Origin of the sequence: Methanomassiliicoccus sp. (assembly GCA_012719175.1) — an archaeon.
Lineage (GTDB): Archaea > Thermoplasmatota > Thermoplasmata > Methanomassiliicoccales > Methanomassiliicoccaceae > UBA6.
The window spans coordinates 1-57,082 of sequence record JAAYAX010000007.1 but is presented as its reverse complement, the minus strand read 5'-3'; the positions used below and the strand labels follow the sequence as shown (position 1 = coordinate 57,082).

The 57,082-nt window shown below is 58.2% G+C and carries 57 protein-coding genes, 1 other RNA gene and 1 pseudogene; 34 read left to right on the top strand and 25 right to left on the bottom strand.

Annotation, left to right across the window (positions count from 1 at the left end):
* Positions 1-353: 353 nt before the first annotated feature.
* Complete coding sequence (locus GXX95_06235) at positions 354-1,082, top strand: 4Fe-4S binding protein (protein NLT37738.1); 729 nt, start codon at positions 354-356, stop codon at positions 1,080-1,082.
* A gap of 52 nt (positions 1,083-1,134) precedes the next feature.
* Positions 1,135-1,962, top strand: coding sequence for an endonuclease VIII (locus tag GXX95_06230; protein NLT37737.1), 828 nt, complete (start codon positions 1,135-1,137; stop codon positions 1,960-1,962).
* A 197-nt stretch (positions 1,963-2,159) separates the two neighbouring features.
* Here GXX95_06230 and GXX95_06225 read toward each other — a convergent pair whose 3' ends face one another.
* The 3 genes from GXX95_06225 to GXX95_06215 form a co-directional block, all read right to left on the bottom strand.
* Positions 2,160-2,717 (bottom strand): TATA-box-binding protein, encoded by a 558-nt coding sequence (locus GXX95_06225; protein ID NLT37736.1) that lies wholly within the window; start codon positions 2,715-2,717, stop codon positions 2,160-2,162.
* Between the two features lie 382 nt (positions 2,718-3,099).
* Positions 3,100-3,888, bottom strand: coding sequence for a hypothetical protein (locus GXX95_06220; GenBank protein ID NLT37735.1), 789 nt, complete (start codon positions 3,886-3,888; stop codon positions 3,100-3,102).
* A gap of 126 nt (positions 3,889-4,014) precedes the next feature.
* Positions 4,015-4,578, bottom strand: a complete 564-nt coding sequence (locus GXX95_06215; protein NLT37734.1) for a hypothetical protein — start codon at positions 4,576-4,578, stop codon at positions 4,015-4,017.
* Between the two features lie 239 nt (positions 4,579-4,817).
* Between GXX95_06215 and GXX95_06210 the strand changes: the two genes are divergently transcribed.
* From GXX95_06210 to iorB, 6 genes are read left to right on the top strand one after another with little or no spacing between them, the layout of a single operon-like run.
* Positions 4,818-5,369, top strand: coding sequence for a pyruvate ferredoxin oxidoreductase (locus GXX95_06210; GenBank protein ID NLT37733.1), 552 nt, complete (start codon positions 4,818-4,820; stop codon positions 5,367-5,369).
* Entirely contained in the window at positions 5,369-5,644 is a 276-nt protein-coding gene (locus tag GXX95_06205; protein NLT37732.1) for a 4Fe-4S binding protein, read from the top strand. Before GXX95_06210 ends, GXX95_06205 begins: the two co-directional genes overlap by 1 nt.
* A complete protein-coding gene (gene porA, locus GXX95_06200) occupies positions 5,641-6,822 on the top strand; it encodes a pyruvate ferredoxin oxidoreductase (protein ID NLT37731.1) in 1,182 nt (393 codons plus the stop codon). The genes GXX95_06205 and porA overlap by 4 nt, the downstream gene beginning before the upstream one ends.
* A 2-nt stretch (positions 6,823-6,824) precedes the next feature.
* The gene (locus tag GXX95_06195) at positions 6,825-7,742 is read left to right on the top strand and encodes a 3-methyl-2-oxobutanoate dehydrogenase subunit beta (GenBank protein NLT37730.1); all 918 of its coding nucleotides are present in this window, start codon (positions 6,825-6,827) and stop codon (positions 7,740-7,742) included.
* A 4-nt stretch (positions 7,743-7,746) separates the two neighbouring features.
* Positions 7,747-9,561: an indolepyruvate ferredoxin oxidoreductase subunit alpha gene (gene iorA / locus GXX95_06190; GenBank protein NLT37729.1), complete on the top strand. Its 1,815-nt coding sequence runs from the start codon at positions 7,747-7,749 to the stop codon at positions 9,559-9,561.
* Positions 9,558-10,157 (top strand): indolepyruvate ferredoxin oxidoreductase subunit beta, encoded by a 600-nt coding sequence (gene iorB, locus GXX95_06185; protein NLT37728.1) that lies wholly within the window; start codon positions 9,558-9,560, stop codon positions 10,155-10,157. Before iorA ends, iorB begins: the two co-directional genes overlap by 4 nt.
* Before the next feature lie 217 nt (positions 10,158-10,374).
* Here the strand turns inward: iorB and GXX95_06180 are convergent, their stop codons facing one another.
* The 3 genes from GXX95_06180 to GXX95_06170 all read right to left on the bottom strand — a co-directional run bounded on the left by GXX95_06180 (position 10,375) and on the right by GXX95_06170 (position 12,868).
* Positions 10,375-11,475: an ATP-NAD kinase family protein gene (locus GXX95_06180; protein NLT37727.1), complete on the bottom strand. Its 1,101-nt coding sequence runs from the start codon at positions 11,473-11,475 to the stop codon at positions 10,375-10,377.
* A 91-nt stretch (positions 11,476-11,566) separates the two neighbouring features.
* Positions 11,567-12,370 carry a hypothetical protein gene (locus tag GXX95_06175; GenBank protein NLT37726.1) on the bottom strand — a complete coding sequence of 268 codons (804 nt, stop codon included), beginning with the start codon at positions 12,368-12,370 and terminating at the stop codon, positions 11,567-11,569.
* Positions 12,371-12,484: 114 nt separating this feature from the next.
* The gene (locus GXX95_06170) at positions 12,485-12,868 is read right to left on the bottom strand and encodes a hypothetical protein (GenBank protein NLT37725.1); all 384 of its coding nucleotides are present in this window, start codon (positions 12,866-12,868) and stop codon (positions 12,485-12,487) included.
* 612 nt (positions 12,869-13,480) lie between these two features.
* Here GXX95_06170 and GXX95_06165 point away from each other — a divergent pair.
* Positions 13,481-16,840 carry a hypothetical protein gene (locus GXX95_06165; protein NLT37724.1) on the top strand — a complete coding sequence of 1,120 codons (3,360 nt, stop codon included), beginning with the start codon at positions 13,481-13,483 and terminating at the stop codon, positions 16,838-16,840.
* A gap of 28 nt (positions 16,841-16,868) precedes the next feature.
* Here the strand turns inward: GXX95_06165 and GXX95_06160 are convergent, their stop codons facing one another.
* On the bottom strand, positions 16,869-19,328 hold the full coding sequence (locus GXX95_06160) for a hypothetical protein (protein NLT37723.1): 2,460 nt from the start codon (positions 19,326-19,328) through the stop codon (positions 16,869-16,871).
* Positions 19,329-19,624: 296 nt separating this feature from the next.
* On the opposite strand from GXX95_06160, the gene leuS reads away from it, so the two are divergent.
* On the top strand, positions 19,625-22,504 hold the full coding sequence (leuS, locus tag GXX95_06155) for a leucine--tRNA ligase (GenBank protein NLT37722.1): 2,880 nt from the start codon (positions 19,625-19,627) through the stop codon (positions 22,502-22,504).
* A 134-nt stretch (positions 22,505-22,638) separates the two neighbouring features.
* Here the strand turns inward: leuS and GXX95_06150 are convergent, their stop codons facing one another.
* Positions 22,639-23,181 carry a UbiX family flavin prenyltransferase gene (locus GXX95_06150; GenBank protein ID NLT37721.1) on the bottom strand — a complete coding sequence of 181 codons (543 nt, stop codon included), beginning with the start codon at positions 23,179-23,181 and terminating at the stop codon, positions 22,639-22,641.
* Positions 23,182-23,546: 365 nt separating this feature from the next.
* On the opposite strand from GXX95_06150, the gene GXX95_06145 reads away from it, so the two are divergent.
* From GXX95_06145 to GXX95_06125, 5 genes are read left to right on the top strand one after another with little or no spacing between them, the layout of a single operon-like run.
* Complete coding sequence (locus tag GXX95_06145; GenBank protein NLT37720.1) at positions 23,547-23,972, top strand: 30S ribosomal protein S19e; 426 nt, start codon at positions 23,547-23,549, stop codon at positions 23,970-23,972.
* A 22-nt stretch (positions 23,973-23,994) separates the two neighbouring features.
* On the top strand, positions 23,995-24,336 hold the full coding sequence (locus tag GXX95_06140) for a DNA-binding protein (GenBank protein NLT37719.1): 342 nt from the start codon (positions 23,995-23,997) through the stop codon (positions 24,334-24,336).
* A gap of 4 nt (positions 24,337-24,340) precedes the next feature.
* On the top strand, positions 24,341-24,496 hold the full coding sequence (locus GXX95_06135) for a 50S ribosomal protein L39e (GenBank protein ID NLT37718.1): 156 nt from the start codon (positions 24,341-24,343) through the stop codon (positions 24,494-24,496).
* Between the two features lie 5 nt (positions 24,497-24,501).
* On the top strand, positions 24,502-24,774 hold the full coding sequence (locus GXX95_06130) for a 50S ribosomal protein L31e (GenBank protein ID NLT37717.1): 273 nt from the start codon (positions 24,502-24,504) through the stop codon (positions 24,772-24,774).
* 14 nt (positions 24,775-24,788) lie between these two features.
* The gene (locus GXX95_06125) at positions 24,789-25,445 is read left to right on the top strand and encodes a translation initiation factor IF-6 (GenBank protein NLT37716.1); all 657 of its coding nucleotides are present in this window, start codon (positions 24,789-24,791) and stop codon (positions 25,443-25,445) included.
* A 24-nt stretch (positions 25,446-25,469) separates the two neighbouring features.
* On the opposite strand, the gene GXX95_06120 is transcribed toward GXX95_06125, so the two are convergent.
* Together GXX95_06120 and GXX95_06115 are read right to left on the bottom strand one after the other, a co-directional pair.
* Positions 25,470-26,105 carry an MBL fold metallo-hydrolase gene (locus tag GXX95_06120; protein NLT37715.1) on the bottom strand — a complete coding sequence of 212 codons (636 nt, stop codon included), beginning with the start codon at positions 26,103-26,105 and terminating at the stop codon, positions 25,470-25,472.
* A gap of 4 nt (positions 26,106-26,109) precedes the next feature.
* Positions 26,110-26,889: a hypothetical protein gene (locus GXX95_06115; protein NLT37714.1), complete on the bottom strand. Its 780-nt coding sequence runs from the start codon at positions 26,887-26,889 to the stop codon at positions 26,110-26,112.
* 301 nt (positions 26,890-27,190) lie between these two features.
* On the opposite strand from GXX95_06115, the gene GXX95_06110 reads away from it, so the two are divergent.
* From GXX95_06110 to GXX95_06070, 9 genes and pseudogenes are all read left to right on the top strand, one after another.
* Complete coding sequence (locus GXX95_06110) at positions 27,191-28,333, top strand: DUF373 family protein (protein ID NLT37713.1); 1,143 nt, start codon at positions 27,191-27,193, stop codon at positions 28,331-28,333.
* Between the two features lie 8 nt (positions 28,334-28,341).
* Entirely contained in the window at positions 28,342-29,013 is a 672-nt protein-coding gene (locus tag GXX95_06105) for a DUF115 domain-containing protein (protein NLT37712.1), read from the top strand.
* Between the two features lie 315 nt (positions 29,014-29,328).
* Complete coding sequence (locus tag GXX95_06100) at positions 29,329-31,794, top strand: PKD domain-containing protein (GenBank protein ID NLT37711.1); 2,466 nt, start codon at positions 29,329-29,331, stop codon at positions 31,792-31,794.
* Positions 31,795-31,926: 132 nt separating this feature from the next.
* Entirely contained in the window at positions 31,927-32,955 is a 1,029-nt protein-coding gene (locus tag GXX95_06095; protein ID NLT37710.1) for an ABC transporter permease, read from the top strand.
* A gap of 73 nt (positions 32,956-33,028) precedes the next feature.
* Positions 33,029-33,964 (top strand): ABC transporter permease, encoded by a 936-nt coding sequence (locus GXX95_06090; GenBank protein ID NLT37709.1) that lies wholly within the window; start codon positions 33,029-33,031, stop codon positions 33,962-33,964.
* Positions 33,965-33,968: 4 nt separating this feature from the next.
* On the top strand, positions 33,969-35,303 hold the full coding sequence (locus GXX95_06085; GenBank protein NLT37708.1) for an ABC transporter ATP-binding protein: 1,335 nt from the start codon (positions 33,969-33,971) through the stop codon (positions 35,301-35,303).
* The gene (locus GXX95_06080) at positions 35,293-36,408 is read left to right on the top strand and encodes an ABC transporter ATP-binding protein (GenBank protein ID NLT37707.1); all 1,116 of its coding nucleotides are present in this window, start codon (positions 35,293-35,295) and stop codon (positions 36,406-36,408) included. The genes GXX95_06085 and GXX95_06080 overlap by 11 nt, the downstream gene beginning before the upstream one ends.
* 276 nt (positions 36,409-36,684) lie before the next feature.
* A pseudogene (locus tag GXX95_06075) lies at positions 36,685-37,002 on the top strand (hypothetical protein).
* A gap of 156 nt (positions 37,003-37,158) precedes the next feature.
* On the top strand, positions 37,159-38,751 hold the full coding sequence (locus GXX95_06070) for a PDZ domain-containing protein (GenBank protein ID NLT37706.1): 1,593 nt from the start codon (positions 37,159-37,161) through the stop codon (positions 38,749-38,751).
* A 1-nt stretch (position 38,752) separates the two neighbouring features.
* On the opposite strand, the gene GXX95_06065 is transcribed toward GXX95_06070, so the two are convergent.
* Positions 38,753-39,010, bottom strand: a complete 258-nt coding sequence (locus GXX95_06065) for a hypothetical protein (GenBank protein NLT37705.1) — start codon at positions 39,008-39,010, stop codon at positions 38,753-38,755.
* A 151-nt stretch (positions 39,011-39,161) separates the two neighbouring features.
* A complete protein-coding gene (gene nrdD, locus GXX95_06060) occupies positions 39,162-41,264 on the bottom strand; it encodes an anaerobic ribonucleoside-triphosphate reductase (GenBank protein NLT37704.1) in 2,103 nt (700 codons plus the stop codon).
* A gap of 546 nt (positions 41,265-41,810) precedes the next feature.
* On the opposite strand from nrdD, the gene GXX95_06055 reads away from it, so the two are divergent.
* Together GXX95_06055 and GXX95_06050 are read left to right on the top strand one after the other, a co-directional pair.
* Positions 41,811-42,410, top strand: a complete 600-nt coding sequence (locus GXX95_06055) for a hypothetical protein (protein ID NLT37703.1) — start codon at positions 41,811-41,813, stop codon at positions 42,408-42,410.
* A 54-nt stretch (positions 42,411-42,464) separates the two neighbouring features.
* Positions 42,465-43,460, top strand: a complete 996-nt coding sequence (locus GXX95_06050; GenBank protein NLT37702.1) for a methanogenesis marker 2 protein — start codon at positions 42,465-42,467, stop codon at positions 43,458-43,460.
* 6 nt (positions 43,461-43,466) lie between these two features.
* On the opposite strand, the gene ffs is transcribed toward GXX95_06050, so the two are convergent.
* Positions 43,467-43,777: signal recognition particle sRNA (gene ffs, locus GXX95_06045), an RNA gene on the bottom strand.
* A 163-nt stretch (positions 43,778-43,940) separates the two neighbouring features.
* Between ffs and GXX95_06040 the strand changes: the two genes are divergently transcribed.
* Positions 43,941-44,168 (top strand): hypothetical protein, encoded by a 228-nt coding sequence (locus GXX95_06040; GenBank protein NLT37701.1) that lies wholly within the window; start codon positions 43,941-43,943, stop codon positions 44,166-44,168.
* Positions 44,169-44,228: 60 nt separating this feature from the next.
* Here GXX95_06040 and GXX95_06035 read toward each other — a convergent pair whose 3' ends face one another.
* The 4 genes from GXX95_06035 to GXX95_06020 form a co-directional block, all read right to left on the bottom strand.
* A complete protein-coding gene (locus GXX95_06035) occupies positions 44,229-45,143 on the bottom strand; it encodes a cation transporter (protein NLT37700.1) in 915 nt (304 codons plus the stop codon).
* 144 nt (positions 45,144-45,287) lie between these two features.
* Positions 45,288-45,569 (bottom strand): DUF2769 domain-containing protein, encoded by a 282-nt coding sequence (locus GXX95_06030; GenBank protein NLT37699.1) that lies wholly within the window; start codon positions 45,567-45,569, stop codon positions 45,288-45,290.
* Between the two features lie 71 nt (positions 45,570-45,640).
* Entirely contained in the window at positions 45,641-46,579 is a 939-nt protein-coding gene (locus GXX95_06025; GenBank protein ID NLT37698.1) for an SDR family NAD(P)-dependent oxidoreductase, read from the bottom strand.
* A 44-nt stretch (positions 46,580-46,623) separates the two neighbouring features.
* Positions 46,624-46,929, bottom strand: a complete 306-nt coding sequence (locus GXX95_06020; protein ID NLT37697.1) for a DUF2769 domain-containing protein — start codon at positions 46,927-46,929, stop codon at positions 46,624-46,626.
* A gap of 98 nt (positions 46,930-47,027) precedes the next feature.
* Between GXX95_06020 and GXX95_06015 the strand changes: the two genes are divergently transcribed.
* Genes GXX95_06015 through GXX95_06000 form a run of 4 tightly spaced genes read left to right on the top strand, consistent with a single transcriptional unit; the run spans position 47,028 to position 51,182 of the window.
* A complete protein-coding gene (locus GXX95_06015) occupies positions 47,028-47,867 on the top strand; it encodes a lipoyl synthase (GenBank protein NLT37696.1) in 840 nt (279 codons plus the stop codon).
* A 23-nt stretch (positions 47,868-47,890) separates the two neighbouring features.
* On the top strand, positions 47,891-48,973 hold the full coding sequence (gene pdhA, locus GXX95_06010) for a pyruvate dehydrogenase (acetyl-transferring) E1 component subunit alpha (protein NLT37695.1): 1,083 nt from the start codon (positions 47,891-47,893) through the stop codon (positions 48,971-48,973).
* Complete coding sequence (locus tag GXX95_06005; protein ID NLT37694.1) at positions 48,973-49,950, top strand: alpha-ketoacid dehydrogenase subunit beta; 978 nt, start codon at positions 48,973-48,975, stop codon at positions 49,948-49,950. Before pdhA ends, GXX95_06005 begins: the two co-directional genes overlap by 1 nt.
* 11 nt (positions 49,951-49,961) lie before the next feature.
* A complete protein-coding gene (locus GXX95_06000) occupies positions 49,962-51,182 on the top strand; it encodes a 2-oxo acid dehydrogenase subunit E2 (protein NLT37693.1) in 1,221 nt (406 codons plus the stop codon).
* Here the strand turns inward: GXX95_06000 and GXX95_05995 are convergent.
* From GXX95_05995 to GXX95_05980, 4 genes are read right to left on the bottom strand one after another with little or no spacing between them, the layout of a single operon-like run.
* Positions 51,179-51,925: a lipoate--protein ligase family protein gene (locus GXX95_05995; GenBank protein NLT37692.1), complete on the bottom strand. Its 747-nt coding sequence runs from the start codon at positions 51,923-51,925 to the stop codon at positions 51,179-51,181. The genes GXX95_06000 and GXX95_05995 overlap by 4 nt on opposite strands.
* On the bottom strand, positions 51,922-52,206 hold the full coding sequence (locus GXX95_05990; GenBank protein ID NLT37691.1) for a hypothetical protein: 285 nt from the start codon (positions 52,204-52,206) through the stop codon (positions 51,922-51,924). The genes GXX95_05995 and GXX95_05990 overlap by 4 nt, the downstream gene beginning before the upstream one ends.
* 4 nt (positions 52,207-52,210) lie before the next feature.
* A complete protein-coding gene (locus GXX95_05985; protein ID NLT37690.1) occupies positions 52,211-52,516 on the bottom strand; it encodes a thioredoxin family protein in 306 nt (101 codons plus the stop codon).
* A gap of 1 nt (position 52,517) precedes the next feature.
* Positions 52,518-52,940: a hypothetical protein gene (locus GXX95_05980; GenBank protein ID NLT37689.1), complete on the bottom strand. Its 423-nt coding sequence runs from the start codon at positions 52,938-52,940 to the stop codon at positions 52,518-52,520.
* A 281-nt stretch (positions 52,941-53,221) separates the two neighbouring features.
* Between GXX95_05980 and GXX95_05975 the strand changes: the two genes are divergently transcribed.
* Positions 53,222-53,575 (top strand): hypothetical protein, encoded by a 354-nt coding sequence (locus GXX95_05975; GenBank protein NLT37688.1) that lies wholly within the window; start codon positions 53,222-53,224, stop codon positions 53,573-53,575.
* Here GXX95_05975 and GXX95_05970 read toward each other — a convergent pair whose 3' ends face one another.
* Complete coding sequence (locus tag GXX95_05970; protein ID NLT37687.1) at positions 53,576-54,109, bottom strand: flavin reductase family protein; 534 nt, start codon at positions 54,107-54,109, stop codon at positions 53,576-53,578.
* Positions 54,110-54,276: 167 nt separating this feature from the next.
* Here GXX95_05970 and GXX95_05965 point away from each other — a divergent pair, with 167 nt between their 5' ends.
* Positions 54,277-54,642, top strand: coding sequence for a hypothetical protein (locus GXX95_05965; GenBank protein NLT37686.1), 366 nt, complete (start codon positions 54,277-54,279; stop codon positions 54,640-54,642).
* Positions 54,643-54,673: 31 nt separating this feature from the next.
* Here the strand turns inward: GXX95_05965 and GXX95_05960 are convergent, their stop codons facing one another.
* The 3 genes from GXX95_05960 to GXX95_05950 all read right to left on the bottom strand — a co-directional run bounded on the left by GXX95_05960 (position 54,674) and on the right by GXX95_05950 (position 55,452).
* Positions 54,674-54,955: a peptidylprolyl isomerase gene (locus GXX95_05960; protein NLT37685.1), complete on the bottom strand. Its 282-nt coding sequence runs from the start codon at positions 54,953-54,955 to the stop codon at positions 54,674-54,676.
* A 64-nt stretch (positions 54,956-55,019) separates the two neighbouring features.
* Complete coding sequence (locus tag GXX95_05955) at positions 55,020-55,274, bottom strand: thioredoxin family protein (GenBank protein NLT37684.1); 255 nt, start codon at positions 55,272-55,274, stop codon at positions 55,020-55,022.
* Between the two features lie 28 nt (positions 55,275-55,302).
* The gene (locus GXX95_05950; GenBank protein NLT37683.1) at positions 55,303-55,452 is read right to left on the bottom strand and encodes a hypothetical protein; all 150 of its coding nucleotides are present in this window, start codon (positions 55,450-55,452) and stop codon (positions 55,303-55,305) included.
* Positions 55,453-55,925: 473 nt separating this feature from the next.
* Between GXX95_05950 and hisD the strand changes: the two genes are divergently transcribed.
* Positions 55,926-57,082, top strand: a 1,157-nt coding sequence (hisD, locus tag GXX95_05945) for a histidinol dehydrogenase (GenBank protein ID NLT37682.1), incomplete at its 3' end; no start/stop codon positions are given.

The following is a 57,082-nucleotide window of genomic DNA, read 5'->3' as shown; positions in this document are numbered from 1 at the left end:
GCAGAGTGTCATACTGGATGTGTGGGCGTTAAAATTCGGTCCTAAGTTCCACGCCGTTAGCCAAGCGTGGCTACCCCTGCTTGCTGGATGTGATTTGGAAAGGGAATATTGAGGTAACGACGACTGTGACCGGCGTAGGACTCATGGGACCGATAGGACGCCTACGAGACGAGAAGGAACATGATGAGAGGAGAGAGCATACACGCTTACAAGGCACTATACGACTAGGACACCAGGCTTTCCTCTATAAAAGGTGGAGACGGTGATCGATCTGAAGCTAAGTGCAAACAAAAGCTGGTATTTTTCCAGCATATGCCATAGGAACTTTAACCTCCAAAATAATATCATCAACGATGGTCGATCTGGAAGTGTTCTTCAAAGAGAACGGGGTGGATGACCATTCGGTCATCAGTAGGAGCTCGCTATCTGAGATGGAGGCAAATTTAGTCAGCGGCCTCCTACCATCTTTCAAGAGCATCATCGTTATGGGCAAGGAGATGCCGGCCGCACTGTTCGATGTGGAGAGCAAGACCAGATCCCATAACCTCCTCCAGATCGAGAAGCACATGGACGAGGTATCCTTCAAGCTGTGCGACCTTCTGCGAAAGGAAGGAGATAAGGCCGTGGCCATCCCGACTTTCCTCCCTATAGAGATCAAGGAGGGGCGGATCAAGGGGCTGATGTCCCTGAAGCACGCTGCGGCCAGGAGCGGGATGGGTGAGCTGGGTGAGAGCACCTTGTTATTGACCGAGCGGTTCGGGAACCGCCTCTGCCTCTCAGCCATACTGGTGGAGAAGGAGTACCAATCTTCTAAGAGGGAGAGCACGGTATCATGCATGCACTGTAAGAAGTGCGTGGCCGCTTGCCCCACGGGGGCGATATCTAGCGACGGGGTGGACAGCCTCCGTTGTATCAACGTTACCGGTCTGATGCCTTCGGTGGCTCGCCCTTTCTTCAAGGCGATAGTGAGGAGCGGGATCGGCAGCGGTCATGTAGCCTCGTTCGTCAATGGCATGAGCTTCGGGGAGATGACCTGCAGCAGATGCTTGACCGTCTGCCCCTTCTTCGATAAGAGACGGTGATATGGCATGGGAGATATCCAAAGCAATGTGACATGGTGAAAAGGGTGAGCCAATGATCGAACTGCCAGAAGCTCATTGCATCGCTGGTCAGATCTCCAGCACGGTCGCAGGGAAGAGGATCGCTAATGTGATAGGCGGGCATACGCCTCACAAGTTGGCCTGGTACTACGGTGACCTGTCCAAGTATCCAGATCTCCTTGTGGGCAAGACCGTTCTGAAGGCTGAGGCTTACGGTGGGCTCGTTGAGATCAAGGCCAGCAAATCCAACATCTTGTTCGGGGAGGGGATCAACATGAGGTTTCATGGGGTCGGCGATAGTAGGCCTCAGAAGCACCAGCTGTTGCTGGAATTCAAGGACGGCACGGCCCTGAGCGCATCCGTTCAAATGTACGGGGGCGTGGGCGCCTTCGCCGAGGGTGAGTTGGACAACCCCTACTACCGGGTGGCGAAGGAGAAACCCTCTCCCCTGACCGACGCCTTCGACATGGATCATTTCCAACGAATAGTCTCAGCCCCGGACGCTCAGAAAGGAAGTTTAAAGGCCCTACTGGCCACGGAACAGAGGGTCCCTGGCCTGGGTAATGGCGTTCTGCAGGACATCCTCCTGAACTCCCGCATGCATCCAAAGAGGAAGGTGAACACCATGAATTCTGGTGACGTCGAGAGGCTGTTCTGGAGCGTAAAGAACACTCTGGGAAAAATGATGGAACAGGGAGGCCGGGATACCGAGCTGGATCTGTTCGGACATCCCGGCGGCTACAGAACGATCCTCAGTAAGAAAACGGTGAATAAGCCATGCCCAGTGTGTGGGACGTTGATCAAGAAGGAGGCTTACATGGGCGGGAGCATCTACTATTGCGAGGGCTGCCAGAAGATCTGAGCGTGACATAATGCCGCGTTGGTCATACCTGTTTATGGTCTATTAATGGGACTCATGCGTTCCAGGGCGATCTGCCGTCAGGGGAATACAAAATGACATGAACGAGCGAGGTGAGCGAGCATGAGCGAATCTAAGATCGCCCACCTCCCCAGTTTATTTCCTTTCGGTCTTTTTCGTCCATCTCGTTCGTAGATGGCTTAGTCCCTCGTCTCCAACAGCTCGGCGGCCTGCAGCTCTTCCTTTATCTTCTTGACCGCCGCCTCCACGTCCTGTGATGTCCTCGCCCCGGTGCAGACGAGCCTGCCCGAACCGAAGAGCAGGATGACGACCTTGGGCTCGCTCAGACGGTAGACCAAGCCAGGGAACACCTCCGGCTCGTACTCCACTCTCTCGAGACCAAGAGAGACGACGACCGAGGTCAGATTGACCGGCCCACCCAGGTCCGCAGAGGCCACGATGTTCTGGACCTCGTACTTAGGGGAGGACGTGATGTGTATCCCTGCCTTCTCCACCGCTTTGATGACCGTTTTAATGGTCTGCTCCACCTGCTCCAGGGTCTTGGAACCGGTGCACACAAGCTTGCCGCTTCGGAACAGCAGGGTAGCGGTCTTGGGAGACTTCAACCTGAATATCAGTCCAGGGAACCTTGTGGGGTTATACTCCGCTTCGCTCATGTTCAGAGCGAGAAGGTCCAGGTCCAGTTCAGTTCCCAAGTTTGCCGATGCTACGATGTTTTGAACAAAATAATCTGAGATGACGATGCCCCCATCAGTGATTTTTCCTCATGCCTATATTTCAGAGCAAGTTCGATAAGGCCTTTCACTTGACCCCACCCCTACGGTGAGCGGATATATAGCTTCACTCAGCTGCATCCTTTCTCACCCGGTTGCTGATGTGGGAAAACGTCCCCTGGTCTATATGTTGTTATCGTCCCCTGCCCTCGGCCGTTCTATGGATACCAATATGTTGAGAGCTTGCCGCCTTGCCCCTTATCATAGGCAGGTCCGACCCGAAAAGATGGACCTCCCTTGGAGGTGCCAGGGTGACTCTGGACATACCGACGACATGATCCATCGCCACCGGCCTCGGCCCGTTATACCAGGTCAACATGGGATTAGGGACGCTCAATAATGGTGGTCAGCAGGCCAAGATCTCGTTCCCCTGTGCTATCACGCTCTCTGCCGACTCCTTCGACAGGAGCCGACGGACGTCCTTGGCGCGGTCAAGAACATCGTTCACGAGGATGAAATGGTTGTCCAGCAAGATGTCCTGATCGCTCTTGCGCATGTCCAGGATGGTCACTGGGAAGAGGCGGTGCCTCTCTGCCAGGGCCTCGATCCCGTTGCCCTCCGGGCTGTTCCATCCCAGCAGCTCCAGTCCGACACACTTCCCGTATTGCAGGGCGTCCTGGGAGAAGCGGGTGTTGGTAGCGAGTATTGGACGGTCGATGTTGCTGCCCTCCTTGACGTCCAGGAACCGCGCGAAAACGTAGAGAGCTATCTGGATGGTGCACTTGATCCCCAGATAGTTGTGGAACTTGCACTCCACCATGACCCTCTCCTGGTCCCGGGTCATGAGCACGTCCACCTCATGCTTGATGCAGCGACCGTTCAGGAACTGTCGGGTCTTGGTCTCATAACCTTCGGCCCGGTAGAGGCGGGAGACATAGGTCTCGAAGTTCTCACCCTCGGGGCCTAAGCGCAGGATCCCTTTCTTCAAGCTGTAGCGGGCGGCCTTGCGCCCCTGCAGCATACGGCGTACCATGCTGTATATCTCCTCGGTGGTGATGCCATCATAGAGCTGAGGCTCCAGCGCCTCCATGATACCCTTGATCTCCTCATCGGATGCACCGGACCGAACCATGGCGTTCACGGTCTTCTTGGGATCGAACTCCTCGCTCTCTCCAGATCTCTTGATGACCCGCATCTTGCTGACCCAGTGCGTAGAACGCCGAGAACGTATTTCTCGGTTACCCCGTAGCCCTTACAGTATTGACAGGGTCAAGATACTGGTCATTTGATCCAAGATCATAAGAAGCGCGGAAGGATGAACTCACTTCTCATCGGCTTCCAGCCGGGAGATCCTTTCTATCTCTGAGCGCAGGAACTTTTCCATCGACGCCAATGCGTTCTCCCGGTTCTGTGGATAGGACTTGACCTTGGCACGCACAGCAATGATGTCGTCACCATCGCCGCTCCTCATATTGCCTAGGTAGGCCTCCTGCTTGTCCAGGCGGAAGAAGAAGAACGAGTCCTCATCGAGCCTGCGGTCCAACGTGTCCAGGAACCTCTCTAGCTCTTGTCTTCCGAGCGAACGGAAGACCGCCTTGATGCCCTTGGAATCGGTGATCTTGGCCTCCATGATGATGATGGGATTGCCATGATAACCGGAGCTCGTGCTGCGCTTGATCTCCTCAGCACCGGAGACGAACCTCAGCGCTCTCTCCACCCGGTCCGGGTCCTCGGTGGCTAGGCTGAAAGCACGAAAGGACAGGTTGGCGACGTCCATGATGCTTGATGAGACGCCCAGGTAAAAATCTTTTCTGAACACCATGCCTGGATGATGACCTTGCCCGATGGAGCGCATGGAACGTGAAACCCATCCAGTCCTGGTCATTTATGCTGTCCACTAGAACGGCGACCGGTCTGCCCGATAGTACAGCAGTCAGATCGATGCCGGCCGGGGCATGAGCACGCAGACACCAATTCTCGTTATTCCAGAGAGATCATCCAGATACCTTGGAATCCGTACCACGCTTTTCACCTTTTAGAACTGGGCGCGTTAGTTTCAATACCCTCGTGCGCTTGCCAAGGGTTAGGAGAACGTATCTGGAAAGATATCACAGAGGTCATTGAATGTTGGAAGTTCGTTTTCACGGCCGGGGCGGACAGGGAGCCGTTGTCGCCTCGGAGATCCTTGCTAAGGCAGCGGTCAGGGAGGGCAAGTACGCATCCGCCTTTCCCTTCTTCGGAGTGGAGCGCAGGGGAGCGCCGGTGATGGCGTTCTGCCGCATAGACAACCGCCCCATCCGTATCCACGCCGGCATCTATGAGCCGGACCACGTGGTGGTCCTGGACCCGGCGCTCATGAGTATGATCGACGTCACCGAGGGGCAGAAGGATGGTGGGACGCTGCTTATCAACACCTCTCACTCCCCCGAGGATCTCGATCTCCCCAACGGACGGCGGACGGTTCTGGTGGACGCCACGGCTATAGCCCTGCGGCGGGGCCTGGGGAGCGCCACCGCACCCATCGTGAACACCGCCATCCTGGGCGCCTTCGTCCGCGCCTGCCCCGAGGTCACCATCAATTCACTGGTGGAGAGCATCAAGGAGTCGGTGCCGGCGAAACGGGAGCAGAACGTGGCCGCGGCCCAGGACGCCTATAAGCAGCTGGAGGGGCTGTGATGTACCGCACCCTCAAGGACCTGCCATCGGAGCCGGTGGCCGAGCAGAACACCGAGGACATCATAACCGGGACCTGGAGGAGCATCAGACCGGTGGTGAACGAGGACAAGTGCATCCGCTGCTACATGTGCTGGAAGTACTGCCCGGACATGAGCATCATCGTACGGAAGGAGGGTGACTACCCCACCGTGGACCTCGATCACTGCAAAGGCTGCGGCATATGCTCCAACGAGTGCCCCCGGAACGCGATAAAGATGCAGAGGGAAGTCCTATGATCGAGATGATGACCGCCAACTACGCCGCCGCCCACGGGGCCCGGCTGGCCAAGGTCGATGTGGTCGCGGTCTACCCCATCACCCCCCAGACGTCCATCTCGGAGAAGTGCGCGGAGATGGTGGAGAAGGGGGAGATGGATGCCAAGTTCATGATGATGGAGAGCGAGCACTCCGCCATGTCCGCCCTCATCGGCGCCTCTTACGTCGGCGCCCGAACGTTCACGGCAACGTCCAGTCACGGTCTGGCACTTATGCACGAGATGCTGATGTGGGCCGTCGGTGCCCGTCGCCCCATCGTCATGCCCGTGGCCGCCCGCACCATCGGGGGTCCCTGGAACATCTGGGGAGAGCATCAGGACGTGATCACGGAGAGGGACGTGGGCTGGATGCAGATATTCTGCGAGAACAACCAGGAGGTGCTGGACACCGTCCTGATGGCCTACCGCGTGGCCGAGGACCCCGAGGTCATGCTGCCCGTCATGGTCATAGAGGACGGGTTCATCCTCTCTCATACGGTCGACAGCGTGGACGTGCCGGACCAGGAGGCGGTGGACCGCTATCTACCGCCCTTCAGGCCGGAGCACCCCGTGAGCATCGAAAGGCCCATGCGCCACGGGGGAGTGGTCATGCCCGACTGGTGGACAGAGTTCCGCCACCGCATCTACCTCTCGCAGGAGGTGGCCAGGACCAAGCTGCTGGAGGCCGAGGAGGCCTTCCAGAAGGAGTTCGGCCGCAGCTACGGGGGGATGATGGAGATGTACCGCTGCGATGATGCCGAGGCCGTGCTGGTCGTCGCCGGGTCGGCCGCCGGCACTGCCAAGGAAGTAGCAGACAAATTTCGCGAAGAAGGAAAGAAAGTAGGAGTGGCCAAGCTGCGGGTGTTCCGCCCCTTCCCCGCCCAGGAGGTCTATCAGCTGGGCAAGAAGGTCCGCACTGTGGGAGTGTTCGACCGCAGCTATACCTTCGGGGACGGCGGCGCCATGTTCAACGAGGTGCGCTCCGCGCTGCATGGACAGAGGAACGCCATGAAGAACTACGTGGGAGGCCTGGGCGGCCGTGACGTCACCGTGAAGAACATCGAGTGGATATTCGAGGACCTGCTCAAGATCGCCGCCTCTAGTAAAGTGGACCGCATGGTGGAGTGGGTGGCCCTCAAAGACGGCACGGGGAGGTGGTGACCATGATCGATGATCCCGTGAACAAGCACTACAAGTTCACCATCCCTCAAGAGGAGCTGATGACGCCGGGGCACAGCGCCTGCCCGGGCTGCGGCGAGCCCCTGGCCCTCCGCTATCTGCTTAAGGCGTTGGGACCGCGTACGATCATCAATCTCCCGGCGGGATGCGCCGCTATCATACCTGGCGTGTGGCCCCGGTACTCGCTGAAGGTCCCTCTGGTGGACCACGCTTTCGAGTGCACCGCCGCGGTGTCCTCGGGCATCAGGGCCGCGCTCGACAAGAAGGGCGTGGAGGATGTGACCGTGGTGGGGTGGGCCGGCGACGGAGGCACCGTGGACATAGGCCTGCAGGCGCTGTCGGGGGCGGTGGACCGCAACACCGACTTCCTGTACGTTATGTACGACAACGAGGCGTACATGAACACCGGCATCCAGTGCAGTGGGGCTACGCCCTGCGGGGCATGGACCACCACCACCCCCGGGGGAAAGCACATCCAGCAGCGGAAAGGCAAGAAGCCCATAATGGAGATGATGATCGCCAACGGCATAGTGTATGGGGGCACGGTCAGCGTCGCCTACCCCGAGGACTTCATCAGGACGATACGCCGCGCCAAGTCGATCCCCGGTCCCAAGTTCATACATGCCTACTCCCCCTGCCCCTCGGGCTGGAGGATGGACCCGCGGAAGGCGATCGAGGTCTCCCGCCTGGCCGTGCGCACCGGGGTGTTCCCCCTCTACGAATTCCAGGAGGGCCGGTACAGGTTCACCAAAGAGATTAAGAAGAGGAAGCCGGTTGAAGAATATCTTCGCCTCCAGGGGAGGTTCAAGCACCTGACCCCCGCTGGAGTGGCCGAGGTCCAGGCCCTCGTGGACAGGGAATACGAGGAGCTCGAGGCCAAGGTGGAGGCGGGCGGAAGGTGAACGTTTGGATAGACTATTGGCGAACAGCGGCAGGCTCCTGCTGTTGGGTAACGAGGCGATAGCGAGAGGTCTGATCGAGGCCGGAGTAGGCGTGGCTGCGACCTACCCGGGCACCCCCTCCTCGGAGGTCGGAGGTATCCTGGAGGACATCGCCGCCCCCGCAGGGATGTACTTCGAGTACTCCATCAACGAGAAGGTGGCGGTGGAGGTCGCAGGAGCGGCCGCAGCGTCGGGCGTGCGCTCCTTCGCCTTCATGAAGCACGTGGGGCTCAACGTCGCCAGCGATGCCTTCATGACGCTCTCGTACACGGGCGTGCGGGCCGGCATGGTCATCATGACCGCCGATGACCCCTCCTGCCATTCATCGCAGAACGAGCAGGACAATCGCTACTATGCCAAGCTGGGTCTCTACCCCATGCTCGAACCGTCCACGCCGGCGGAGGCCAGGGACATGCTGGTGGAGGCCTACCGCATCTCCGAGCTCCTGCAGGTCCCGGTGCTGTTCCGCACCACTACCCGGGTGAACCATGCGCGGGGGGCGGTGGAGCTCCACAAGGCCTTCACTCCCACGCGCAAGGGGAAGTTCGAGAAGGACCCCAAGCGTTTCGTCCCCGTGCCCGCCAACGCCCGCCTTCTGCGGGTCGAGCAGCTCAAGCGGATGGAACGGGCCCTCAGGATGTCCGAGGGCTCCACCCTCAACTTCATCACCGGCAGCTCCCGCATCGGTGTCGTGACCAGCGGGGTCACCTATACCTACGCCAAGGAGTGGCTGGAGGACGTGGAGATCCTGAAGCTGGGCTTCACCAACCCCGTGCCCGAGGATAAGGTACGCAAGTTCCTGGAGGGGAAGCAGAAGGTGGTCGTGCTGGAGGAGCTGGAGCCATACCTCGAGGACGAGGTGCGCAGGGTCGCCCAGCAGTACAACATCCACGTGGAGGTCCTGGGGAAGCACACCAAGCACCTCCCGCGGGCCTTCGAGTTCTCGCCCGACCTGATACTCTCGCTGTCATCGATACTGAAGGTGAAGGAGGAGAAGAAGCCCCTCCCGCTGCCGTCCATACAGCTACCCTCCCGCCCTCCGGTCCTGTGCGCGGGATGCCCCCACCGGGCCACATACTACGCGGTGAAGCGGGCCGTGGGTAAGGACGGCGCGATCTACTCATCGGACATCGGCTGCTACACTCTCGGTGTACAGCCGCCCATGCAGACCGTGGACTACGTGCTGTGCATGGGCGCTTCCGTAGGAGCGGCCGGCGGTTTCTCCGAGGCCACGGAGCAGAAGGTGGTGTCCTTCATAGGTGATTCCACCTTCTTCCACGCCGGTATACCGCCGCTGATCAATGCCGCGTTCAACAGGCACAAGTTCACCTTGGTTATACTTGACAACCGCACCACGGCCATGACCGGACACCAGCCCAACCCGGGCACCGGTAGGGAGTACGGGAGCGTGGAATCCCCCCCGATGCCCTTGGAGCCCCTGGTCCGGGCGTGCGGGGTGGAGTTCGTGCGCACCGTGGACCCTTACAACATCAAGGACACCATCGAGGCGATGAAGGAGGCGGTGAAGTATGACGGCCTCTCGGTCGTCATATCCAAACATGCCTGCCCCCTGCTCAAGACCAAGGAGGGCAAGCTCGTGCCCACACGGTACGAGATAAACAAGGAAAAGTGCGTCCGCTGCTACACCTGCGTCTCCCGGTTCTCCTGTCCCGCTTTGAGCAAGGAGGGTGGTCCGGTGAAGATCGACGCCTCCATGTGCATCGGCTGCGGAGGATGTGCACAAGTATGCCCCAAGCAGGCCATTGAGGTGGTAAGATGAAGTACAACATCCAGCTTGTTGGCGTAGGCGGCCAGGGCGTGCTGCTGGCGTCCGCGGTCCTGGGGAACGCGGCCGTGGTGGAGGGTTTGGAGGTGGCGATGTCGGAGGTGCACGGCATGGCCCAGCGCGGAGGAAGCGTGCAGTGCTCGGTCCGCATGGGGCGGGAGATCCTCAGTCCCCTCATACCTCTGGGGGGTGCGGACCTGCTCCTGGGATTTGAACCGGTGGAGACCTGCCGGTCCCTGAACATGATCAACGAGGACAGCCACATCGTCACCAACGTGACCCCGGTGGTCCCCATCAGCGTGTCCGCCGGCCAGGACAAGTACCCTCCCGTGGACGAGGTCCTGACGGCGATCAGGGACGTCAATCCTAACCTGATCGCGATGGACGCCACCGCCCTGGCGGTAAAGGCCGGGAAGGCCATAACCGCCAACTCCGTGCTTATCGGCGCCATCTCCGCCGTCAAGGGCTTCCCCCTATCCAAGGACAGGATGCTGGAGTCTCTCCTCGAGGTGGTCCCCGCGAAGGCGCGGGACATCAACGTCCGGGCGTTCGAGCTGGGCTACCAGGAGGCCAAGGGAGCAGAGCCCTGAAACCTTTTTCCTAATTCGTAGTAAATTTCCAGGGGAGAAGAAATCTCTCAACCTCCTCTTTCCCTTATTGATGGTTAAGGATCAATCTCAAATAATTCAACTCTCACCAGCGTTTCTTCATATTGTTTACCATGTTTGTTACCATATCTGATAAAAAAACATCTGGCTAATTATGATCAGTGAGTAGTCGCACTTGAGTTCCATTGAGATGGGATCTCTAATCGATCGGGGTCACGAGTTGCTTGTCATACCCGATGACCACCATGCCATACCCCCGAAGCATCTTGTCGAGCTCAGCATCCCCGGTGTCGACCCTGAGGGTCCGGGTCTCTCGCATCTTCAGAGGAGTGGCCAGTATCACAATGTTGCGCACGCCCACTTTTCTGATGACATCGGCCGAGATCTGCTGGCTCCCCCGGCCGAAGATGAACCCCTGGGCTCCAATGGGCGAGATCACGATCATGGCCGAAGGATACCTCTCCAGGGCGGCCAGTATTGCCTGCTGATCCACATCCTTGCCGATGAGACCGCCGTCCATCACCAGGTCCACTCCCAGTAGCGTCTTGTCAATGCCCATCTGCCTGCCCACCGTCTCTAATGTGGTCCCGGGACCTAGGATGTAGAGCACGCCAGGTTTGACACCCTCTACAAAGAACTTGGCGATCTCCCTCTTGTGCTCATCCTCATCACCACCGCCCAGAACCAGCTTGAAGGGCTGCATCAGGTTCGCATCGTCCGGGATCAGCATGTAACCGTAGAGGTAGGTGTTGATGCGCCCCCGACGCACCTCCTCCTCATTGATGTCCATCACCTCGGCCCGCCTCGAAGGGAGGCCTTCCACGCGGAACCTGCGGAGGAGCACCCCCGCGGCCTGCGGAGTGTTAGCGAAAACACCGGACTGCATCTTGACGCCGCTCGGTATGCCAATGACCGGTACCCTCTCCCCTACGACGTCCATTACGTCCCGGGCCGTACCGTCCCCTCCTGCGAACAGAAGGATGTCCACACCTTCACCGAGTATCTGGGAGCATGCCGTCAAGGTGTCGTGGTCGGTCGTCTCCTCAGGGGGGCAATAGGCGACGGAGAACTTAGCGTCACACCGGCGTAGGACGCCCTCCCCCATATTGCCACTGGCAGTGATGAACTCGTATCCCACGAGCTCTCCCGCGGCCCTGATCGCAGCGTATGTCCGCTCCTCTGCCTGGGGGTGCGCTCCTCTTTTGATGGCCTCCGCAAGCACCTCAGCGGTGTCCGTGCCTTTGAGGCCCACAGCTCCGCCCATGCCCGCGATGGGATTGATGACAAGTCCTACGCGCACGCCGATAAATCAGTTCGAACGATAATAAAGCGATGCCAAAAAGAAGGAATGGAGGGGGGCGAGGGGAGATTGCCCGCGCGCCCTTTCCCTCTCATCTTGATAGTAGCTGGGGATCTGCGGACGAGATGAAGCTTATCTCCACTGTCTTGTGAGCATCAAGGGTGGATATCATCTGCGTGACGGGGAGGGTGTTGGCATGGTTGACGATCTCCACCGAGGCCCTCTCGCGCATATAGGCGTCTACCTCCTCCCGGATAGGAGCGACGACGTCCTCGGAGATCTGGTGGGTCATGGAGTCGATCAACCCGTTGATAGACCGCTCCATGATGGCAAAGCTCTCGGTTATGGACACGTCCCCGGCGAGCTGCAGCAGGCGATCGTTCTCCAGGACGATGGTATGCTCAGCGACGTTGCGTAGCTTCCTGATGCCCTCCTTGGCGGTGTCCTGCCTCCCCCTCTCGTGGGAGAAGGGATTGATGGCGATGGCGAATGTGACCGCGTTCAGACCCTTGGCCACCTCGGCGACCACAGGCGCAGCTCCAGTGCCCGTTCCACCGCCCATTCCGGCGATGACGATAACGATGTCGCTGCCCTTCAGAACGCTTGCGAGATGAGATCTAGCCATGTCCGCGCACTGCTCTCCCACCTCAGGAAATCCCTTGGCGCCCTCGCCATGGGTAACGTCCTTGCCGATGAGGACCTTCTTGTGCGCCACGATATTGTCCAGCTTGGTCTCGTCGGTGTTGACCGCCACGGTCTCCACCTTCTTGTTGCTCCAGTAGATGCTGTTGACAACGTTGTTGCCAGCGCCCCCGCATCCGACCACGGAGATCTTTGGTTCGACAAGACCCTTGCTAAGGGTGGCCACGATCTGCTCTCTCTTTATATTCATCATCCCCACACTCCTTCCTGGACCATCGCAACAGGCGAGCCGACCGGTCTTGTTAGCACAAAACCGTGCATCCCATCCCTTCTGACGACCCCATCCCTAAGGTCTTCCGAGCCAGCCCTAACCAGGATATATCTGCACCGTGTTCATGAAGGCCTCAAGATCTGCCTGTAACATGGCCTCGCGTGCTTTGTCCGATGTGATATATACCTTTCTGACACAATCCAGGACCGCTTCTTCGGAGGAATTGTATAGCCCATTCCGTACCATTTTCACGATTGAATTGTGTATGAACGGGGGGACCCTGACCGAGATCACGTTCTCCTCTTGCTTTGTCTCCTCGGCGCTGGTCTTGTTGGTCCCCTCGATCTCATCTATGAACGCGCGAAAAGCTACCCTTGCTAGATTAGAGCGGTTCGAGTACTCCGGATGCCTCTCGATGAAATCGTCGAGAAGCTCTAGATCCTCGGTCTCCAAACGCAGTGATATCCTTTCTCCGTCCAAGGTCAGCCCACCTGTTTGCTCAGGATGTAAAAGGAAATGATATGTAAACTATTTAATGGTATGCCAAACGTATGCCAAAATATGACTACTTTATATCGAATTCGATACCCGTTAATAACGCTTAGCCAGACATTATTTTTTTACACCTTTCATATATATTTTTACAGCTTTTTTTACTTCTTGAGAATGGTCATTTACCTCTCTCGTAGGACGGCCGAACGGTGCGGGAAGCTCGCGGCACATCGGCAACATTGGTCTTACTCGATCAGAGGCAAACATGTCGGACACAGCTCTCCATCCCCTTGGTCTGAAGCATCAGGTGAATTCATTATTACCTATTAGATGGTTTACTCTCGAATAAAGGGCAAAAACAATCATCGCCAGCAAGAAGGTAATGTCAAGGGAATAGGTTGATGCGGAACGCCTTATAAACGAAATTATTCTGATGATTCATGTACCGGGGTAAAAAGTTGAACGTGAAAATAGAGCATGTTGCACGTCTGACAGGTTGTCGGCACGAAAGGGACATCCAAGCTTGGTCTCATTAGGAAATGATTATATCCACAACGCACCAAACACTATCACATAAGATAACAGTGGAGGCCCGACTGGATGAAGCCTTCAGTGCTCGTCACGATCCTAGTTTTGCTGTGCTCTTTAGTGTTACCATTGTTATTTGTTCCCGCTCAGATGAACGCTCTCAATCCCGGCGTTCCGGGGGCACCTAGAAACCTCGATGCCTCTGCATATGATGGATCGGTAACACTTACCTGGCAAGCTCCCGCTTCCCCGGGGGACAGCGAGATCACGGGATACAATGTATCAAGGAGCACTATCCAAGGGTCACTGGGGACCATCATACCATTGGGAAACGTGCTGACATACGGTGATTCACCACTTACCAACGGTGTAATCTATTATTACAGGGTTTGCGCGCTGAACGACCAGGGGGAGGGAGAATGGACCGGTGAGGTACCTGCCACCCCTGCGAAACTTGCGACCGTCCCTAACGCACCTGTTCTGAGCTCCGCGGACCCCAGCAACGGCCAGGTAACGCTGTCGTGGACAAAGCCGGACGATGGGGGAAATGCGATAACGGGGTACAAGGTGTACCGCGGAACAGAGGCCAACACGGAGACCTATCTGGATACGGTCGGTGACGTTGCGACATACACCGATATGACCGTTACCAACGGTCAGACATACTATTACCAGGTCACCGCTGTGAACGACATAGGTGAGAGCGCCCGGTCCAACGAACGCTCGGCAACACCTACAGCGCCGGCCACGAGACCTAGTGCTCCTACACTAAACGCGCCGACCGCGGGAGACGGTCAAGTCACCCTGTCTTGGTCTAAGCCGGACGATGGAGGAGATGCGATCACCGGTTACAACATCTATCGCGGCACTTCTTCAGGCGGTGAGACCCTCATCACCAGCGCGATCACCGCTCTCAGCTACACGGACACCGGTCTGACGAACGGAGCGACCTACTATTATCAGGTAACCGCCGTTAACGGGATAGGTGAGAGCGAGCGTTCCAACGAACGCTCCACAACCCCTGTATCAGGGGATACCGTTCCCGGAGCACCTATTCTGAATTCTGCGACCGCCGGCAACGGTCAAGTAACGCTGTCCTGGTCCGCCCCAAGCAGCGATGGCGGTAGCTCGATAACCAACTATCTGATCTACCGGGGAAGCTCAGCAGGCTCCGGAACCCTAATCGCAACGGAAGGAAACGTTCTCACTTACGTCGATACCGGCGTGACCAACGGGGCGACCTATTACTACAAGGTCAGTGCGAAGAACGGCGTTGGTGAGGGCGCGAGGTCCAACGAGCTTTCGGCCGTTCCTGCGACCGTGCCCGGCGCGCCCACCCTGAACTCCGCGACAGCAGGCAACGCTCAGGTGACATTGTCCTGGTCGGCGCCGAGCAGCAACGGTGGCAATGCGGTGACCTCTTACAAGATCTACCGCGGCACCTCAGCCGGAAGTGAAATCTACCTGACGACGGTGGGCAACGTCCTGTCATACACCAATGGAGGGCTGGCGAACGGTCAGGTGTACTTCTACAAGGTCAGTGCAGTTAACGCGGCGGGTGAAGGAGCGTTGTCAAACGAGGCCTCGGCAACCCCTGCCGCTCCCAACACTGTCCCTGGCGCGCCCACCCTGAACTCCGCGACTGCAGGCAACGGTCAAGTAACGTTATCCTGGACGGCGCCCAGTAGTGACGGCGGCACCGCTATCACAGGATACAAGGTCTACAGGGGCACCGCCACGAACGGGGAGACCCTCCTGACCACCCTCGGAGCGGTATCGAGCTATACTGATACGGGCCTCACCAACGGCCAGCGTTACTTCTACAAGGTCAGCGCGGTGAACGCGGTAGGAGATAGCGCGTTGTCCAACGAGCTTTCGACGGTTCCCGCGACCGTGCCCGGCGCACCTATTCTGAACTCCGCGACCGCCGGCAACGGTCAAGTGACGCTATCCTGGTCGGCGCCGAGCAGCAACGGGGGCAGCCCTGTCACCCTGTACTCCATTTATCGCGGAGCGGCCCCTAGCGGAATGGTGTACTTAGATGGGGTCGAGAATGTCCTCTCCTTCGTAGATACGAGCGTGATAAACGGCCAGACCTATTACTACGAGGTCGCCGCTGTGAACGACATAGGTGAGAGCGCCAGGTCCAACCAGCTCACCGCAAGGCCAGTAGCACCGGTGGCCGCACCGGGTGCACCGGGCGACCTGCGGGCCACGGCCAGCGACGGGCGGATCGACCTATCCTGGGTGGCGCCGGCGGACAACGGCGGGAAGGCCATCACCGGTTACAAGATCTATCGTGGTACAAGCTCGACCTCCCTGGGATACCTGGCCACCACTGCAGGCACTACGTTCTCGGACAGCACTATAACCAGTGGCGTGCTCTACTACTACCAGGTCAGCGCGCTGAACCCTGATGAGGGGAACAGGAGCACCGTGATCTCCGCCATATTCACGGTCAGGCCGTCCACCCCCACGGACCTGACGGCAGCCGGTGGCAACGGTTTCATTACCTTGACCTGGTCGGCCCCAGGCAGTGATGGAGGCTCCCCGATAACCGAATACAAGGTTTACCGGGGGCTGAGCCATACGACCATGAGCCTGTGGAGCTCCACGAACGATACCTCCTTCACCGACCTGAACGTGGAGGAAGGTGTCAACTACACTTACGCGGTCTCCGCTGTTAACTCGGTCGGCGAGAGCGGACGCTCGTCCACGGTCTCCGCCAGCTCCTTCAGCGTGCTCTCGGCACCCTCCGTCCCCCAGGACCTCATGGCCTCGGTGAATGATGGGAACGTGCTCCTCAACTGGACAGCACCGGCCGCCGACGGCGGTTCTCCTGTCACGGGATATAATGTGTTCCGAGGGGTCAGCTCCGAGGTCCTCATCCCCTTCGCCAATACCACCGATCCTTGGTACCTTGACACCACTACCGTCAAGGGGATGACATACTACTATGCCATCACTGCCATGAACTCCCTGGGGGAGAGCGCCCGCAGCAGTGAGCTGAACGTGACCATATCTCCATACTCCATTCCCTCCGAGCCCCTGGACCTCACGGCCCGGGCGGAGAACGGGATGATAATGCTCACATGGAGCGCTCCCAGTCAATCCGGCGGATCGGCCATCACCAAGTACATGATATTCCGGGGTACCTCTCCTGAGACCCTCGCCTACATCACCTTGGTGACCACTCTCTCGTATCAGGATACTGGCCGCTCGCCCGGAACGACCTACTACTACTCCATCGTGGCGATAAACGAGGCGGGAACAGGCCCCTCCGCCCCCGTCGTCAGCGCTCTCTTGCCCGGGCCATCATTGATAGGCTCCGGCGCGGAGATCCTCACCATTGCAGGGATATCCCTCGTGGGAGCCACGGGCATCGTGCTGCTGGTGCGCAGGAACAGAGGGTCCCAGAAGAAGGGCATGTGAGACGATCTAACTTATAGGGAGCGGCAGCTCACCGGATGCTGCTTCTCCGGCGCCGCCATAGGTACAGCCCTCCACCACCGGCCAGCGTCAAGGCGACCACCCCTATGAACACCATCTCCATCGGAATGTCGGAGCCATACTGGGAGGTGGGGTCGGGTGGTTGGTAGGCAACAGAGATGGCTTGAGAGTTGGTCTTGCCCGATGCGTACTGGACAGTGATGGTGATGTTGTTGACCCCCGAGGACAGCTTCACATCCGGTATGTCCCACACTGCAGTACCGGAAGCGACGCCTGAACCACCCCTGTCGTTGATCCAGGTCACGCTCACCACCGTGGAGCTGTCAAGGATGGATCCCGCCAGATCCACCGTGGGGTTCTCCGCGGTGTACTGCGACCCTGAGAGCGGGGAGCCTTCCACCACTATGGTCGTAGCGTTCGCCGTTGCCGTGCGGAACGTCACCTCGATCTCCGAGGGCATTCCATTGCCCGCAGCATCCATCGCCCCACCCTGCAACCTGACCGCGTAGGTGGCGTTCTGCTGGAGCATCGCTGAGGGGACGAAGGAACATAGGGTGCTCCCATCGCTCCACACCAGATAACCAGATATCCGGAGGCCGGACGATGAGCTCACCGTGAGCGCCTCGTCCACCGATGCCTGGTCCATCGGTTCATCGAACACCAGGTCTATTGATGAGGCAGGATCGACGTCCGCCTCTCCATCGGCGGGCCTCATCCCCATCAGGGATGGGGGCATGGTGTCCAGGGAGAACGTCTGTATGCGGTCGTTCAGGTAATCACCGACGTACACGTGACCGGTCGAGTCCACGGCGATCCCCGTGGGGCTCCTGAACTGCCCCGCTTCGTGGCCATAATGACCCCACATGGTCATCGGCTCTCCACTGGAGTCCAGCTTCTGCACTCGGTTATTGCGGTAATCGGTCACGTAGATGTTCCCATCTTTGTCGAGCGCTATGCCTGCAGGACCATTGAACTCTGCCCCACCGGCCCCTTGGCGTCCGAACAATTCGAGGATATTCCCCTCGGCATCCAGCTTCACTATCTGGTTCGCGAAGTAATCGGTGATGAACACGCTGCCTGAGGCATCAACTGCCACCCCCCAAGGGCACTGGAGCCAGCTCCCATTGTCGTCCCTCCACACGGAGACGACAGCTCCCTGGCCGTCGAACTTATAGATGCAGTTGTTCTGATGGTCGGTGGCATAGACGTTGCCTGCCGTATCCACGGCCACACCAGAAGGACGAGCGGAGCTGTCCCCCCTGTCCATCACGTACGCGGTCAGGAAGGCACCCCTGTCCGTGAACCTCTGGACCCGGTTGGAGTCGGCCACGTAGACGTTCCCGGTCGAGTCCACGGCGATCCCCCAAGGCGCGTCCAACTTTCCATCCCCATCGCCGCTGACCCCCCAGTCGTCGATATACCTGCCGCTGCCATCGAATACCTGGATGCGGTCGTTCTTCGAGTCCGCCACGAACACGTTCCCAGCGGTGTCCACGGCCAGGCCGGTGGGCCCGTGCAGCCACTTCTCACCGCCACCCTTGCTTCCCCACCGCATCAAGGGTGTGCCATCATCATCGAACTTCTGCATGCGGTGGTTCCAGGTATCGGCCACGTACACATTTCCCGCACTGTCGACCGCCACCGAGCCCGGCCGGTTGAGCTCGCCCCCGGCCGGCCCCCCGAACGTCCTGACAAGCTCCCCGCTATCGTTCAGGGCCAGCACCCTGTTGTTGTGGGTATCGGCCAGGTATACGTTCCCGGAACTGTCCACGGTCACCCCCTGGGGGCCCCAGAGCTGGGATTCGTTGAAGCTCGAGCTACCCCAAGCCGACAACAAGGTCCCGTTGGCATCGAACTTGGTGGCAAGCTCGAAGCTGAGGTCGGTCACGTATACATTACCGGCAGGATCCACGGCCACCCCCGTGGGGTACTCGTCCATCCCTCCCCGGCCCCAGCCGCTCCACTGAGCGATGTAGCTGCCGTTGGCATCGAACTTCTGGATGCGGTGGTTCCAGGTATCGGCGACGTACACGTTCCCGGAGGTGTCAACGGCGACGCCCCAAGGCCCGTTGAACTCTCCGTCCCCGACACCTATGCCCCCCCATGAGGCCACCAGGTCCCCGCTCCTGGTGAACTTCTGGACCCGGTTGGCGTCGGTCACGTACACGTGACCGGTCGAGTCCACGGCGATCCCCACCGGGCCGTTGAGCTCCCCCTCCTCCGACCCCTGGCGTCCCCATATGGTCATGAGGGCCCCGCTTCCATCAAAGATCTGGATGCGGTTGTTGCTCGAATCGACGACATACACATATCCCCAGACGTCGACCGTCACGCCGGTAGGCCTGTTGAACTGAGTCTCCCCGGAGAACCATACGCCATCTGCCTGATAACCCTCCCTGGCCTCTGCGGTCGAGGGGAGGGTGCAGAAGACGGTCAAGGACAGGAGAGCGATGACAATTACTGCCGTCACCCTTTTCAGACCGATCCCCCCGCTCCCAGGAGGAGACTACCAGGAGATGAGAAGCTGTCGCTCATGGGCCTAAGGGAAAAATATTCCAGCCGGAGGTCCATATAGGTTTGCTTTATCTCTCCCTGAGGACTTGGACGACAAGCCCTCGGGCGCCGGTCTCCTCTGTCAGTTCCATGTGTGAGCGCAGTCTTTCTGTGCGGAACGGGCCGTCGAACATCGGCTCTGAAAACCTCTAGAACGCCCGTTAAAAAACCCATTTATATGATTACGATGTTCCTGGCCGATAGGTTAGTCATATGTCGAGCTGGACCGCGGAGATAGAGGCCAAGTGGCAGCAACGCTGGTATGAGGCCGGGATATTCGAGGCGAATAGGGATGATAGGCCCAAGTTCATGATGATCTTCGCCTACCCGGGGTTGACCGGCTACCTCCACGTCGGCCATATGCGCGGTTACACATATGTGGATGCGATCACGCGTTACAAGAGGATGTGCGGGTTCAACGTCCTGTTCCCTGTGGGCACCCACGCCACCGGCAATGGGGCCATATCGCTTGCCAAGAGGATCCGGGAGAAGGACCAGAAGACACTCGACTACCTTCTGGCCAACGGCTGCCCGCCTGAGAAGCTCGCTGAGCTGACCGAGCCTCAGAAGGTGGTGGACTTCTTCAACCAGGTATATGTGAACCAGTACTGGAAGAGGTTCGGCTTCCTGGCTGATTGGCGCCGCTTCACCTCCACTACCAACCCCGATTACGGCCAGTTCATCCAGTGGCAGTTCCGAAAGCTGCATGACAAAGGTCTTCTCATTCAGAAACCCTACTTCGCCCCCGCCTGCGTGGAGTGTGGACCGGTGGCGGTGGACGCCTCCGAGACCGACCTGTCCAAGGGGGGCAGCGCCGAGACCAACGAGTATACGCTGCTGAAGTTCCGGTGCGGGAACCTCTTACTGGTGGCCGCTACCTTGAGGCCGGAGACGGTGTACGGACAAACCAACTTCTGGGTCAATCCCGATGTCGAGTATGTCAAGGTGAGGCGGAAGGGCGAACTGTGGGTGATCAGCCAGCCGTCCTACGACAAGATGCGCTACCAGAAGGACGATCTGGAGATCGAGGGAACGATCCCTGGCACCGAGCTAATAGGAAGGACGTGCGTGGCACCGGTCATACACCGCGAGGTGCCCGTACTGCCCGCCTCGTTCTGCAAGCCGGATGTAGGCACCGGCCTGGTGACCAGCGTCCCCTCGGACGCACCCGACGATTGGATCTCCCTCAAGCTCCTGCAGGAGGACGAGGAAGCCTTGTCCAAGTACGGCCTGGATCCTCAGATGGTCCGCTCCATCGAACCCATCCCCATCATCGAGACCAAGGGCTACGGACCCCTCCCGGCGGTGGAGTTGATAGAAAAGATGGGCATAACCGAGGCCGGGGACCCCCGGCTGGACGAGGCCAAGAAGGCCATCTACAAGGACGGCTTCCACACTGGACGTATGAGCTCAAATGCGGGTCAGTTCTCGGGGATGAAGGTCGAGGAGGCCAAGGAGCTCATAAAGCAGATGATGATCGAGAGCGGGGAGGCCGAGCTGTTCTACGACCTGTCGGAGGAGGTGGTCTGCCGCTGCGGTCGCCCTGTCGTCATTCGCAAGGTCCCTGATCAGTGGTTCATCGACTATGCGAACCCCTCGCTTACAGAGGACAGCAAGCGGCACGCCAAGAGCATGCAGATACTCCCCCAGGACTACTACGTCAATATCCAAGGGGTGCTCGACTGGTTCCGCGAGCGGGCCTGCGTCCGCCAGGGTAACTGGCTGGGAACAAGGTTCCCGTATGACGACAAGTGGATCATCGAGGCCATCTCCGACTCCACCCTCTACCCCATCTATTACCTGGTGTCCCAATACTACAACTCCGGGCAGCTCCCCCTGTCCTCCATGACGGAGGAGTTCTTCGACCACGTGTACCTGGGCAAGGGCGACCCCGCCCAGGTGGCCGCGTCCACCGGAGCCTCCATGGAGGTGCTGGAGCGGATTAGGCAGGATGTCACATACTGGTATCCCCTGGACATAAACCTCGGGGGAAAGGAGCACATGACGGTGCACTTCCCCGCTTTCCTCATGAACCATGTGGCCGTCCTGCCCGAGCAGCTGTGGCCCCGCGGGATATTCGTTAACTGGTATGTCACCGGGAAGCTGGGCAAGATATCGAAATCCAAGGGCGGTGCCGAGCCCATCCCGGACGCGGCGGAGCGCTTCGGCGTGGACGCCCTGCGCCTTTACTATGCCAATATAGCTTCCCCCTTCGCTGACGTGGAGTGGGACGAGAGCGCCATCGACAACTACTCATCAAGGATCGACCGGGTCCTTCGCACCGTCGACGAGCTCAAGGCCCTGCCGGGCGCGGAGCGGCAGAAGGTGGACGACTGGCTCCTCTCCCGTATGTCCAACCGCGCGCTGACCATCTCCAGGGCCATGGAGGAGTACGACCTGAGGAGGACATCCAACGAGGTCTACTTCGAGACCCTCACCGATGTGCGCTGGTACATTCGCCGGGGAGGAGGGAACGCGCACACCATCTCCCATCTCCTACATTCCTGGATACGCATGATGGCCCCCATCACCCCCCACGTGGCAGAGGAGATGTGGGCGGCCATGGGCGAGGAAAACTTCGTTTCCACGTCTTCCTACCCGCAGCCTGACGAGCTTCCCACGGATGCCCTCGCCGAGGCGTCGGAGAACTACCTAAAGGAGGTGATCACGGACATCAACGAGATCCTGAAGGTGACCGGCATCGCCCCCCGCAAGCTGTACCTCTATGTCTCCCCCAAGTGGAAGCGCGACGTCCTGGAACTGGGCCTGGAGCTCGCCCGCTCCAAGCAGCTGAGCGTGCCCGGGCTGACCAAGGCCGTCATGTTCAAGGACGACCTCAAGCGCCGCGGGAAGGAGTCCGCGGACTTCGCACGGAAGACCGCCGAGGACCTTCTGAAGAGGTCAGAGGTGGAGCTGAACAAACTGGCCATGGACGTCGATGAGATGGCATATCTCCAGGACGCGGCGGTGTTCCTGGCGAGGGATATGGCATGCGAGGTAGGTGTTTACTCCGCGGATGACCCCACCGCACCTGATCCCCAGAAGAAGGCGCGCGCGGCCCAGCCGCACAGGCCGGCCATCTACGTGGAGTAGACTAGCGCCCAGGACCGTTCGAGCGAGGAATGAGGACCGTGCCCAGAGGGTGCGCGGACCACACTCTTCGACCCGATCGCCTGGTCCTCAGAACAACGATATCGAACGAGAAAAGGGGACCGATGGGGCGGCCCTTACTCCCAGCGCTTGAAGAGGTTGTGTTCCTGGCCCACCTGGTCTAGGATCTTGCCTACTACGAAGTCGACCATGTCGTCGATGCTCCGTGGCATTTGGTAGAAGGCAGGCGAGGCCGGGAGTATCACCGCTCCCGCCCGGGCAAGCCTAAGCTCGTTTTCAAGCATAATCACGCTCAGGGGCGTCTCCCTGGGAACTAGGATCAGCTTCCTTCTCTCCTTCAATGCTACCGAAGCTGCCCTGGTGATGAGGCTGTCAGAGCAGCCCGATGATATCTTGGCCATTGTGGACTGGGTGCAGGGGCAGACGATCATGGCATCGGCCTTGTGGGTTCCGGATGCCGGCGGGGCGAAAAGGTCATCGTTGTCGTACATCTCATCCACCAGAGGCTCCAGGGCCTTGAGCTCGAGGTCCGTCTCCTCCTCCAGGACCTTCTTGCCCATGTCGGATATGATCAGTTCCTTCTCACCATCTAGCTCCTGAAGGAGCCTTGCTCCGTAGCGGATACCGGAGCATCCGGTGATGGCAACGATGAATCGCATGCCTCGTCAATCCCCTCCTTACTATTTTAGACCGCCGAATTCTCCCTCCAGGCCGCCACCGCAACCACACCCTACACGTGAGTTACGAGCACGATTCTACGAAGTGGGGATGGGACCGGAGCGCATGGTCGCCCATCAGCACCAGCCCTTTTCTCGGACCGAGGACGAGGGCAAGGTTATTTAGCTCACCAGCGATTGTCCGTCCGCAGCACCTCCCTTTGAGGAGGCGTTCCCTGCTGGCAGAGTGAGTTAGGGGTCTTTCCAGATACAATCTCCTCTGGAAACGCTTTTATACGACCTCTATATTAATGCCGTAGGCATTATCCATATTTGGGTAGTATCAATATCATTTCGAGGTAGGTTAGATGGTCACAGTCTATGATGTCCCGCCGGAGAAGCTTATCGCCAAGGCCGCGGCTCAGTTGAAGCAGATGGATACGATCAAGGTCCCGGAGTGGGCAGAGTTCGCGAAGACCGGAAGGCACACCGAGAAGGCCCCCGTCCAGGATGACTGGTGGTACACTCGGTCGGCCTCGGTATTGAGGAAGGTTTACCTTAAGGGACCCATCGGGACCTCCCGGCTCGCCGGGGAGTACGGCGGGTTCGCAGACCGCGGTTCCAAGCCCAACAAGGCAGTGAAGGGCAGCCGGGCTATCGCTCGCCGTTGCCTTATCCAGCTGGAACAGTCCGGTCTAATTGCCAAGCAGAAGAGGGACGGAAGGGTCATCACTCCCAAGGGTCAGGCCATGCTCGACAAGGTCGCCAAGGAAGTGTACGACGAGACCCACTGATCTCGATAGTGGAGGTATTCAGATGCAGGACGCCGAGCTCGAGGAACTTCGACGCCGTAAGATGGCCCAGATGCAGCAGTCCCAAGAGGCCCAGCTGCAGCAACAGGCTATGATGGCCGAACGTCAGAAGCAGATGGAAGCAGAGCGTCAGGCCATCATGCGGCAGATACTAACCCCGGAAGCTCGAGAGCGACTGGGTAAGGTCAGGATGGCTCATCCTGACGTCGCTGCCGCAGTAGAGGACCAGCTCATCCGCCTACTGCAGATGGGAAGGATCCAGGGTCAATTGGACGACAACACCTTGAAGTCAATCCTGAGGAAAGTGTCGCCACAGAAAAGAGATATTAAGATCGAAAGGGTGTAATCTTATGGCCAGGAACAAGCCGACAGCTATGAAGGCCCGCCTAATGAGGGCGGAAAAGTCAAACCGCAGGGTACCTGCTTGGGTCATGATGAGGACCAACAGGACCGTTCTCCGGCATCCTAAGAGAAGGAGCTGGAGGCACAGCAAGCTCAAGGAGTGATCTGCATGGACGAGAAGATCATGAACATCACGCTCAGAAAGACCAAGGCCGCTCCCCGCTCCAAGAGGGCCAAGAGGGCCATCAACGAGATCCGGGAACACGTCATCCGCCACATGAAGGCCAAGGAGGACGACATTTGGATCGATCACCGCCTCAACGAAGCCATATGGGTCAACGGGATCCAGAGGCCCCCCCTGTACATCACAGTGAAGGCCGTAAAGTTCGAGGATGGGCTGGTCGAGGTCTCCTTGCCCGAGGACGCCACCGTGGAAGAGTAAACACGGTGCTGTAGATGATGAAGCTCTCTAGCTACAATGGCAATTCCTTCATCGGAGTATATTGTGTGGCCAATGAGAGCATCGCTCTTGTTCCTCCAGACGCACCCCAGCCGCTGATTGATGATATAGCGGAAGGTATGGAGGCCACGGTCATTCAGACCCCTCTGGCCTCCTCTAACATACTAGGGTCGCTGACGGCCATGAACTCCTACGGGGGCATCACCTCAGGCATGGTGGCGCTGTCCGAGGTCCGTCCTATCATGAAGCTCCTGCCGTTCAAGAGGATCAGGGACCGCATGAGCGCCTGCGGAAACAACATCCTGGTCAACGACAACGCTGCCTTGGTAAATCCAGACCTGGGACGTACGGCGATCAAGCAGATCACGGACATCCTGCAGGTCGAGGTGGTGCAGGGCATGGTGGCGGGCCATAAGACCGTGGGATCGGTCTGCGTTGCCACCAATAAGGGCATCCTCTGCCACCCATCCACCACCAAGGCCGAGCTGGAGATGCTGCGATCCCTTTTCAAGGTCCCTGCAGCGATCGGGACCCTCAATTACGGCTCGCCCATGGTCGGGGCGTGCATGATCGCCAACACCAAGGGCGCGGCCATAGGCTTCCGCTCCACGCCCATCGAACTGGGTAGGGTCGAGGACGCACTGTTCCCGTGATCCTGAAAAATTCTCATCTCTGCGTCAAGGGGAGAAGACCCAATACTCTGTGACCGGAGGCAGTTCTTCTTTTATCAGCTCGACCTCGTTGCCGACCCCCAGGACCTGTTCCTCGGGTATGTCCTCGAGGAAGGGCTCGATGGTCTGTACAGAGATGGAAAGGCTGCCCCAACGATAGTGCATCGGCACGACGATGCTGGGATTCAATGTAGATATCAGCTCCCTCACCTCTGCAAGGTCCAGCGTGAAGGTCCCCCCTACTGGGACGAAGAGCACGTCCACCGGGCCGATGGTCCTTATCTGCTCATTGGTGATCATGTGCCCGAGGTCGCCGCAGTGGCATATGCGGATGCCATCGAACACGAAGGTGTAGATGATGTTGCGGCCTCTCTTGGTCCCGGACTCGTGGTCATGGAACGTGGGCAGGCCGATGATCCGCAATCCCTTGGGCGTGTGCTCGCCGGGCTCACGAACGACAACGGGATCCCCCTTGACGATGCGGACGCAGTTGTGGTCGAAGTGTTCGTGGGTGACGAGCACGATGTCGGCCTTCACCACTGGGGGCTTGATGCCAATGGACTTCCCGTCATGGGGATCTATCACTACACCCATGGTGTTCCTGAGCTCGAAGCAGGAGTGACCGTGCCATGTGATCCTCATGCCCCTACCTCTTGGCCGAGGACTCCTGGAACCTGACACCGCAGGAGGGGCAACGGGCATCCTTATCGCCCACAACCTCGTGGCATACCGGGCAAAGGACGGTCTCCCGCTCACCTATGTTACGCTTTAACATGGGAGCTAGGCGCATGACGCCGTAAGCCATCAGGCCTGATGCAGGGACCGCGATGCCCCAACCGACCATGGTGCCCACCATCTGAGAGGAAACCATCAGCATGCCTGCGGCATAGGCCGCTAATCCTGCGGTGACCATGCCTCCAGGGAGGACATATCGGCTATGGAGGAGATCGGTAAGTCCGCTCTCTTCCTTGACCTGGCTGTGCACATGCGCTTCTCCACTCGGGGCGGCAATTGCGGTGGCCGCGGGCGAAGTAACTTCCACCGGGGCCTCCTCCTTGACCGCTGCTTCCGTCACCGCCTCCACGACCGGCTCGGCCACGGTGTGCACTTCCGCCACCGGTTGCGCTATGACATCGCCATGGTCCTGGGCGGTTATGTGGACGGGCTCCGCTGGAGGCTCCGGCTTCCTCTCCTTGACCGGTATCTCGGCGGGACGTCTCATGGTGAGCTCGATCTTGGACATCGTTGAGGTGTCCATGTCCACGGTGGCCACCTCCCGGTTTATCTTCTCGAGATCGTTCAATTGGCCCATCCAGTCATCGGAGGCGGTCTTGAAGTCCCAACCGCAGAAATCGCATTGGTAAGCTCCCCGACGGTTCCTCAGACCACAGCGAGGACATTCCTTGAGGCCAGTTGTTTTGTCCATAAGATTTCCAATCCTTTGGATTTGCTACCTTTATTATAATCGTTTTGACAGGAAAATCAACTTTTGATACATCCGATTCTTGCCGGAAGGGATCAGGTTGACACATGGCCACACCATCATCCGAAGGTAATTTTTATAATAAGCGCTCCTTAGATGTTTCTGTTTTTCATCTTTTACACATCGACCATAGGAAGGATTAACTATCGCACCAATCATGGACCGTTCATCTGCTATCAGAATACGACAGGATCAGGGAACAACTGGAAAATTTAATATTGAGGGAACTGGATAGGAATATAGGATGAGAACTTTAGTCCTCTGCGTCGACCGAGATGATGATTTTGGGTCCAAGACTGGCCTTAATAGCCCATTCATCGGTCGCGAGGAGAACCTCAACGCCGCCATGTCCCTCGGCGTCAAGGATCCCGAGGATTCCGATATCAACACCGTTCTGGCCGCCGTGAGCCTGTACGATGAGATGCTGAAGCAGGGAATGGACGTGGTGGTGGCCACGTTATGTGGCGACACCCATGTGGGATATCAGAGCGATCTCGCCCTCTCCACGCAGCTGGAGACTGTGCTCAAGGAGGTGAAGCCGGACCGTGTGGTCCTGGTGTCCGATGGGGCGGAGGACGAGTACATCTACCCCGTCATATCCTCCCGCGTCAAGGTGGACTCGGTCCGGAAGGTGTTCGTCAAGCAGGCGCCGACGGTAGAGAGCACTTACTACATTCTGATCAAGATGCTCAACGACGACAAGATCCGCAAGCGCTTGCTTCCTCCTATAGGACTGGCGCTGCTGGTCTTCGGTACCTTCGCTCTGCTGGACCCGCTGGTGAAGCTGTTCAACGGGGGCGCCGATGTGTCGTTCACGAACATTGGTCTGGCCCTGATCTGGGCGGTGGTGGGCCTATACCTGCTGGTGTTCGCCTATAAGCTGGGCGATTGGTTCCGCGATTGGTGGTCCAATGCTCGGAGGGCGATAAGGTCGGGCAGCACCCTGATGCCGTTCGTGGTCCTTTCCGGTCTCCTGGTGCTTCTAGGGGTCATGTATGGAGTGGACGCGGCCCTGGTGGACCCTGATGATGACATCTTCCTCAAGATATTGCTCTTCATCAATGGTACGATGTGGATGTGGGTGTTCGCCTTCTTCACATACCAGATGGGGCTGTTCATAAGCCATTACCTGAACAAGGGGACGCTGTCATACCCTTACATAATAGCCTCGGTCACCGTCTTCGCGCTGGGCTTCATCATCCAGGGCGCTTTGGACGCCACCGCGGTGTTCTTCGGGTACAGCGACTTCGACCAGACCATAATCGTGCTGGAGATCGTCGCCGGCTTCCTTCTGGCAGGGTTCGGAGGGCTCCTCAGCACCTCCTTGCGGGACCTCAACGGCCCAAAAGGAGATGAGGCGGCCGTCGACGCCGACGGCGCCGAGTAGGTGGGCCCATGGATTTCCCTGAGTGGGAGCCATACTACGACCGTATAGTGAGCGAATTGAGGCTCTCTGTGCAGGATGACGAGGCCTCTGCTCGCCGCCTCCTGCAGCTGAGCAAGGGCAAGACCATCTGCGATCCTGACTGCCTCCAATGCCTCATAGGCGAGAGGGTGACGGTCCTTGGTGACGGCCCCAACCTGGAATCGGACCTGCGCAGGCATGCTCCCCAAGGAACGGTGCTGGCAGCCGACGGGGCGACCTCCAAGCTCATGCACGAGGTGGGCATGGTGCCGGATGTGATCGTGACCGATCTCGACGGCGAGGTCGAGGACCAGATCTGTGCCAATGCCCAGGGGTCGGTGGCGGTGATATTGGCCCACGGTGACAACCTGGACCGCATCGAGAGATATGTGCCGTGGTTCAGCGGGATGATCACTCCTACCACCCAATCCCGGCCGATCAACGGCATGTTCAACTTCGGGGGGTTCACCGACGGCGACCGCGCGGTCATGCTAGCTCGGCACTTTGGGGCCACGCGTATCGACCTCATAGGCTTCGACATGGACAACCCTCGTCCCAAGGCCGGAAGGAACATCGATGTGAAGCGGCAGAAGCTGAGGATCGCCCGGGAGCTGATATGGGACCTCAATCCCGCCGGAGTTGATCTCCGGGTCCTCCGATGATGAGCAGGACCCTGCCCACGAGCTTACGTTCTCGCCGCCGTAATTGAATAACTTATGGCAGACCACGGCGCCTTATTATCATGTTTCGTTCTGCAATAATGACCTTCGTACAAATATGCTCAACGACCGCTCTATCGAGCAGGGATCTCGGTATGATGAACACTGGATGATAAAATAATTAGAGACTAGTTATAGATGTTATTTCGGATGATGATAATTAATCAATACTTACCTCAGAATATATTTATAGTTTTACCTTAATCCCATATTATTCTTCCCTTCTGGCTGCTGGGGAGAGGTGAGGAGACGTTTATGGTGGGAGCAGACAATCGCACCCTTCCTGAGGATGTACAGAAGAAACGGCCATCCACGAAGGCCATCGCTATCTTGTTGAGCGTGGTCTTGATGATCGCCGCCATCGCCGGTGCGATCCTGTTGATGGGGAGCGGTGAGAGCAAGACCGCCGCGGAAGTGGTCGCGGACAGGACGGCGGCGGCGGTCGGGGATCCCATAACTTTCAATGCTTCTACCAGCACCTCCACAGGTAAGATCACCAATTACCAATGGAACTTTGGTGACGGCACCATTGAAAACACCACTTCTTCTACAAACGCTCACTTCTACGATGTCCCGGGCCTGTACATGGTTTTCCTCACAGTTAAGGACAACAAAGGTAAATCTGCCACCAACTGGGCCTCGCCTCTGGCGATCACTATCATCGAGAGCTCTGTGAACCCCAATGCCAACACGGCCAACTCCACATCGCCACAGGCGTTCATGGCCGTCAGCGACAAGCTCATCAACACCAGCACCTCCGTTCACTTCGACACCTCATCCTCGCGAGCGTGGAGCACAGGCCTCAGCGGCTCCACTTGGGCCTCCCTGTTGTCGAACAAGTACATCAAGACCATGACATTGGACCATGGCGATGGTTCCGCTCCCGTCTCCATCGACGTCGCCGCACTGCTTGCCGCAAACCAGACGGCATTCGCCGATCATTTCGTAGATGCCACCAGCAATCTCACTCATGTGTACGCCGGCGATGGCGCAGTGTATGTGGCCAAGCTCTCGGTGATCTCGGTCCATGACTCCATGGGCGGCTACTGCATTACCATAGGGGTCCTCCCCAGCAACTACAATTCCGAGGAGGTCGTCAAGAATCCCAGTACCTTCATAGTCGCCACCGTGTCCGATCCCAGAACCCTTGATCCGGCCAGGGTCTCGGAGACGAACGGAGGGGAGATAATCCAGAATTGCTACGAGACCCTTGTATGGTACAATGGCTCCTCCGTCTCTGATCTCAGGCCCATGCTGGCAACGGTGGTCCCCACCGTCGAGAATGGAGGCATATCCTCGGATGGCCTGAACTACACGTTCCACATCCGCTCCGGGGTCATGTTCCATTCCGGGAACGTGATGAAGCCCTCTGACGTCGAGTTCTCCATCGAACGGGTCCTCACCATGAACTATGTTGGCGGGCCGGCCTGGATGCTGGGTCAGGTGATGATAAAGGATTACAACGCCTCGGCCCTGGACCCGGAGCTCGTGGATGCCTCCATTGAATCTGACAACTCCGCCATGACCGTGACCTTCCATCTGGTCAATGCCTTCCCCGCCTTCATCTACATACTGGCGTTCATGGTGGGTTCGGTGGTGGAGGAGGCGTACGTGCAGGAACACACCCCCGGTGGCGACAAGTACAACACCATAAACACATGGATGGACCGCAACATCGATGGAACGGGGCCCTACACTCTCGGAGAGTGGGTGTCAAAGGAGTATATCCAGATGGACAGGTTCGATGACTACTGGCAGGGACCTGCAGAGCTGTCCCACATCATCATCATGAACGTGGTGCAGGAGAGCACCCGGGAAATGCTCCTTCTTGCCGGCGATGCCGATAACGTGTACGTTGGGCGACAATACCTTGATGGGATAAGGAGCCACGGCGACATCCTGAGCATCAGCGAAGGGGAGGCCATGTTCAACCTGGACTTCATCATCATGAACCAGGACATCAGCCCTGGCCTTCCTGGCGGTATCGGTAACATCTCCCAGGACTTCTTCACAGATGTCCACATCAGGCAGGCCTTCGCGCACGCGTTCAATTATTCAAAGTACCTGCAGGATGTCCTGCACGACACCGCCATCCAGCCTAACGGCCCCATCCCTCAGGGCATGTTCGGCTACGATCCCTCCGTGCCCCTCTATGGGTACGATCTTACGGAGGCCTCTCAACACCTGTCCCTGGCGCAGAATCCCGACCAGCTGGGGCAGAGCTACCTGGAAACGGGGTTCCAGGTGAAACTGTTCTACCCTCAGGGGAACGACGAGTGGAAGGCTGGAAGCCTGTTGCTGAAGCAGGGAATGGAGAGCATCTCCACTTCCATCACGGTCGAGGTCGTGGAACTGGGGTGGAACGCCTACTGGACCGCTGCAGCTATGGGGCAGCTCCCCATATACTTCTGCGCATGGCAGCCAGATTACGCGGACCCTAACTGCCAGGTTGACCCCTTGCTGTCGAGCACGGGCGCCCTGAGCGGCTACACAGGCATGGAAAATGCCACTCTGGACTCCATGATACTGGAGGCCCTGGTGGAGCTGAACGAGACCGATCGGGCCTCGCTCTACAGCAACATATCCTTGGCCTGCTATGACAACGCCTACATGATCTGGGTAAAACAGGCCACCCAGTTCCACGTCGAGCGCTCGTGGGTCACTGGATACTACTTCAATCCCATGTACTGCGGTCTGTACTATCATGCGCTGGGCAAGGGATGAGAGGGTCGGAAACATTTTTTCTCAACCATATTTTATTTATTTCTTTATGTTTTATCCAGATGACGTGCGGTGACGAACTATAAAAATACCATTTTATACGCACAGGGCATTTTCTGACTGGGTGCCAATGGATTGAGGATGAGAACCTACATCGTCCGGAGATTGCTCCTGCTGATCCCCGTTCTCATAGGCATCTCCATTTTCGTGTTCTGCCTGACGCGCATAGGGGGCGATCCAGCGGCCATATACATCAGCCCCCATATGTCCGCCGAGGAGAGGGAGATCGTCAGGGAAAGTCTCCATCTGAACGATGACATCTTCACTCAATATTTCTATTGGCTATCGGCCATCCTTCGAGGGGACTGGGGGTTGGACCCCACCAACGGCGACGTTCCGGTAACGCAGAGCATCATGGAGTTCTTCCCCGCCACGCTGGAACTGACACTTATCAGCGTATTCATAGCCGTCATCATCGGCCTGTTCCTAGGTACACTATCGGCATCTCACAAGGACCGGGGCATCGATCACAGTACGAGGATCATGGCCTTATTGGGAGTATCACTTCCCATATTCGTCCTGGCCCTCATATTGCAGTACGTCTTCTATTTTCAACTGGGCTGGCTCCCGGCAGTGCAGCGATACGATGTCGTCCTCTTCGGGCAGTACTCTGTGGGATGGAACTCTTACACCGGAATGTTCCTGGCGGATTCTCTCCTAAACGGCAATATGACCATGTTCGTCGATGGTGTCAAGCACATCATACTTCCATCTTTGACCCTGGCCTTCTCCTTGATCGCGGTCATAACCAGGATCATGAGGACGAGCATGGTGGAGGTGCTCAACCAGGACTACATCAAGGCCGCCCGGGCCAAGGGGCTGCCGGAGAGGCTGGTGATCGCGAGGCACGCCCGCAGGAACGCTCTAATACCTACGGCCACGGTGGTCGGCATGTCCTTCGGCGCCCTCCTTGGCGGCGCGGTCATAATCGAGACCATATTCTCCTGGCCGGGGCTGGGGAGATGGTCCACGCAGGCCATCGTGCAGCTGGCCTCGGCACCTATAATGGGCTTCGTCCTCTTCACGGCCGTACTGATCGTACTGTCGAGCCTGGTCGTTGATATAATGTATGCATACCTTGACCCTCGGGTCAAGCTCGGGTGAGGCCATGGCCGGCGCTGACAAGAGAGGCCGCTGGGATATGGCCCGCAAGGGTCTGGAACCACGGGTCAGGGAGGTGCGCAGGTCCATGTTCCTGCTTCGCCGCAACCCCCTCGCCATCATCGGGTTGGCCATGATGCTCTTTGTGGTCATGGTGGCCATCCTGGCGCCGCTCCTGGCGCCCCCCCTTCCGGAGAGGTTACAGCCGGACCCCATCATCAACCGTATGGACCTACAATCGCCCAAGCCTCCAGGGACGAACTACACCTTCCAGTACCTGGGCACGGACGGGCAGTTCAGGTCGACCACCATTTCCTACCCCTTCGGCACCGGTGAATCGGGCGAGGACATCTACTACGGGGTCATCTGGGGTGCGAGGACATCGCTCACGATCGCCATCGTCATCGTGGGCATCGCCGCCCTCATCGGGATGGTCCTGGGCTCCATCGCCGGTTACTATGGAGGGGTGATCGACGAAGTCCTGATGCGAATAACCGATGTGTTCCTATCCATACCGGCGATCATCCTGGCGCTGGCCATCGTGGCCGTTCTCACCAGGTCCCTGGAGAACATCGTCCTGGCCATGATCATCGCATGGTGGCCTGCATACGCCAGATTGGTGAGGGGGCAGGTCCTGTCGATCAAGGAGAGCGCGTATGTGGAGTCGGCCCGGGCCATAGGAGCGGGGGGCGGGAGGATAATCTTCAGGCACATAATGCCCAATTCCCTCTCGCCCATGCTGGTGGCGGTGACCATGGACATGGGGACGGTGGTCCTTGCCGCCGCCGGCCTGTCCTTTATCGGTTTCAGCCAACCGGGACTGTGCGAATGGGGGAGGATGATATCTGCTGGCTCGGAGCTTATCTTCTCCCAGGTGCTGTACGACGGAAACCTGTACAATCCCTACTGGGCATGGGTCATCCCGGGGGCGTTCATCTTCATCTTCGTCATGGGGTTCAACCTACTGGGGGATGGTCTGCGGGATGTTCTCGATCCCAGGATGAGGAGGTGAGGTGATGGTAGAGACCAGCATCATACTGGAGATCGAGGACCTTCGTGTCGAGTTCATCAGGTACGACGGTGTGGTGCAGGCCCTGGACGGGGTCGATGTGCGCATCAGGAGAAGCGAGGTATTCGGTCTGGTAGGCGAGACCGGATGCGGCAAGAGCGTCACCGCCGAGTGCATCCTGAGGCTGCTCCCCATGCCTCCGGGACGGATCACCTCGGGGCATATCTTCTTCTCCATGCCCGATGACAGCAGGTCAAAGATGATGGGGCTGAAGAACATGACCGAGGATGAGAGCGTCCACCCAAGCAGTACTGAGGACGGGCATCTGGCCGCGAGGTTGGAGTTGGACGATCTTATACATAAATGGGACATGCTCGCCCGCAGCGATGGCTACATGCGGAAGATAAGGGGGAACCTTATCTCCATGATCTTCCAGGACCCCATGTCCTCGCTCAACCCCGTGCTCTCCATCGGCGAGCAGATGAGCGAGGTGATGCTCGCTCATGAGCGCAAGGAGCTGGCATCGGCCGTCTTGAGGCGGCTCGGGGGCAGCCCCGGTGCAGATGGGGAAGACCCTTCCTACAAGGAGGCTGGCGAGGAATCGCCATCCATGAGCTCGGCAGGCGGATTCGATCGCCACTTCTTGAAAAAGATGAGCGAGGAACCGGACGCGTTCACGCTGAAGATAGCATCCAGGGTGCCCCTGCTCAGAAGATTTGAGAGGCTGGTCAAGGAAGAGGCGCTGAACCGGTCCAAGGCCATGCTCGAGAGCGTCAACATCGCGGACCCCGTTCAGGTGCTGAACTCCTACCCCTTCGAGCTGTCAGGAGGGATGCAACAGCGGGTCATGATCGCCATGGCCCTGGCCTGCCGCCCCTGGCTGCTTATCGCCGATGAGCCCACGACGGCCTTGGATGTCACGATCCAGGCGCAGATACTGAAGCTCATTAAGGATATGCAGAGGGAGACCGGCACCTCCGTCCTGCTGATAACCCATAACCTGGGGGTGGTGGCAGAGACCTGCTACCGGGTGGGGGTGATGTACGCCGGCGTCGTGGTGGAGACCGCGGCCACTTCCGACATCTTCCGAGCACCCCTTCACCCCTACACCCAGGGATTGATACGCTCTATCCCTGGCGCGATCGATCGCAGCGTGCACCTGGAGGTGATCAAGGGGACGGTCCCTGACCTCATCCATCCTCCATCGGGCTGCCGGTTCCACCCCCGCTGCCCCCAGGCTATGGAAAGATGCTCCTGGGAGAAGCCCAGGAAAGTGGAGGTGAGGCCTGGGCATGAGGTTTGCTGTCACCTTTATGGTGGGGAGGGAACCGATGGACGATAGCGTCCTGATGGAAGCCCGGGGTTTGAGGATGCACTATCCTGTCCGCGAAGGACTTCTGCGAAGGCAGGCCTCCTGGGTGAAGGCCGTGGACGGAGTGGACCTGTGCATCCGGAGGGGTGAGACGGTGGGGCTCGTGGGAGAGTCCGGCTGCGGAAAAACTACAATAGCGCGGTGCCTCCTCCACCTTATACGGCCTACCGCGGGACATGTGTACTTCAGCATGCCCGAAGAGGTGAGGTGCCGGATGATGGAGCTGGAGCGTGAACTGGAGAGGTGCGAGGGATCGGACAATGCGCACAGGGGACGTGAGCCGGTGGCCGCGGAGCTCGCCTCCATCAACGAGCGGTACTCGCTGGGAGCGATGAACGCAGGGCAGCTCCGGCTGCAGAGGAGGAACATGCAGATGGTCTTCCAGGATCCCTACGCGTCATTGAACCCGCGCATGCTGGTCAAGGACATAGTAGGCGAACCGCTGATCGTCCATGGAGTGACCAGGGGAGAGGATACGGAAGTCCGTGTCAGGGAGCTGATGGAGATGGTGGGACTGAGCGCGGACCACCTGTACCGCTACCCTCACGAGTTCTCAGGAGGGCAAAGACAGAGGATAGGCATCGCCCGAGCTTTGGCCCTGAGGCCGGAGCTGGTGGTGCTGGACGAGCCCACGTCCGCCCTGGACGTATCCGTGCAGGCACAGATCCTCAATATGCTGAACGAGCTGCAGTCGGAGCTCCACCTTACCTACCTGTTCATCTCCCACGACCTCAGCACCGTTCGTTACATGTCCGATCGGGTGAACGTCATGTACCTGGGCAAGATCGTGGAATCCGCTCCCGCCCCGGAGCTGTTCGAGGCCCCGCTCCATCCCTATACGAAGGGGTTGATCTCGTCCATCCCCGTTCCGGATCCGGCCCGAAGAAGGGATAGGGCACCTCTGGCGGGCGAGATGCCCTCTCCTTCGGAACCCCCCCGGGGGTGCCGGTTCCATACACGGTGCAGGTATCGAATGCCGAGGTGCGAGAACGAGGAACCTCCATTGATCGAGGTCACAAAGGACCACTTCGTGGCATGCCACCTGCGGAGCGGGTCCGATGACCATGGCAATTAGGACGGGTAGCAGACACCATCACCAGGGAAGAAGACCGCACCGCACGCGGCCGGGGGCGGTCGTAACGATCAACCGAAGGGGGGAGAAGGTGCCTCATATGGTCGGATGATGCGGAATGGTCGTCACCACCTCAACCTTACTTTGATACCCTGCATCAACAATGGGGAACGGGAAAAAGGTCAGAACCACGCCATTATGATATATTAGAATATATATTATTAAAAACGAATCTTAATCTCCAAAGTTTTATATGGCCCATCATACCATTGAAACGGTATGTCGGTGGTCACCATGGAAGAGCTCATCCTAGCGTTGAAGAACACGCTAGGAAAGAAGGGTATGCACGAGAGCGATCTCGTGCGCTTGGCGGATTACATCATGAGCTTCTTCGGGTACAACGACTCGGTCATCGACAATCGCCTCACGTCCGAGGACCGTGACGTCTTCTATATGTTGGAGGAGGAAGGTTTCGTCACCACCATCGAGGAGGACGTGAACCTCAAGAAGGGGAAGATGTGGCGTATACACTATTGGGTCCTCAAGAGGGACCAGATCCTGCGGCTGGCTGCCATACCCGAAGAGAGCAAGGCCGAGATCGATGAGATGGCCGCAGTGTATGAGAACATATCCAACGACGTATGGACCAGGGACCAACCGGGTCAACCTCAATAAGTCGATCACATTCCATACGATTTTTTTAGTCCTAACGGTTTAATAGTGAAAGGTAGTTAGAGCGCTTTGAGGAAGTGGATGGACGGCCTAATTATCGCCCTGGCAGTCATCGGTATTTACATTGTACTCGCTTATGCCCTTAACCGCAGAGGCATCCTCGCGAAGTTCAACATGACCATGTGGGGCCCTTTCATAATGTGGAGGACCAAGCGTGGCAAGGACCTCATCGAGAAGCTGTCCAAGCCCACAAGGTTCTGGAACGCCTATGCCCTTCTAAGCAAGGTCCTTGTCATAGGCACCATGGTATTCATCATGGCGTTGCTCATATGGGAGGCCTTCCTGGTACCCAGCATACCTGCCGAGAACGCTCCATCCGTGGAAATGCTCATCGGCCTGCCGGGCATCAATCCCATAATACCCATCTGGTACGGCATTTTGGGCCTGGTGGTGGCCGTTTTCATCCACGAGTTCGCCCACGGGATCCTAACAAGGGTTGGAAATATGGCCGTCAAGGCCCTGGGCATCGTGTTCCTGGTCGTGCCCATGGGAGCGTTCGTGGAGCCTGACGAGGAAGCGCTGGTCAAGGTCGACAAGAAGAAGAGGACCTCGGTCTATGCAGTAGGGCCGGGCACCAACATCATCGCCGCCATCATTTGTGCGCTCTTGTTCTCTTCGATCATGGTGGCGTCGGCCGAGCCCATAAGGGACAACCCCTTGGTGGTCTCGGTGGCCGACGGCAGCCCCGCCACGCTGGGGGGATTGAGCTACGGCGACCAGATAATCTCCGTCAACGGGGTAGCTATAGGCAACGGACAGTACAGCAACTTCGACGCTCCTGACCCAGGTACGAATGCCTCCGTCACCTTCTATCGAGGTGACGATCTATTGCAGGCTAACGTCATCTCAGGGGTGGTCTTCACCACCATCGCTGATGATCTTCCTGCGGACAATGCGGGCCTGCGGAACGGCATGATACTGTCTTCCCTGAACGGCTCCGTGGTAAGGAACGAGGCTGATTTCAGGAACATCCTGATGTCAATCGCTCCGGGGACCACGGTCCCGGTCTCCGCACTGGTCTTCAATTCCACCTCCGGTTCATATGAGGCCGCATCGACGGTTAGCAGCATAACGCCGGTGAGCAAGAAGGAGTACTTCGCGACGCACTATGGTCAGGATGCCGAGGACATCGCCTATGTGGGAGTGAACACGGCCTACATGGGTGCTGTGACCAACGACCCCCAGGTGATCCTGGACAAGCTGGGAAACCCCTTCGCGGGCGCGGATTCCTTCAACGATTTCATCTCCGGGACGCTGGTCTACATCGCCCTACCGTTCTACGGGCTTCAGCCTCTCCAGAGCCCCCTGTCGGACATATTCGTACCTGGCGGAATATTCGCTGGCATACCCACCGATATCTTCTGGATGATCGCCAACAGCCTGTACTGGATATTCTGGATCAACCTCATGGTGGGGATGACCAACGCTCTGCCGGCAGTGCCCCTGGACGGAGGGTTCCTGTTCAAGGATTGGCTCGACAGCATCGTGAACAAGGTCAAGAAAAAATCTGATCAGGCCACACGGGACATGTACGTGAACTCCATCACCTGGGCCTTCGCGCTGCTAGTGCTGTTCCTCATAGTATGGCAGCTGATCGGTCCCCGTCTCCTGTGAGTCAGACGTGCACGATGAAGACCTTGGAGTTGCATACTGGACATAGCTCATAGTCCAGGGCCTTGAAGTTGGAGGAGACCTCATAGACCTCTCCGCAGCGGCAGCATAGCTTCAGGGCCATGATGGCAGGGACGAAGTGAGGACAGTCTTCCACCCTGCCTCCATCGTTATGGGTGCAGACCTCGTATACGCAATTATCGCATTGGCTACGCCTGCTCAGGTTCAACCACAGATGATCGCCGATCCTGACGCGTCCCATAAGCGACACTCCTGTTGTTGCTCATTCTATGATGGGGGCGATATTTAACGCTTGGACCATAAGTATCGTAAGGTCATGTTGATTGAATCGAAGGGCTGGTAGATGAAAGTAGGAAAACAAAATAAAAGATTTATAAGTGGTTTGGACGCGCTCACTCTATGATGTTCCTGGTGCGGTCCTTGAGCTCACCCATCTTGCCCTTGTTCCATCCCTTGGTCTTGGAGAAGAACCCGGTCACACGGGTGATGCCTTCAACATCAGGGGAGCCGCAGTAGGAGCATGCCTCGCGCAGCCCTCTCGCGGTCTTCCCGCAGCCAAGGCAGGAGGTGAACTCCGGGCTGAAGCAGATCTGGGCGTTGGAGGTGTTCTGGAACGTCTTGACCACGAACGCCGCAATGCTCTCCGGCGAGGGTTTCGACTCTCCAAGCCACACATGGGTGAGGGAGCCCGCATCGATCAGAGGATGGAAGCGGCCCTCCATCTTTACCCTCTCGATAGCGGATATGTCCGCTCCCACGTTCATGTAGGTGGAGTTCGTGTAGTATATCTCTCCGTTCTTCTTGTTGCCCTTGATGACCGTCGGTGACTGGAGCGGGTAGTATTTCATGTCCAGTTTGGCGAAGCGGTAGGCCGTCGACTCTGCCGGGGTCTGCTCCAGGGGCATCTTCAGACCATATTCGTTTCCAATGCGCTCAGCCTCGGTCTTCATGTAGGAGATGACCTTGAGGCCGAACATCATTGCTTCCTTGGACTCGTGGAGCTGCTTACCGGTGTGATATTGCACTAGCTCGTTGAGCCCGACCATTCCCACCAGGAAGGAGGACTTGTTGATCCTGTAGTATGACTCTCCATCCATGTTCATGGTGAGGAGGGACAGGGGTCCGTCCTTACCCATGTTGAACAGTTGCGTGATGAACTCCCTCTTCTGGACATGGGCTTGGGCCACCATCTCCAGCCTTTTGGTCAACAGCTCGAACAGGCGCTCATCGTTCTGATGAGCATCGTATGCTACCCGGGGGAGGTTGATGGTAACGTTCTGCATGGCAGAATATCTCATCTTCCATGGGGTCTTGGCGTCGTCCAGGTCGGACTGTTCCAGCTTGAAGGTCAGGCGGCAGCACTCGGATATCTTGGCAGTTCCGCCGCGGTCGAAGACGAAGTAGGTGTTACCCTTCTCGGACGCGACCTTGGAGATCTTGTTCAGGAACTCCTCGTGCCCCTCGGTCTGGAAGAACTTCTCTGTCATGTGGACGTTAGGTTTGGGGAAGAAGAACGGCCTCCCCATTGCGTCCCCCTCTAGATAAACATCGAACAGGGCGTTGATAAACCTCTGGGCCTCGGGGAGGTAGTCTTCGTAGTTCTTGCCGGTGAACTTGCCCTCTGGCCCTATCGCCGGAACGCCGACGAAATGGTCAGGCACCTCCCAGTAGAGGTTCAGGTCGGAGAAGATGCTCTGACCCCCTCTAGCGACGGCCTGCTGAGCGAACTCATAGATGAGGATCTGGGCAAGCTGCTTCATCCGCTTATCGTCAACATCGACCAGATAAGGGGCTAGGAACAGATTGAAGGCGTCCCAGCCGATGGCTCCGGAGAAGTGTCCCTGCAGGGCTGCGGAGAACTTGATGATCTGTTCGATCAGCACCTCAGGGTGCCGTGCCGGCTTGGCGATGCTAAGGGCATTCGGAAGGTTAAGGCCGAACCTCTTCACGTACTCGATGCTCTGTCCTGAGCAGTACGGGCGGTCGACCATGCCAAGATCATGAAGGTGTATGTCCCCGCGCATGTGAGCATCGGCAAGGTCCTGCGTGAACACTTCCAGGAGAGCGAACTCCTTCTTGATGTTCTCCGCGAGAGTGAGGTTGGTGGCCTCCGGCCCATGGGGAACGTTAGCGTTCTCCTTGTTGGGCATCATTATGATCTGCCGTGCATCGTATAGCGGGACACCTAGACGGGTGTGCTGCTTTCTGATCTTAGAGAGTCCATATTCAACAAGCTTAGCGTTTGTGAGCTCTCTGATCAACGGAGCAGTGATCATATCTATCTCGAGCTCTGCTATCATCTTCTCGACCTCACGGGAGATGATCGCCGCCGCATCCTCGCTGATCGTTGTTTCCCTTATCAGGGCATCATATATCTTAGAACGGTCCCACTTCTTGAGCTCCTCATCGGACGTCCTAACGAACAGCGTGAGTTCGGTCGATTCCCTATTGTCCCCGTACATATTGGTCGATTGCTTTTCTTCAGATGCTTTCATTATACCACTCGTGCCCCTACCATTTCGCTATTGATTGAACAAAAAGGACAATTGAGGATTGGGTATAAGTGTAATTTTGACAAGAACCTGGTACAATAGGAATGCAAAAATGTCCATTCAAAAAAGAGTTTGTTATCAGATTCAATACCATATTTGTTATCAGATGAATGAGCCAGCATCCTGAAACTGTATGAAAAATGAACAAAAAATCCAATATTTTCAAGTTTGTTTATTATTGTTCTTGATAGTCAGAATATATATTATACATCAAAAAGAATTATTGTTTTGTCGTTCGATAGTTATCATCATCAATAACACTACCCGGAGTTTATGACCTTAGAATTTTCTATTTATCTCTAATCTAGAGAATGTTAAAGATAGCGAGATATCTGCGATCTACAATATGTTAGGATACTCGGAACAGATTATGCAATCGAGGCACGATGAGGTAATAAGGAACTTGATATCAATGCTTTCTAATAACTTATAATGTAGAATGTACAAATCAATTATTTATTTACCAAATCTGTTACCATATCTGATAAAATGTTTAATCCAGATAGGGCATTGAAGGAACATATATTCGATATTTTAAAGAATGATGGTAAATCCATAAGCGCCTTATCAAAGGAACTAGGTGAGAGGGGCGTAAACCTTCATCGGCTCATCCTGACGGGTTATCTGAGGGCTCTGACCGATAACAATTATCTTAAGGAAAAGGATGTGCCACCTGCAAAGGTTTACCTCCTTGGAAAAGGGAAGGATAAGGACGTCTACGAGATCGTTGGAGATGGGGCAAGAATTATAAGCAATGGTCCCGAAGCCGATCTTCTGATCCTTTATACACTATACAGGTTGTTCCACCGGCCAATATTCTTCGAGGAGCTCAGGAGGGCTGGGGTCAGAGACATGCCCCCCGCGATGCAGGTGAGCAACGAGGAAAAGCAAGATGTGAAAAAATTCCTGCAGAGGGCAGGCATTAAGATCCTGGATGTGAACCTTGCTTACATTCACGATGATCCCGCTCTCGCCCCGAAGTTCGAGGACCTTCTATCGTCGATCCTTTGCGACCTTCTGGGTTTCTCCAATCTCATACGTGAGACAAAACAGACTAAATTGGATTTCGGCATCGGTGAGAAGTCCTAACTCTTTTTCCAAGCCTGAATAATTTATTTAAGCCATGCATCTATTGACTCGAATATGGACCTGCAAGCTCTTGCAGAGAAGCTCAGGAAGTATCCGGGGGTAACCCGCAAGAGGACCATTTCCGAGGTCATAGGTTTCTTCCCCCTCATTCCTCAGGACAACGTCCTCGCAGCCTATGGAGATGATGCCGCGGTCATCGGTTTCAATGACGACGTTCTTCTTCTGGCCGCTGATGGAATCATGGAAAGCCTGATGAAGACCAATCCATTCTATGCTGGTTACTTCGCTGTTCTTGTGAACCTGAACGACATCTCCGCCATGGGCGGTGTGCCGTTGGCCATGGTGGACATTGTCTCCATGAAGGAGGAGAACGTCTGCGCTCAGGTCATGAAAGGCATGGAGGCTGCGGTGCAGAAGTTCGGGGTCCCCATCGTCGGCGGTCATACCCACCCTGATTGTGGATACAACGCCATCGACGTTGCTGTTCTCGGCACAGCCCGAAGAGACTCGGTCATCTATTCTCATACTGCCAGGGCGGGCGATGACATCATATTCGCGATGGACCTCATCGGCTTCTTTCCTACCGCACTTCCGTATGCATGGGACACCACATCCTTGAAGGACTCGGAGACCTGCCGCAAGCAGATGCTGATCATGAACGAGATCGGCAAGAGGCATCTTGTCCGTTCCGGAAAGGACATCAGCAATCCGGGGTGCATAGGCACTCTGGGAATGCTCCTGGAGACCAGCGGTAAGGGTGGCAGGGTGGAGCTTGATAGGATCCCCCGTCCCCAGGACGTCGATTTCGAGCAGTGGTTACTTGCCTACCAGGGCTGCGGTTTTACGATAACGTGTGATCCTGGCTGTTCCCGTGAGATCATAGAGATCTTCGATACGGTCGGCATCACCGCCGCTGTCGTGGGAATGGTGAACGACACCAATGAGCTGGTCATATCTGATAATGAGTCTACCGCAGTGGTGTTCGACCTGAAGCATGACGTGATAACTGGATGCGATCCGAGCAAGTTGCCTTCACATGCACAAAGATGAAGAAGGTGCTAGGCCACGAAGGTAGCCGCTCGGATCAACACGAGTTGTCCTACCAGCTTCTCAGCCCCGCTCCCCTTTGAGCGTTAGTAGTCCACGGTAAGGCTGCTCCCGTCAGGGCCTGACCCGTTCTCCGTGACCAGGGAAAGGCGCGCGACCCTCCGATCGCGCCTCCTAACCGCCTCCAACCCCATAGGACGAGGCCTCATAGTCGTTGGCAGGGCCCGCGCCTTTCCGGTTACGGCGTCCCCCGTTGTCACCCCCGCTATCGACGTCTGCGGTGTAAAAGGGCGTGCCGAACGTCCCGGTCGAGCCTAGCGCCCCTCCTAAGATGCTGAACCTATATATTCCTTGCGAAGTGCTGGCTCAGGCTGATACTCTGGACCGGATATCAATGATGATGCAAGGGCAGCGGGTGGTTTCACTATCAGAACACACGAACCGAGGCGACCAATCTAAATAAACAGGACTCGAGTCCTGAGCGTGATCGTCCGAATAACCTCCCCGAAGGCCGACAAGCTTGCCCAGGGACTGTTGGAGAGGTTCAAAGCCGAGGGCTTTTGCCCGTTCGGTGATGAGAACATCCTGATAGGTTTCGTCAAGGACGCGGAGGAGGAAGAGGACAACATCATCCTGACCATAGACGTCACCAACCCCAGCTCGGTAGAGTACTTCAGCAAGCTGGCAGAGGAAAGGGGATCGCAGACTTAAGCCTGACCACCTATCCCACTTTCTCAGAGGGATCGGAATCCATCCAAAAAGACCGATAGCTCAATCTGGACATTTCGTGGCTACGGCAGGCAGCGATTCAGCTTCGATATACACTCTGTTGGTCTCAGGATACGCTTTACGGAGCTCAGCCTCGATGCGGCGGATGGCCTCATGCATCTGCTCGGCCGTGGTGCCGACGACGAAGCACACGCCCATGTTGATGAGCAGATCGTGCGGGCCCAGGTACATCGTGAGGATGTCCCCGGAGCGCTCCACCGAGGGGTCCGCCTCCACACGCTTCCGGATGTCCGCCAGCATTTCCCTGCTGACGCCCTCACCAAGCAGCAGGCCGCTGGTCCGGTGGGCCAGGAACCAAGCAACGCTCATCAGAAGAATACCGATGGCGATGGATGCCAAGCCATCGAGGTATGGGTTGTGGAACAAGTGACCGAAGAATATGCCAAGGAACGCGAAGACAAGGCCGAGCAGTGCGGCACTGTCCTCGAGGACCACAGTGTAGAGGCTTGGGTCCTTGGACTCCTTCAAGAACTCCATGGAGCTCTTCACGCCCTTCGCTTGGTTGAACTGTCTTATGGCGATCGCGAATGTGACACTCTCGATGAGGATGGCTATCGCGAGCACGATGTACGCAGCCGTTGGGTCCCCCAGCACCGTGCTGGGGGTCACTGCCAGGATGTACGTGATGCCCTCGTATAGGGACATTCCACCGCCGATGCCGAAGATGGATATTGCGACGATATTCGTCCAGAAGTACAACGACTTGCCGTACCCGAAGGGATGGCTCTCGTCGGCAGGCCGCTTGGCCCGTTTCAATCCCAGGAGCAGGAGGATCCCGTTACCTGTGTCCACGATGGAGTGGATGCCCTCAGAGATCATGGCCGAGGAGCCGGTTAAAGCGGCGGCGATGAACTTGACAATGGCGATGGCCAGGTTCCCGATGATGGCCGCTATGATCGCAATCCGAGAACCGCTGTGTGTTGCCGTCGACTACCACCACTTCTTATTTGGCTGCATTAAAAAGAGAATATTTTAACATTGGTGTGAAGCACGCTCCAAGCCATTGGAGCTCAGGGCCTCAAGAGATGGAAAGCTGACGGATCAGAACCGCTTGGGGGTCGTCCTCTCGCCACCCCGGGTGCAATAATGCAGGCCTTTGAACCCGAACTCCGCGTGCACCGGACACTTGGGGCAGATGCACTTCAGCTCACGCGATATGCAGTCCGGGGAGCGCCCGTAGAAGCAGAACATCTTCTCGTCCCGTTCCTTGGCACACTCCGTGAAGGAGGGGCACTTGGCGCACGGGCACTTCGACCGCATGCTCGCGATCTCGGCCTTCCTCTTCTCCGGCGTCATCCGGTTAAGTTCATCGATGTTGCGCATCGCTCATGTCAACGTTCCCACACAATATCAATCATTGCGGCATCCGCAGCCGATATCATCATGCCCACGGGTCACCGGCGGCCCATAGATGTGATATGAGCGCCGAGGTCGATGCCTGTCATCCCCTCCGACAGCTCCCATACCCTGGTCGCCAGATCCATGTCCCTTCCCCGGTTGTGAGGCCGCACCCTCACCGGTCGGCCCTTGAACTCCATCCATCCGTCGGGACCGATGAGCTCCCCGCCCTTCACCAACGGATCGAGGCAAGCTCTCAGGGCAGGCTGGACCCCGTCATCGATGCTATGCATGAACGGGCGCAGGTACCACCGCATGAGCTGGGTGTTCTGATACAGCGGGGTGTTCACCAGGCCGGGGTGGGAGCCCACACAGGCCGGCGATCCCAGCCCGGCGAGCTCCAGCCGGCGGTGCAGCTCACGAGCGAAGAGCAGGGTAGCGAGCTTGCTCTGCTTATATGCGCGCCAAGGCGAGTACGACCGCTCGGAGCTGATGTCCGAGAAGCGGATATTGCCTCCTCGGTGTACACAGCTGGTCTGCACCACCACCCGCGACCCGGGGGTCGCGGCGAGCAGTTCGAGCAGTCCTGCAGTGAGGGCGAAGTGGCCCAGGTGGTTCACCCCCCACTGGGACTCGAATCCCTGCGCCGTCGTCCGGTAAGGAGGGGTCATGATGCCGGCATTGTTCAGGAGAAGGCCCAGCTGGTCATGCTCAGCCCGGTACGCTGCAGAAAAGCGCTCCACTGAGCTCAGGTCCCCCAGGTCCAGTCTCCGGACCTCAGGCTCCGCGCCGGGTACGGACCGGCGGATCTCATCGGCCACCATCCCTGCGCCCCTGGTGTCGATGTCGGCTATGGTGATCCGACCACCCTTCTCCGCCAGGATGCGGGAGATCCTCGCCCCCAGACCGGAGGCTCCGCCGGTGACGATGATGTTCAGGTCATCGATGCGGCCTACGGTCTCCGCGCTCCACTCCCTCTCCTTCGAGCTCATCATCCTGGCCATCGGCCGGCGTGGAAATAATCGTTTCTAATGGGCGGTCACTCCGGCGGGTTTTTCCTGATCTCCGCCTCGGTGCCCTTGGTGCAGTAGAACAGATTGTCCAGTCCCGCCCGGTTCGCCACCGGGCAGTCCATCAGGCATACGCACCCCAGGTCCTCGCTGGTGATGCATCCTTGGCTGCGCCCCAGGAAGCAGTAAAGTAGCTCCCCCGCCTCCTCGGCACACTTGTTGTATATAGGGCAGCCCGGGCACATGCACTCGGACCTCAGCGCCTCGATCGCTCTCTCCCTGTCCTCTTTGACACTGGAGTCTAGGTCGCCCCGCAACTTCTCGTAAGCGTCCATTTGATCACCGCATAGATATCCGAGAGCGGGAGTATTTAGCGGTAGCGGGGCTGGACCTCCGCTGCTTATTTCATTCAGCGATGACCATACTAAAACCGATGGTCGTCGGAGGAAAGCCCGAATGGTTGAAGGTGAGAGCGTCAACCGGGGACGTATTCCCCAAGGTCCGGGAAACGCTCCGTTCCTGCGGTCTCCGTACAATATGCGACTCGGCCCACTGTCCTAACCTGGGATACTGCTGGTCGCTAGGACATGCAACTTTCCTCATCCTGGGCCGTACCTGCACCCGCAGCTGTGCCTTCTGCGCGGTGGACCATGGGGTGCCTGAACCCCTGGACCGGGAGGAGCCGATGAGGATCGCCTCGGCGGTGGCGGAACTGGGATTGAAGCATGTGGTGATCACGTCAGTGACCAGGGATGATCTGCCAGATCAGGGTGCGGGGCAATACCGTGCGGTGGTGGACGCCATACACAGCGAGCATCCAAGCGCAAGCATCGAGCTGCTGATACCGGACATGCGCGCCTCCGAGGACGACCTCCGCTCAATCGTGGAGTCCGGGCCCGATGTGCTCGGCCACAACATCGAGACCGTCAGGCGCCTTCAGGACATAAGGGACCCCCGGTCCACATACGAAGGCACACTGGAGACCCTGCGGACCATCAGGAGGTTGGACCCTTATATGGTGACCAAGAGCTCCCTCATGCTGGGCCTGGGAGAGCGGTACGATGAGGTCATCGAAACCCTGGGGGACCTGCGGAAGGCAGGAACGGAAACGGTCGTCATGGGCCAGTACCTCCGTCCCCGGAACGGCCTACTGGAGGTCCACGAGTACGTACATCCGGAGATATTCCAGAGGCTCTCCAAGGAGGCGCAGGACCTGGGGTTCCGCCATGTGGCCTCCGGTCCTCTCATGAGGAGCTCTTTCCCCACCCTTTAACGTGATGACAAGGAGACCCCGACATGTTGATAGAAGACTACGATCCCCTCAAGAAGAGGATGCTGCAGGTGCTTGACCAGGACGGGGAGCTAGTGACCCCATCCTTGGACCCCCATCTCGATACCGAGATCCTTAATAGGGCGTATCGCACCATGGTGCTGGCCAGACAGATCGACGAGAAGGCGGTGATCCTGCAGCGCCAGGGCCGTCTGGGGGCATACCCTCCAAACAGAGGTCAGGAGGCCGCGTCCCTCGGTCCCGCCATGGTCATCGGCAAGGACGACTGGCTCGTCTGGGCCTTCCGGGAGCTGGCAGGGCTGCTGTGGAAAGGGCTGGACCCGCTGAGGCTCTACCTCTATTGGATGGGGAACGAGGAGGGAAGCCATTATCCACCGGAGCTGAGGGTCCTTCCCGCGGTCATCCCAGTAGGCTCCCAGCTCCCCATCGCCGTGGGAATGGCCTACGCGTCCATGATACGAAAGGAGGGGACGGTCACCCTAAGCTATTGTGGCGATGGGGCCACCTCCACCGGTGACTTCCATGAGGCCCTGAATTCCGCAGGGACGTTCCGCACCCCCAACGTGTTCGTTGTCCAAAACAACCAATGGGCCATATCCATGCCCCGCCAACGCCAGACCGCGGCCCCTACGCTGGCCCAGAAGGCCGTGGCGTACGGGTTCCCGGGCATCATGGTGGACGGCAACGACGTGCTGGCGATGTACATCGCCACCCAGGAGGCGGTGGGGCGCGCCCGCCGGGGAGAGGGTCCCACGCTGATCGAGGCGTTCACCTACCGCATGGGGAACCACACCACGTCGGACGATGCCAAGAAGTACCGCCTCGAGGAGGAGCTGAAGGAATGGGAGGGACGCGATCCCCTGGTCCGTCTCAAGGCCTACCTCATGAGCAAGGGCATACTCGACGAGAGGGCGAATGAGATCATTCACAGCGAGGCCAAGGAGGAGACGGAGCGCATAGTGGCGGAGGCGGAGAGGTTCCCCCGGCCTACCGTGGACGATGTTTTCATCCACACCTACGGCCAGATGCCTCCGATGCTATCCGCGCAGCTGGAACGCTCCCGACGTACTGAAGGAGGTGGGAGGTGATGCCCGTCCTGAACATGGTCTCCGCTCTGAACCAGGCCTTGGCGGAGGAGATGGCGGAGGATCCCTCGGTGGTGGTCCTGGGCGAGGACGTGGGAAGGGATGGCGGGGTCTTCCGGGTGACCGAGGGCCTCCTCGACCGCTTCGGGGCAGAGAGAGTTTTGGACACCCCGCTGGCGGAGATGGCCATCGCAGGCATGGCCGTGGGGATGGCGCTGAACGGCCTGAGGCCGGTGGCGGAGATCCAGTTCATGGGCTTCTCCTACCTCACGCTCAGTACGTTGATCTCCCACGCTTCCCGCATGCGGAACCGCACCCGCGGAGGCATGCATGTGCCCATGGTCATGAGGATGCCCTACGGGGCGGGCGTGAAGGCGCTGGAGCATCACTCCGAGAGCATGGAGGCGCTTTTCGTCCAGGTCCCCGGACTGAAGGTGGTGGTCCCGTCGACCCCTCGCGAGGCCAAAGGTCTCCTGATCTCCGCGATACGCGATCCTGACCCGGTCATTTTCTTAGAGCCTACCAGGAGCTACCGTTTGATGAAGGAGGAGGTCGAGGAAGGGACCTTCGCCATTCCTCTCGGAGAGTCCCGACAGGTGCGGGAAGGTGACGACATAACCGTGGTGGGATGGGGAGCGATGATGCCCCTCATCGACAAGGCGGTGGAATCGGCCAGTAGGAAGGGGATAGGGTGCGATGTCCTGGACCTTAGGACCCTATCTCCCATGGACAGCAACGCGGTGCTATCCTCAGTCCGCAGGACGGGGCACTGCGTCATAGTCCAGGAGGCGCCCATGACCGGCGGCCTGGCCGCGGAGCTGATCGCCCGGATCAACGAGGGGGCTCTCCTCTCGCTGGAGGCTCCGGTGGAGAGGGTCACGGCACCGGACATCGTGGTGCCCCTTCCCCAGGGAGAGAGATATTATTACATGACGGCAGGGAGGATAGAAGATGCCATCGACAGGGTCGTCAATTTCTAGGAGGTTCTAAAATGGCCATGGAGTTCAAGTTCCCCGACCTCGGGGAGGGAGTGACTGAGGGTGAGATAAAGAAGTGGTTGGTCAAGGAAGGGGACCTGGTGAAAAAGGACCAGTCCATAGCCGAGGTGGAGACCGACAAGGCCATCGTGGAGATGCCCTCACCCTACTCCGGCCGCATGGGAAAGATCAGTTTTCCCGAGGGCGGCATCGTCAAGGTGGGGGAGGTGCTCGCCACCATCGAGGAAGGTGAGGAGGGCGAGCCGGCCGGGACGGGATCGGTCTCGGTGGTGGGAGAGCTTCCGGTGGGCGAGGAGATCGTGGTCAGCAGCCGGACGGAAGTAAGGGCGCCCGCTGCGGTACAGGCCACCCCCGCAGTGCGCAGGCTGGCCCGTGACCTGGGAGTGGATATATCCGCCGTGAAAGGCACAGGCCCTGAAGGCAGGGTGGTGGAGAATGATGTCCGGGGGGCGGGGGCGGTTACGGAGAAGCCGACCGTTCCCAAGGTCCAGCCGAAGTTCGACCTCTATGGCTGGGTTGAGCGGAGGCCGCTGAGGGGGGTGCGCCGTGCGGTCGCCAAGCACATGATGGAAGCCCAGAGCAAGGCCGCGCTGGTAACCACCCAGGACACCGCGGACGTGACCGAACTGGTGGCCCTGCGGGAGAAGGTGAAGGACCAGGTCATGGAATCGAAGGGGGTGAAGCTCACCTACCTACCTTTCATCATGAAGGCGGTCATCGCCGCCCTCCAGAGGAACCCGGTCCTCAACTCCTCCATGGACGAGGAGACCGGGGAGATCGTCATAAAGAAATACTATAACCTGGGCGTGGCCGTGGCCACGGAGGATGGTCTCATGGTTCCAGTGGTCAAGGCCACCGATCAGAAGGACATTATCGCGCTGGCCGCCGAACTGAAGACGCTTTCCGAGGCCGCCAACGAGCGCAAGGTCGATCTGGCCGATCTCAAGGGAGGCACCTTCTCCATCACCAACTACGGCGTGTTCGGCGGCACTTTCGCCACTCCCATACCCAACCATCCTGAGGCGGCCATCCTGGGGACCGGCCGGATCTATGATGCGCCTCGGATCGTCGACGGGGAGGTGAGGCCGAGGAAGGTCCTGGACCTATCCCTCACCTTCGACCACCGGATTATGGACGGGGCGGAGGCGGCCAGGTTCCTAACGGACCTGAGGCGGTTCCTGGAGAGCCCGGAGCTGCTGCTACTGGGCATCTAGCGGGAGAAGGTCCATCCCCGGTCGCCGTACCGAGACCGCACCAGCTCCAGGGCCCTGTCCCTCTCGCCTACGGATAGTTCGGCGGTGGTATGCTCCTTGCCCCTGAGGAACGCGCCTCTCAGGCTGGCCAGCAGCTCGTTCCGGGTGCAGTCGCAGAGCTCCAACACCGAGGTCACACGCTGCTCCGCGGATCCTAGGCCCTTCTGTGCCAGCTTCTCCCGGTCCACCCTGAGCAGGGAGAACATCCTTCTGGCATCAAGGGAGTGGAGCACCGTCCCGTGCTGCAGGAACGCACCCCCCCGCCTGGTCTGGGCACAGCCGGAGACTTTCTTCCCGTTCACAGTGATGTCATTGATGGGTGCGAACTCGGCGGTGATGCCCAGATCGGACAGGGCGTCGATGACCCAGCCGCAGACAGTGCGGTACGATGCCAGGATGTCCATCCCCATCATCATCTCGGGCGCGATCACGCTGTAGGTGACCTCCCCTTCCTGATCGTGGAATACCGTACCGCCACCGGTGCGCCGGCGGACAACGTCCACAGCCTGTCGGCGGCACTCCTCCACGTCCACCTCTTGCAGTATGTTCTGGAAGCATCCTATGCTTACCGCCGAAGGGGTCCAGCCGTAGAACCTTATGGTCGGAGGTGATATCTTTCGGGCAACTCCTTCGCTTATCGCCTCATCGATGGCCATGTTCATAGCGGCCTGGCCATGCTCGAACGGAAGCAGCCTCCAGATCACCGGAACGCCTCCCAGATGGTCCGGGCCAGGTCCCGAGGCCCGAAGCCGAGGGCGGTGATGCCATGTGATCCGAAGATGTCCTCTACCAGCACCAGGACGGAATCCTCGGTGGTGCTTGCGGACAATCCTACCAGGGAATCCTCCAAAGCCTTCAGGCCTTCCTCAGGATAAATGAAGAAGTCGCCGGAGACCTCTGCTGCCGTTACCGTTCCGCCCTCGATCTCCAGGTACACCCGTACTTGCTTGCCACCCTGGACCCTCCTCTGGGCGGAGGTCCGCACCTGCCTACTCCTTGGCCCACTCTAGGACCTGCTCCTTGGTGGTCCTCATGCCGCAGAGGGCCTTCTTGGTCTTCTCATTGTACAGCGCGGGCACGCCCAGGGACCCGCCGCAGGCCTTCTTCAAGGCCTGACCGTAGGAACGCATCAGTTTGGCGTTCTCCTCCGAGTGCCAGACCTCCTTCTCCTCGATACCCCGGCCGTTCTCCTTGGCGAGCTCTTCACTGACCTCAGTAATGATGGGGTGAAGCTTCGCACAGTGGGGACATTCCCGGCCCCAGAAGAAGATCAATCGGTCTCCCGCCTCGCTCATCTCAATCCCTCCTTACGAACAGACCACACCAGCATTCACCACTCTCTTTGTAGACAGGCTGTATAAAAAAGTTGCACGGGCAGATCAGGGCAAGGTCCTCGAGCCTGTCCCCTGTGGTTATCCTGCACGGGCAGTACTTCAGACCATGGTTCTTCTGGTTCTCCAGTTCCCCCTTCGCCAACGTTCGCACGAACACCTCGTCAGGATTGACCTTGAAGGGTTTGCCTTCCGCGAACTTATTCCATACCTCGAGAAGCATATCCACCTCGTCAAGCCTCTCACCGTCATCGAATATGACCTTCATGGACTCGGGATAATCGATCAGCGTGAACGCGGTCTTGGCACCGCAGGTCGGGCAGATGGCCGGAGCCTTCACACCGTAGTGAATATCGTTGCAGACATTGCATCGCCATAGTCTTTTCATCTCTACATCCCCTTCTTTTTCCTCCAGATGCCTCCGGACCGATATATATGATTGCCACAGGGCGTAAAAAAACGCTCCGATGGATAGCGATGTTCGTAGGCTTCAGGTTGCAGGTCACCTGCTCTGTGGCTCAACACAGGCCACAATTCTATCCTCATCGCCTCTCAATGCCCTACGGTCAGCTAAGGTCAATGCTGGTGCCGGACAACCTGCCGATACCGGTTGTCCTCCTGGCCCGTGAATGGAAGCATTTATGGACACGGCGCTCAAATTGTTAGTCCATGACCACCATTCGCTGCCCCATCTGCTCCAACTTTCTCGATGGCGATGGGGAATCAGAGTTGACCAGGGCGCTGCTGGATCACATGATCGATGTTCACGATCTGCAGGGAAGCCCGCTCTCCGGGACCGAGGGAAGGGAACACCGTCCCGAGCTATGGGAGGGGATGAAGCGTGGCACCGTACCCACTGATAGGGAACCGGGGGAGGATCTCGAGGAGTCGCTGCTCTGCCCCTACTGCGGTGCCCCCATATACGGACACGACGGTGAGCTTCTGACGACCGCTCTCAAGGCTCACTTGAAGGAGGTCCATGAGATATGGCCGCCCTCGGTGGTCCGGGAGCTGCTAGAGTGATCACTCCTTTCCCTTGACCATTTCCGGTGTCCAGAACTCACCGTCCCAATAAAGGAGTACGTTGCTCCGGTCATAGTCCTTGTCGATGTCCGCATGGACTACCTTGCCCATGTACCATATGTGGTCCCAGTCACTGCGGTCGATGTTCTCCAGCTTCTTCACCTCCAGGGTGAACGGGCACTCTGCGATGGTGGGGGATCGGATCCTGCTGCCGGGCCTAGGCGTAAGACCGACCTCGGAGAACTTGTTCAACCTGCTTCCGGAATGCTGTCCACACCTCATCACCTTCTCCAGCAGGTCCTTCCCGGGAACATTGAGAGAGAAATCGTCGCTCTCCTCGAGCAGCTTGTAGCTGAACCGTGAGGACTTTATTCCTATTCCTATGATGGTGGGGTCCACGGAGAACACGTTAAACATCCCTATGGTGGTCACGTTCGGATCGTTCTCACCCACGGCCAGCAGCATGACGGGAGCAGGCGGCAGCTGCATCACCGCTTCTATGGCTCCCAGGTTCAACTTAACCTCCTCGGACATGTTTATCAGTAGCCAAGGCGCGGCCGTGCTAATAATATTCTACCCTCATCGGTTCGGTGCTCGGCGCTGCAACACAACCTCCGTGCTCGCTTTCTGATATCTCACCGTTGTCATCATTCAGATACTGGAAGGAGAAAGGATAAGAGAGGAAGGGGTCATGGGGTCGCGTGCCCCAACGTAGAAGGAACCGTAAGCTCGACATCAAGCCCGTCCTTTCGGCCTTCGTATGGGGGGTCCTGACAGGCCTGGGGATCAATCCCGGGGAGATGCTCCTGGAGACCACAGTGGAGATGTTGGGACCATACATACAGATCGCAGCGGTGGTCCTCTTCATAGCGGTACTGTACTTCTCCTATGACTGGTTGGTCGAGGGCGTTCGGAGGTCAAGAAAGGCCTTCCGCACGGCGGGAGCCCTGGGCATCGCGGCAATCGTGCTGTCGTTCCTGGCAGGTTTCTTCATCTTTGATCCGTACAGGGCGCTCACGATGTTGTTTGTCTCCGCGCTTGCATGGACATACGCTATATTGAAATGAGAAAGCACCGGCCTTCCGGCCGGAAGGGTGTTTACTGGCTGTCGATGACCTTGATGAGGTGGTACCCGAACTCGGTCTTTACCGGTCCCACTACCTCACCCTTCTTGGCGCCGAAGGCCGCGTCCTCGAACTTCTTGACCATCTGTCCGCGTCCGAAGGTTCCCAGGTCTCCTCCCTTGTTCTTGGAGGGGCACGTGGAATACTCCTTGGCGATGGTCTCGAACTTTTCCCCGGACTTGATCCGGGCGAGCAGCTCGTATGCCTTGGCCTGGTCCTTGACCAGTATATGGGCGGCGTGAACTTTGGTAACCATGGGAGAGAGGCAAAGGCAACCACAATAAAAAGGTTCTTCTTAAAGGTCCAAGGTCCGCCTCGTCTTAGGCCTGCCCGTCCCTCGCTTTCAGGATCATCTCCTTCATCTCGCTCACCAGCGGGACCCGGCCCTGGACGACCAGTTTTTCATCGATCCACATCGCCGGCTGGGACATGGCCCCACGCTCCATGGCCTGTTCGGGATTGAGCAGCTTTTCCACCTCAACGTCCATCTTGAGGTCCTCCAGGGCGGTGTGCACGACCGTCTCCAGGATGCGGCACTTCCCACAGCTCATTGAGTAGAACATCTCGATCTTCATCTCTTCGTAATAGGGCCGATGATGATTATTATAGTTTGACCTGAAGGAAAGCTATATTTCCCCTAAGGCGGTCCCAAGCCCCGATGTCGTGCCCCATCCAGGTGTTCATCAGGCCCATCGGCCCGTTGGACATCCTTCGGGAGCTGGTGGGTGGTCTCGTCAAGGTCCTGGCGACCATCTCACGGTCTCAACGGTTATCGGTATCGACAACATCTCCCGGGAGGCCATGGCGTTAACTGTCCTGGGGGTAAATCAGACCTGGGGGATGGGAGACATAGGCATCTACATGGTCACCGAGAGATACGATATCTCCTGGCGCCAACGGCTGACGGTGCGATGATAGCGGCGATCGTGATCTCAAGCTCCTCCACGGCGGCGTGTCCCATTTCATGATCACACCCATCTCGCAGTGGTGGTAATCGTCCCTATTCACCTGATGTTGCCCTGGTGCTCGCCATCCGCCGCCCCTCCCTCCTGGCAGCAGGCATGTTGTTTTTGACCGGTATCGCATGGGCGCTCCATGCCCGCGTGGGGCGGCTGAGCACCGGCCTGACCCTTCTCCTGGGGGCATGGCCATCATCCTGGCCACCCTGGTCCTCGTCGGCGTTCCTCTCAGTACCCTTAAATCCACGCGCTCCATTAGTTCCCCTGATGTTGAAGCAGGTGGACATCGAAAGATGGAACAGCAGACGGCGCGGCAGCCTCTCTGAGGCCCGGGGTCCGGTGGTAGATATCATATCCCAGGTGCGGGAGAAGGGGGACGAGGCCCTTTTCGAGCTCACCGAGAGGTTCGACAAGGTCCGCCTGGAGCATCTCAAAGTGACCAGGGAGGAGATAGAGGAGGCCTACCGCGAGGTGGACGGCGCTCTGGTGGATGCGCTCAGAACTTCCAAGGCGAACATCGAGGCCTTCCACCGCATGCAGAGGCCGGCCGATATGTGGACCCGAGAGGTATCCCCCGGCCTGGTGCTGGGTGTGAAGACCACCCCCCTGGACAGCGTAGGCATCTACGTTCCCGGAGGCCGGGCGTCCTACCCCTCGACCGTCCTCATGTGTTCTGTGCCCGCTAGGGTGGCTGGTGTCCCCCACGTCATCATGTGCACCCCACCACCGGTGAGCCCCCTTACGCTGGTCGCGGCCGACATCTCGGGTGTGGACGCCATCTACAAGGTTGGCGGAGCCCAGGCCATAGCGGCTATGGCTATCGGGACCAAGAGCATCTCCCCGGTGCAGAAGATCGTTGGTCCGGGTAACATCTATGTGACCACGGCCAAGATGGCCCTGAGGGACCTGGTGGAGATAGACTCTCCCGCCGGCCCATCGGAGATCGCGGTACTGGCCGATTCCACCGCGGACGAGGGCTTCATCGCCGCGGACATCTTGGCGCAGGCGGAGCATGATCCCAACGCCGCATGCATCCTGATCACCACCGATGAGACCCTGGCCTCCAAGGTGGGAAGGGAGATCGAGAAGATGATAGTGCGCTCGGAAAGGAAGGAGATCATCGAGAGGTCACTGCAGAACTGCGGCTATGTCCTGGCCCGTGACGAAGCATCCGCAGTGGAGCTGGTGAATTTCATTGCTCCTGAACACCTGTCCATCCAGGTGGGCGATCCCCAGAAGGCACTACAGGGCGTACGCAACGCCGGCTCGATCTTCGTTGGACGCTATGCCGCGGTGGCGCTGGGGGACTACGCCTCCGGGACCAACCACGTCCTCCCCACCGCCGGCTTCGCTCACGTACATTCTGGTCTGGACGTCCCTCAGTTCATGAAGCGAAGCTCGGTCCAGATCGTGGAGCGGGAGGG

What these genes read in the sequence shown, in the direction of transcription:
- GXX95_06235 (NLT37738.1), top strand. Translation starts at nt 354, where the DNA reads ATGGTCGATCTGGAAGTGTTCTTCAAAGAGAACGGGGTGGATGACCAT.
- GXX95_06230 (NLT37737.1), top strand. Translation starts at nt 1,135, where the DNA reads ATGATCGAACTGCCAGAAGCTCATTGCATCGCTGGTCAGATCTCCAGC.
- GXX95_06220 (NLT37735.1), bottom strand. Translation starts at nt 3,888, where the DNA reads ATGCGGGTCATCAAGAGATCTGGAGAGAGCGAGGAGTTCGATCCCAAG.
- GXX95_06215 (NLT37734.1), bottom strand. Translation starts at nt 4,578, where the DNA reads ATGACCAGGACTGGATGGGTTTCACGTTCCATGCGCTCCATCGGGCAA.
- GXX95_06210 (NLT37733.1), top strand. Translation starts at nt 4,818, where the DNA reads ATGTTGGAAGTTCGTTTTCACGGCCGGGGCGGACAGGGAGCCGTTGTC.
- GXX95_06205 (NLT37732.1), top strand. Translation starts at nt 5,369, where the DNA reads ATGTACCGCACCCTCAAGGACCTGCCATCGGAGCCGGTGGCCGAGCAG.
- porA (NLT37731.1), top strand. Translation starts at nt 5,641, where the DNA reads ATGATCGAGATGATGACCGCCAACTACGCCGCCGCCCACGGGGCCCGG.
- GXX95_06195 (NLT37730.1), top strand. Translation starts at nt 6,825, where the DNA reads ATGATCGATGATCCCGTGAACAAGCACTACAAGTTCACCATCCCTCAA.
- iorB (NLT37728.1), top strand. Translation starts at nt 9,558, where the DNA reads ATGAAGTACAACATCCAGCTTGTTGGCGTAGGCGGCCAGGGCGTGCTG.
- GXX95_06175 (NLT37726.1), bottom strand. Translation starts at nt 12,370, where the DNA reads ATGATGAATATAAAGAGAGAGCAGATCGTGGCCACCCTTAGCAAGGGT.
- GXX95_06165 (NLT37724.1), top strand. Translation starts at nt 13,481, where the DNA reads ATGAAGCCTTCAGTGCTCGTCACGATCCTAGTTTTGCTGTGCTCTTTA.
- leuS (NLT37722.1), top strand. Translation starts at nt 19,625, where the DNA reads ATGTCGAGCTGGACCGCGGAGATAGAGGCCAAGTGGCAGCAACGCTGG.
- GXX95_06150 (NLT37721.1), bottom strand. Translation starts at nt 23,181, where the DNA reads ATGCGATTCATCGTTGCCATCACCGGATGCTCCGGTATCCGCTACGGA.
- GXX95_06145 (NLT37720.1), top strand. Translation starts at nt 23,547, where the DNA reads ATGGTCACAGTCTATGATGTCCCGCCGGAGAAGCTTATCGCCAAGGCC.
- GXX95_06140 (NLT37719.1), top strand. Translation starts at nt 23,995, where the DNA reads ATGCAGGACGCCGAGCTCGAGGAACTTCGACGCCGTAAGATGGCCCAG.
- GXX95_06135 (NLT37718.1), top strand. Translation starts at nt 24,341, where the DNA reads ATGGCCAGGAACAAGCCGACAGCTATGAAGGCCCGCCTAATGAGGGCG.
- GXX95_06130 (NLT37717.1), top strand. Translation starts at nt 24,502, where the DNA reads ATGGACGAGAAGATCATGAACATCACGCTCAGAAAGACCAAGGCCGCT.
- GXX95_06125 (NLT37716.1), top strand. Translation starts at nt 24,789, where the DNA reads ATGATGAAGCTCTCTAGCTACAATGGCAATTCCTTCATCGGAGTATAT.
- GXX95_06120 (NLT37715.1), bottom strand. Translation starts at nt 26,105, where the DNA reads ATGAGGATCACATGGCACGGTCACTCCTGCTTCGAGCTCAGGAACACC.
- GXX95_06115 (NLT37714.1), bottom strand. Translation starts at nt 26,889, where the DNA reads ATGGACAAAACAACTGGCCTCAAGGAATGTCCTCGCTGTGGTCTGAGG.
- GXX95_06110 (NLT37713.1), top strand. Translation starts at nt 27,191, where the DNA reads ATGAGAACTTTAGTCCTCTGCGTCGACCGAGATGATGATTTTGGGTCC.
- GXX95_06105 (NLT37712.1), top strand. Translation starts at nt 28,342, where the DNA reads ATGGATTTCCCTGAGTGGGAGCCATACTACGACCGTATAGTGAGCGAA.
- GXX95_06085 (NLT37708.1), top strand. Translation starts at nt 33,969, where the DNA reads ATGGTAGAGACCAGCATCATACTGGAGATCGAGGACCTTCGTGTCGAG.
- GXX95_06080 (NLT37707.1), top strand. Translation starts at nt 35,293, where the DNA reads ATGGACGATAGCGTCCTGATGGAAGCCCGGGGTTTGAGGATGCACTAT.
- GXX95_06070 (NLT37706.1), top strand. Translation starts at nt 37,159, where the DNA reads ATGGACGGCCTAATTATCGCCCTGGCAGTCATCGGTATTTACATTGTA.
- GXX95_06065 (NLT37705.1), bottom strand. Translation starts at nt 39,010, where the DNA reads ATGGGACGCGTCAGGATCGGCGATCATCTGTGGTTGAACCTGAGCAGG.
- nrdD (NLT37704.1), bottom strand. Translation starts at nt 41,264, where the DNA reads ATGAAAGCATCTGAAGAAAAGCAATCGACCAATATGTACGGGGACAAT.
- GXX95_06055 (NLT37703.1), top strand. Translation starts at nt 41,811, where the DNA reads ATGTTTAATCCAGATAGGGCATTGAAGGAACATATATTCGATATTTTA.
- GXX95_06050 (NLT37702.1), top strand. Translation starts at nt 42,465, where the DNA reads ATGGACCTGCAAGCTCTTGCAGAGAAGCTCAGGAAGTATCCGGGGGTA.
- GXX95_06030 (NLT37699.1), bottom strand. Translation starts at nt 45,569, where the DNA reads ATGCGCAACATCGATGAACTTAACCGGATGACGCCGGAGAAGAGGAAG.
- GXX95_06025 (NLT37698.1), bottom strand. Translation starts at nt 46,579, where the DNA reads ATGATGAGCTCGAAGGAGAGGGAGTGGAGCGCGGAGACCGTAGGCCGC.
- GXX95_06020 (NLT37697.1), bottom strand. Translation starts at nt 46,929, where the DNA reads ATGGACGCTTACGAGAAGTTGCGGGGCGACCTAGACTCCAGTGTCAAA.
- GXX95_06015 (NLT37696.1), top strand. Translation starts at nt 47,028, where the DNA reads ATGGTCGTCGGAGGAAAGCCCGAATGGTTGAAGGTGAGAGCGTCAACC.
- pdhA (NLT37695.1), top strand. Translation starts at nt 47,891, where the DNA reads ATGTTGATAGAAGACTACGATCCCCTCAAGAAGAGGATGCTGCAGGTG.
- GXX95_06005 (NLT37694.1), top strand. Translation starts at nt 48,973, where the DNA reads ATGCCCGTCCTGAACATGGTCTCCGCTCTGAACCAGGCCTTGGCGGAG.
- GXX95_06000 (NLT37693.1), top strand. Translation starts at nt 49,962, where the DNA reads ATGGCCATGGAGTTCAAGTTCCCCGACCTCGGGGAGGGAGTGACTGAG.
- GXX95_05985 (NLT37690.1), bottom strand. Translation starts at nt 52,516, where the DNA reads ATGAGCGAGGCGGGAGACCGATTGATCTTCTTCTGGGGCCGGGAATGT.
- GXX95_05980 (NLT37689.1), bottom strand. Translation starts at nt 52,940, where the DNA reads ATGAAAAGACTATGGCGATGCAATGTCTGCAACGATATTCACTACGGT.
- GXX95_05975 (NLT37688.1), top strand. Translation starts at nt 53,222, where the DNA reads ATGACCACCATTCGCTGCCCCATCTGCTCCAACTTTCTCGATGGCGAT.
- GXX95_05970 (NLT37687.1), bottom strand. Translation starts at nt 54,109, where the DNA reads ATGTCCGAGGAGGTTAAGTTGAACCTGGGAGCCATAGAAGCGGTGATG.
- GXX95_05960 (NLT37685.1), bottom strand. Translation starts at nt 54,955, where the DNA reads ATGGTTACCAAAGTTCACGCCGCCCATATACTGGTCAAGGACCAGGCC.
- GXX95_05955 (NLT37684.1), bottom strand. Translation starts at nt 55,274, where the DNA reads ATGAAGATCGAGATGTTCTACTCAATGAGCTGTGGGAAGTGCCGCATC.
- GXX95_05950 (NLT37683.1), bottom strand. Translation starts at nt 55,452, where the DNA reads ATGGTCGCCAGGACCTTGACGAGACCACCCACCAGCTCCCGAAGGATG.